General features: G+C 67.7%; 51 protein-coding genes and 1 pseudogene (1 of these 52 only partly in view). 24 read left to right on the top strand and 28 right to left on the bottom strand.

Features of this window, described 5'->3' with window-relative positions; translation table 11 throughout:
• Positions 1-345, bottom strand: the 5' portion of a protein-coding gene (locus J2X45_RS16510; RefSeq protein ID WP_310216894.1) for a LysR substrate-binding domain-containing protein. 546 nt of this gene lie to the left of the window's left edge; 345 of the gene's 891 nt are visible here — the first part of the coding sequence; its start codon is at positions 343-345; its stop codon lies off the left edge, out of view.
• A 100-nt stretch (positions 346-445) separates the two neighbouring features.
• On the opposite strand from J2X45_RS16510, the gene ilvD reads away from it, so the two are divergent.
• A complete protein-coding gene (gene ilvD / locus J2X45_RS16505; RefSeq protein WP_310216892.1) occupies positions 446-2,296 on the top strand; it encodes a dihydroxy-acid dehydratase in 1,851 nt (616 codons plus the stop codon).
• A gap of 43 nt (positions 2,297-2,339) precedes the next feature.
• Here the strand turns inward: ilvD and J2X45_RS16500 are convergent, their stop codons facing one another.
• From J2X45_RS16500 to J2X45_RS16470, 7 genes are all read right to left on the bottom strand, one after another.
• Positions 2,340-2,846 carry a hypothetical protein gene (locus tag J2X45_RS16500; protein ID WP_310216889.1) on the bottom strand — a complete coding sequence of 169 codons (507 nt, stop codon included), beginning with the start codon at positions 2,844-2,846 and terminating at the stop codon, positions 2,340-2,342.
• Between the two features lie 238 nt (positions 2,847-3,084).
• Complete coding sequence (gene katG / locus J2X45_RS16495; RefSeq protein WP_310216887.1) at positions 3,085-5,301, bottom strand: catalase/peroxidase HPI; 2,217 nt, start codon at positions 5,299-5,301, stop codon at positions 3,085-3,087.
• Positions 5,302-5,396: 95 nt separating this feature from the next.
• Positions 5,397-6,074, bottom strand: coding sequence for a methyltransferase domain-containing protein (locus J2X45_RS16490; RefSeq protein WP_310216883.1), 678 nt, complete (start codon positions 6,072-6,074; stop codon positions 5,397-5,399).
• Positions 6,075-6,122: 48 nt separating this feature from the next.
• Positions 6,123-7,181 carry an endo-1,4-beta-xylanase gene (locus J2X45_RS16485; protein ID WP_310216879.1) on the bottom strand — a complete coding sequence of 353 codons (1,059 nt, stop codon included), beginning with the start codon at positions 7,179-7,181 and terminating at the stop codon, positions 6,123-6,125.
• A 1-nt stretch (position 7,182) separates the two neighbouring features.
• Entirely contained in the window at positions 7,183-7,602 is a 420-nt protein-coding gene (gene fliJ, locus J2X45_RS16480) for a flagella biosynthesis chaperone FliJ (RefSeq protein WP_310216877.1), read from the bottom strand.
• A 2-nt stretch (positions 7,603-7,604) separates the two neighbouring features.
• Positions 7,605-8,939, bottom strand: coding sequence for a flagellar protein export ATPase FliI (gene fliI / locus J2X45_RS16475; RefSeq protein WP_310216875.1), 1,335 nt, complete (start codon positions 8,937-8,939; stop codon positions 7,605-7,607).
• Positions 8,940-8,997: 58 nt separating this feature from the next.
• Complete coding sequence (locus tag J2X45_RS16470) at positions 8,998-10,005, bottom strand: CocE/NonD family hydrolase (RefSeq protein ID WP_310216874.1); 1,008 nt, start codon at positions 10,003-10,005, stop codon at positions 8,998-9,000.
• A gap of 157 nt (positions 10,006-10,162) precedes the next feature.
• On the opposite strand from J2X45_RS16470, the gene J2X45_RS16465 reads away from it, so the two are divergent.
• From J2X45_RS16465 to J2X45_RS16450, 4 genes are all read left to right on the top strand, one after another.
• Complete coding sequence (locus tag J2X45_RS16465) at positions 10,163-10,957, top strand: LytTR family DNA-binding domain-containing protein (RefSeq protein WP_310216871.1); 795 nt, start codon at positions 10,163-10,165, stop codon at positions 10,955-10,957.
• Between the two features lie 413 nt (positions 10,958-11,370).
• Positions 11,371-12,066 carry a response regulator transcription factor CtrA gene (gene ctrA, locus J2X45_RS16460; protein ID WP_062094333.1) on the top strand — a complete coding sequence of 232 codons (696 nt, stop codon included), beginning with the start codon at positions 11,371-11,373 and terminating at the stop codon, positions 12,064-12,066.
• 259 nt (positions 12,067-12,325) lie between these two features.
• On the top strand, positions 12,326-13,702 hold the full coding sequence (locus tag J2X45_RS16455) for a peptidoglycan DD-metalloendopeptidase family protein (protein ID WP_310216868.1): 1,377 nt from the start codon (positions 12,326-12,328) through the stop codon (positions 13,700-13,702).
• A gap of 118 nt (positions 13,703-13,820) precedes the next feature.
• On the top strand, positions 13,821-14,750 hold the full coding sequence (locus tag J2X45_RS16450) for a DMT family transporter (RefSeq protein WP_310216864.1): 930 nt from the start codon (positions 13,821-13,823) through the stop codon (positions 14,748-14,750).
• Positions 14,751-14,855: 105 nt separating this feature from the next.
• Here J2X45_RS16450 and J2X45_RS16445 read toward each other — a convergent pair whose 3' ends face one another.
• The 4 genes from J2X45_RS16445 to J2X45_RS16430 form a co-directional block, all read right to left on the bottom strand.
• Complete coding sequence (locus J2X45_RS16445; protein ID WP_310216862.1) at positions 14,856-16,157, bottom strand: M20/M25/M40 family metallo-hydrolase; 1,302 nt, start codon at positions 16,155-16,157, stop codon at positions 14,856-14,858.
• 170 nt (positions 16,158-16,327) lie between these two features.
• On the bottom strand, positions 16,328-18,388 hold the full coding sequence (locus tag J2X45_RS16440; protein WP_310216858.1) for a phosphocholine-specific phospholipase C: 2,061 nt from the start codon (positions 18,386-18,388) through the stop codon (positions 16,328-16,330).
• Positions 18,389-18,579: 191 nt separating this feature from the next.
• The gene (locus tag J2X45_RS16435; protein ID WP_310216856.1) at positions 18,580-19,683 is read right to left on the bottom strand and encodes a Zn-dependent alcohol dehydrogenase; all 1,104 of its coding nucleotides are present in this window, start codon (positions 19,681-19,683) and stop codon (positions 18,580-18,582) included.
• 90 nt (positions 19,684-19,773) lie between these two features.
• On the bottom strand, positions 19,774-20,250 hold the full coding sequence (locus tag J2X45_RS16430) for a chemotaxis protein CheW (RefSeq protein ID WP_010920861.1): 477 nt from the start codon (positions 20,248-20,250) through the stop codon (positions 19,774-19,776).
• Between the two features lie 192 nt (positions 20,251-20,442).
• Here J2X45_RS16430 and J2X45_RS16425 point away from each other — a divergent pair, with 192 nt between their 5' ends.
• A complete protein-coding gene (locus J2X45_RS16425; RefSeq protein ID WP_310216852.1) occupies positions 20,443-20,838 on the top strand; it encodes a hypothetical protein in 396 nt (131 codons plus the stop codon).
• Positions 20,839-21,039: 201 nt separating this feature from the next.
• Positions 21,040-21,279: a hypothetical protein gene (locus tag J2X45_RS16420; RefSeq protein ID WP_310216850.1), complete on the top strand. Its 240-nt coding sequence runs from the start codon at positions 21,040-21,042 to the stop codon at positions 21,277-21,279.
• A gap of 207 nt (positions 21,280-21,486) precedes the next feature.
• Here the strand turns inward: J2X45_RS16420 and J2X45_RS16415 are convergent, their stop codons facing one another.
• The 5 genes from J2X45_RS16415 to J2X45_RS16395 form a co-directional block, all read right to left on the bottom strand.
• Entirely contained in the window at positions 21,487-21,792 is a 306-nt protein-coding gene (locus tag J2X45_RS16415; RefSeq protein ID WP_310216848.1) for a hypothetical protein, read from the bottom strand.
• Between the two features lie 145 nt (positions 21,793-21,937).
• Positions 21,938-22,474 (bottom strand): polymer-forming cytoskeletal protein, encoded by a 537-nt coding sequence (locus J2X45_RS16410; protein ID WP_310216846.1) that lies wholly within the window; start codon positions 22,472-22,474, stop codon positions 21,938-21,940.
• 74 nt (positions 22,475-22,548) lie between these two features.
• Positions 22,549-22,794, bottom strand: coding sequence for a DUF2188 domain-containing protein (locus J2X45_RS16405; RefSeq protein ID WP_310216845.1), 246 nt, complete (start codon positions 22,792-22,794; stop codon positions 22,549-22,551).
• Between the two features lie 56 nt (positions 22,795-22,850).
• Positions 22,851-23,861, bottom strand: coding sequence for a cobaltochelatase subunit CobS (gene cobS / locus J2X45_RS16400; RefSeq protein WP_310216842.1), 1,011 nt, complete (start codon positions 23,859-23,861; stop codon positions 22,851-22,853).
• A 148-nt stretch (positions 23,862-24,009) separates the two neighbouring features.
• Positions 24,010-24,372, bottom strand: a complete 363-nt coding sequence (locus J2X45_RS16395) for an RcnB family protein (protein ID WP_310216839.1) — start codon at positions 24,370-24,372, stop codon at positions 24,010-24,012.
• 146 nt (positions 24,373-24,518) lie between these two features.
• Here J2X45_RS16395 and J2X45_RS16390 point away from each other — a divergent pair, with 146 nt between their 5' ends.
• Positions 24,519-25,238 (top strand): phosphatase PAP2 family protein, encoded by a 720-nt coding sequence (locus J2X45_RS16390; protein ID WP_310216835.1) that lies wholly within the window; start codon positions 24,519-24,521, stop codon positions 25,236-25,238.
• Here J2X45_RS16390 and J2X45_RS16385 read toward each other — a convergent pair.
• Entirely contained in the window at positions 25,207-25,647 is a 441-nt protein-coding gene (locus J2X45_RS16385) for a hypothetical protein (RefSeq protein WP_310216833.1), read from the bottom strand. The genes J2X45_RS16390 and J2X45_RS16385 overlap by 32 nt on opposite strands.
• A 179-nt stretch (positions 25,648-25,826) precedes the next feature.
• Between J2X45_RS16385 and J2X45_RS16380 the strand changes: the two genes are divergently transcribed.
• From J2X45_RS16380 to J2X45_RS16365, 4 genes are all read left to right on the top strand, one after another.
• A complete protein-coding gene (locus tag J2X45_RS16380; protein ID WP_310216831.1) occupies positions 25,827-26,447 on the top strand; it encodes a hypothetical protein in 621 nt (206 codons plus the stop codon).
• Between the two features lie 53 nt (positions 26,448-26,500).
• Positions 26,501-27,787 (top strand): HlyC/CorC family transporter, encoded by a 1,287-nt coding sequence (locus J2X45_RS16375; RefSeq protein WP_310216826.1) that lies wholly within the window; start codon positions 26,501-26,503, stop codon positions 27,785-27,787.
• A 94-nt stretch (positions 27,788-27,881) separates the two neighbouring features.
• The gene (locus tag J2X45_RS16370) at positions 27,882-29,474 is read left to right on the top strand and encodes an HWE histidine kinase domain-containing protein (protein WP_310216823.1); all 1,593 of its coding nucleotides are present in this window, start codon (positions 27,882-27,884) and stop codon (positions 29,472-29,474) included.
• A 2-nt stretch (positions 29,475-29,476) separates the two neighbouring features.
• Entirely contained in the window at positions 29,477-29,845 is a 369-nt protein-coding gene (locus J2X45_RS16365) for a response regulator (protein ID WP_310216820.1), read from the top strand.
• Positions 29,846-30,121: 276 nt separating this feature from the next.
• Here J2X45_RS16365 and J2X45_RS16360 read toward each other — a convergent pair whose 3' ends face one another.
• Positions 30,122-33,790, bottom strand: a complete 3,669-nt coding sequence (locus J2X45_RS16360) for a TonB-dependent receptor domain-containing protein (protein WP_310216816.1) — start codon at positions 33,788-33,790, stop codon at positions 30,122-30,124.
• 540 nt (positions 33,791-34,330) lie between these two features.
• Between J2X45_RS16360 and J2X45_RS16355 the strand changes: the two genes are divergently transcribed.
• Positions 34,331-37,561: a TonB-dependent receptor domain-containing protein gene (locus J2X45_RS16355; RefSeq protein ID WP_310216814.1), complete on the top strand. Its 3,231-nt coding sequence runs from the start codon at positions 34,331-34,333 to the stop codon at positions 37,559-37,561.
• Between the two features lie 122 nt (positions 37,562-37,683).
• Here the strand turns inward: J2X45_RS16355 and cdd are convergent, their stop codons facing one another.
• Positions 37,684-38,112 carry a cytidine deaminase gene (gene cdd / locus J2X45_RS16350; protein WP_310216812.1) on the bottom strand — a complete coding sequence of 143 codons (429 nt, stop codon included), beginning with the start codon at positions 38,110-38,112 and terminating at the stop codon, positions 37,684-37,686.
• A gap of 104 nt (positions 38,113-38,216) precedes the next feature.
• Entirely contained in the window at positions 38,217-38,492 is a 276-nt protein-coding gene (locus J2X45_RS16345; RefSeq protein WP_310216810.1) for a BolA family protein, read from the bottom strand.
• A gap of 56 nt (positions 38,493-38,548) precedes the next feature.
• On the opposite strand from J2X45_RS16345, the gene J2X45_RS16340 reads away from it, so the two are divergent.
• Positions 38,549-39,199, top strand: a complete 651-nt coding sequence (locus J2X45_RS16340; protein WP_310216808.1) for a J domain-containing protein — start codon at positions 38,549-38,551, stop codon at positions 39,197-39,199.
• 4 nt (positions 39,200-39,203) lie between these two features.
• Here J2X45_RS16340 and aroB read toward each other — a convergent pair whose 3' ends face one another.
• Together aroB and J2X45_RS16330 are read right to left on the bottom strand one after the other, a co-directional pair.
• A complete protein-coding gene (gene aroB / locus J2X45_RS16335) occupies positions 39,204-40,316 on the bottom strand; it encodes a 3-dehydroquinate synthase (RefSeq protein ID WP_310216806.1) in 1,113 nt (370 codons plus the stop codon).
• Between the two features lie 9 nt (positions 40,317-40,325).
• On the bottom strand, positions 40,326-40,916 hold the full coding sequence (locus J2X45_RS16330; RefSeq protein WP_310216803.1) for a shikimate kinase: 591 nt from the start codon (positions 40,914-40,916) through the stop codon (positions 40,326-40,328).
• 60 nt (positions 40,917-40,976) lie between these two features.
• Between J2X45_RS16330 and J2X45_RS16325 the strand changes: the two genes are divergently transcribed.
• The 7 genes from J2X45_RS16325 to J2X45_RS16295 all read left to right on the top strand — a co-directional run bounded on the left by J2X45_RS16325 (position 40,977) and on the right by J2X45_RS16295 (position 48,257).
• On the top strand, positions 40,977-42,461 hold the full coding sequence (locus J2X45_RS16325) for a hypothetical protein (RefSeq protein WP_310216800.1): 1,485 nt from the start codon (positions 40,977-40,979) through the stop codon (positions 42,459-42,461).
• Complete coding sequence (locus J2X45_RS16320) at positions 42,458-43,375, top strand: tyrosine recombinase (protein ID WP_310216797.1); 918 nt, start codon at positions 42,458-42,460, stop codon at positions 43,373-43,375. The genes J2X45_RS16325 and J2X45_RS16320 overlap by 4 nt, the downstream gene beginning before the upstream one ends.
• Positions 43,376-43,473: 98 nt before the next feature.
• Positions 43,474-43,695, top strand: a complete 222-nt coding sequence (locus tag J2X45_RS16315) for an alkylphosphonate utilization protein (RefSeq protein ID WP_004621989.1) — start codon at positions 43,474-43,476, stop codon at positions 43,693-43,695.
• Between the two features lie 50 nt (positions 43,696-43,745).
• Entirely contained in the window at positions 43,746-44,486 is a 741-nt protein-coding gene (locus tag J2X45_RS16310) for a hypothetical protein (protein WP_310216792.1), read from the top strand.
• A 180-nt stretch (positions 44,487-44,666) separates the two neighbouring features.
• Positions 44,667-45,668 carry an aldo/keto reductase gene (locus J2X45_RS16305; protein ID WP_310216789.1) on the top strand — a complete coding sequence of 334 codons (1,002 nt, stop codon included), beginning with the start codon at positions 44,667-44,669 and terminating at the stop codon, positions 45,666-45,668.
• 311 nt (positions 45,669-45,979) lie between these two features.
• A complete protein-coding gene (locus J2X45_RS16300) occupies positions 45,980-47,008 on the top strand; it encodes a mechanosensitive ion channel domain-containing protein (protein ID WP_310216786.1) in 1,029 nt (342 codons plus the stop codon).
• Between the two features lie 190 nt (positions 47,009-47,198).
• A complete protein-coding gene (locus tag J2X45_RS16295; protein ID WP_310216784.1) occupies positions 47,199-48,257 on the top strand; it encodes a CoA ester lyase in 1,059 nt (352 codons plus the stop codon).
• An 8-nt stretch (positions 48,258-48,265) separates the two neighbouring features.
• Here the strand turns inward: J2X45_RS16295 and J2X45_RS20370 are convergent.
• The 4 genes and pseudogenes from J2X45_RS20370 to J2X45_RS16280 form a co-directional block, all read right to left on the bottom strand.
• Positions 48,266-48,392 (bottom strand): annotated as a pseudogene (locus J2X45_RS20370) (class I SAM-dependent methyltransferase); the annotation flags it as partial.
• A complete protein-coding gene (locus J2X45_RS16290; protein ID WP_082749355.1) occupies positions 48,393-48,818 on the bottom strand; it encodes an OsmC family protein in 426 nt (141 codons plus the stop codon).
• Between the two features lie 37 nt (positions 48,819-48,855).
• On the bottom strand, positions 48,856-50,259 hold the full coding sequence (locus tag J2X45_RS16285) for a cytochrome P450 (protein ID WP_310216781.1): 1,404 nt from the start codon (positions 50,257-50,259) through the stop codon (positions 48,856-48,858).
• A gap of 100 nt (positions 50,260-50,359) precedes the next feature.
• The gene (locus tag J2X45_RS16280) at positions 50,360-50,560 is read right to left on the bottom strand and encodes a hypothetical protein (protein WP_310216777.1); all 201 of its coding nucleotides are present in this window, start codon (positions 50,558-50,560) and stop codon (positions 50,360-50,362) included.
• A 278-nt stretch (positions 50,561-50,838) separates the two neighbouring features.
• Between J2X45_RS16280 and J2X45_RS16275 the strand changes: the two genes are divergently transcribed.
• The 3 genes from J2X45_RS16275 to J2X45_RS16265 all read left to right on the top strand — a co-directional run bounded on the left by J2X45_RS16275 (position 50,839) and on the right by J2X45_RS16265 (position 53,327).
• A complete protein-coding gene (locus tag J2X45_RS16275; RefSeq protein WP_310216775.1) occupies positions 50,839-51,801 on the top strand; it encodes an acetyl-CoA carboxylase carboxyltransferase subunit alpha in 963 nt (320 codons plus the stop codon).
• A gap of 57 nt (positions 51,802-51,858) precedes the next feature.
• Positions 51,859-52,284, top strand: coding sequence for a lysozyme inhibitor LprI family protein (locus tag J2X45_RS16270; RefSeq protein ID WP_310216772.1), 426 nt, complete (start codon positions 51,859-51,861; stop codon positions 52,282-52,284).
• A gap of 65 nt (positions 52,285-52,349) precedes the next feature.
• Entirely contained in the window at positions 52,350-53,327 is a 978-nt protein-coding gene (locus J2X45_RS16265; protein WP_310216770.1) for a nitronate monooxygenase family protein, read from the top strand.
• 48 nt (positions 53,328-53,375) lie between these two features.
• On the opposite strand, the gene J2X45_RS16260 is transcribed toward J2X45_RS16265, so the two are convergent.
• On the bottom strand, positions 53,376-55,871 hold the full coding sequence (locus J2X45_RS16260) for a TonB-dependent receptor (protein WP_310216767.1): 2,496 nt from the start codon (positions 55,869-55,871) through the stop codon (positions 53,376-53,378).
• Between the last annotated feature and the right edge of the window lie 451 nt (positions 55,872-56,322).

The following is a 56,322-nucleotide window of genomic DNA, read 5'->3' as shown; positions in this document are numbered from 1 at the left end:
CTCGGCGTAGCGCCGGACGAGGTCGGGCAGCACGCTGTAGTCGGCGGTGCTGACGAACGACAGCGACAGTCGCCCGGTCTGGCCGTCGCGCAGCCGCCGGGCGGTGTCGGGCAGGGCGTCGAGCGCCGCCAGAGCCTCGCGCACGTGCGGCAGCCATTGCTGGCCCAGCGGGGTCAGCTCGACATGCCGCTTGGTCCGGGCGAACAACGGCGCGCCCAGGCTCTTCTCCAGCGCCAGGATCGACTGGCTGAGCGGCGGCTGGGTGATGCCCAGGCGCTCGGCCGCGCGGCCGAAATGCAGGGTCTCGGCGACGGCGACGAAGTGGCGGAACTGGCGCGGGTCCATTTCATATCTTCTGCGACCTAATGCGCGATGACTAATATATTTTGCCAGCGTGTTGAATGGCTTTAGGGTCGCGCCACGATCTTCCTGACGAGCTCACGCCATGCCTCCCTATCGCTCACGCACCTCCACCCACGGCCGCAACATGGCCGGCGCCCGGGGCCTCTGGCGCGCCACCGGCATGAAAGACAGCGACTTCGGCAAGCCGATCATCGCCATCGCCAACAGCTTCACCCAGTTCGTGCCCGGCCACGTCCACCTGAAGGACCTGGGTCAGCTGGTCGCCCGCGAGATCGAGGCGGCCGGGGGCGTGGCCAAGGAGTTCAACACCATCGCCGTCGACGACGGCATCGCCATGGGCCATGGCGGGATGCTGTACTCGCTGCCCAGCCGCGACCTGATCGCCGACAGCGTCGAGTACATGGTCAACGCCCACTGCGCCGACGCGATCGTCTGCATCTCCAACTGCGACAAGATCACGCCCGGCATGCTGATGGCCGCCATGCGCCTGAACATCCCGGTGGTGTTCGTCTCGGGCGGGCCGATGGAGGCCGGCAAGGTCACGGTGAAGGGCAAGATCAAGGCGCTGGACCTTGTCGACGCCATGGTCGTGGCCGCCGACGACAGCTATTCCGACGAAGAGGTCGAGGCGATCGAGAAGGCCGCCTGTCCGACCTGCGGCTCGTGCTCGGGCATGTTCACCGCCAACTCGATGAACTGCCTGACCGAGGCCCTGGGTCTGTCGCTGCCCGGCAACGGCTCGGTTCTGGCCACCCACGCCGACCGCGAGGCGCTGTTCAAGGAAGCCGGCCGTCTGGTCGTTGATCTCTGCCAGCGCTGGTACGAGCAGGAAGACCCCACGGCCCTGCCGCGCGGCATCGCCACCCGAGCCGCGTTCGAGAACGCCATGAGCCTGGACATCGCCATGGGCGGCTCGACCAACACCGTGCTGCACCTCCTGGCCGCCGCGCATGAGGGCGGGATCGACTTCAGTATGGCTGATATCGACCGGCTGTCGCGCCGCGTGCCGTGCCTTTCCAAGGTCGCGCCGGCCAAGAGCGACGTGCACATGGAGGACGTCCACCGCGCCGGCGGCGTCATGGCCATCCTGGGCGAGCTGGAGCGCGGCGGCCTGATCGACGCCAGCCAGCCCACCGTCCATGCCGCCACCCTGGGCGAGGCCCTGGCCCGCTGGGACATCGGCCGCACCAACAGCGCCACCGCCCACGAGTTCTTCAAGGCCGCGCCGGGCGGCAAGCCGACCCAGGTGGCCTTCAGCCAGGCCGCCCGCTGGGAGGCGCTGGACCTCGACCGCGAGAAGGGCGTCATCCGCTCGGTCGAGCACCCGTTCTCCAAGGACGGGGGCCTGGCCGTGCTGTTCGGCAACCTCGCGCCTGAGGGCTGCATCGTGAAGACCGCCGGGGTCGACGAGTCGATCCTGACCTTCCGGGGCACGGCGCGCGTCTTTGAAAGCCAGGACTCAGCGGTCAGCGGCATCCTGGGCGGCCAGGTCAAGGCCGGCGAGGTGGTGGTGATCCGCTATGAAGGCCCCAAGGGCGGGCCGGGCATGCAGGAGATGCTGTACCCGACCACCTATCTGAAATCGAAAGGCCTGGGCGCGGCCTGCGCCCTGATCACAGACGGCCGCTTCTCGGGCGGCACTTCGGGCCTGTCGATCGGCCACGTCTCGCCCGAAGCCGGCGAGGGCGGTCTGATCGCCCTGGTGGAGACTGGGGACTCGATCCTGATCGACATCCCGACCCGGGGGATCACGCTGGAGGTTCCGGACGACGTCCTGGCCGCCCGCCGTGAGGCGGAGCTGGCGCGGGGCAAGGCCGCCTGGACGCCCAAGGATCGCCAGCGCGAGGTCAGCCCCGCCCTGCGCGCCTACGCGGCCATGACCACCAACGCCGCCCGCGGGGCGGTGCGCGACGTCAGCCAGATCGAGCGCTGAGGCGACAACCGCCGTCCCGGCGAACCGGGACGGCGGGTTGTTCTTACGCCTGCTCCAGCGTGCGAGCCTGCGGCTGGTGGGAATCCAGCGCGCGATTGGGGTCGGCCATCTCACAGACGGCGTTCGCGAAACCCAGATACTCGGCGGCGAAGGTCGCCGGCAGAAGCTCGACCAGCCAGGTGTTCTCAATCCACACCTCGATCACGTGGAAGTGGCCGCCGCGATCGCAGACATAGGCTTGCCAGCCGCGCGCCTTGGCCTTTTCCATCACCTCGTCGAGGCTCTTGTCGACGCTGAGCGCGAAGTGGGTCGAGGTGCGGCGGTCGGCGTCGGCCGGCTGAAGCTCCCACACCGCGCCGGGGTCGCCGTTCGGGACCATGACGCTGCCGGCGGGATAGATCTCGATGCCGGTGCCATGGCCGTCGGCCTTGAACACCATGTAGCTGCCAGGGTTCGGCTGGAAGTCGACGACGACGCCGTTCATCACGTCGGCGAAGAACTCGGCCGCGCCCTTGGGATCGGCGGCGGAGACGGACAGGTGGTGGATCATTGCGGGGTTTCCTTTCGACACGGCAAGCCGCTCCCGTCGCGCGCGACGACCGCCGCGCGCCGGTAAGACGCTCACCTTTTGCTGTTCACTGATCGGCGTTATGCGCCGAGGTCGCGCGATGTACGGACCCGTCAAGTAAGTCTCAACTTACAAGATGGTCATGACGTCGAATTAACCCTGGAAAGAAAAAAGGCCCCGGCGTCTCCGCCGGGGCCTCTCGATCTTCAGGCGCCAGATCCTAAGCCGCCAGATCCAGGCGGTCGGCGTTCATCACCTTGTTCCAGGCGGTGACGAAGTCGCAGACGAACTTCTCTTGCGCGTCGGCGCAGGCATAGACCTCGGCGAAGGCCCGCAGTTCGGCGTGGGAGCCGAAGATCAGGTCGACGCGGGTCGCCGTCCAGCGCGGCTCGCTGGACTTGCGGTCATGACCGGCGAAGGCGTTGGCCGCCGTCGGGCTCCAGGTCGTGCCCATGCTGAGCAGATTGACGAAGAAGTCGTTGGTCAGCACGCCGGGGCGATCGGTGAACACCCCGTCCTTGGAGCCGCCGGCGTTGGCGTCCAGGACGCGCAGGCCGCCCACCAGAACCGTCATCTCCGGCGCCGACAGACCCAGGAGCTGGGCACGGTCGACCAGGGCCTCTTCCGGGGCCATGAAGTGCTTGCCCGGACCCCGGTAGTTGCGGAAGCCGTCCGAGCGGGGCTCCAGCGCCTCGAACGAGTGGGCGTCAGTCTGTTCGGCCGAGGCGTCCATGCGGCCCGGCGCGAACGGCACCGTGACGGTCGTTCCGGCGTCCCTGGCCGCCTTCTCTATGGCCGCCGCGCCGCCCAGCACGATCAGGTCGGCCAGCGAAATCTTCTTGCCGCGACCGGCCGTGGCGTTGAAGGCCTGCTGGACGCCTTCGAGAACCGCCAGCACCTTGGCCAGGACCGGCGGGTTGTTGACCGCCCAGTCCTTCTGCGGCGCCAGGCGGATGCGGGCGCCGTTGGCCCCGCCGCGCTTGTCCGACTTGCGATAGCTCGAGGCCGAGGCCCAGGCGGTCGAGACCAGCTCCGACACCGACAGGCCGGTGGCCAGGATCTTGGCCTTCAGGTCGGCGACGTCCTGATCATCAACCAGCGGATGGTCGACGGAGGGGATCGGATCCTGCCAGATCAGTTCTTCTTTCGGCACCAGCGGGCCCAGATAGCGGCCGATCGGGCCCATGTCGCGGTGGGTCAGCTTGAACCAGGCGCGGGCGAAGGCGTCGGCGAACTGGTCCGGGTTCTCGTAGAACCGGCGCGAGATCTTCTCGTAGGCCGGGTCGAAGCGCAGGGCCAGGTCCGAGGTCAGCATGCGGGGCGCGTGCTTCTTGCTGGGATCAAACGCGTCCGGGATGTCGGCCGGGGCGTTCTTGGCTTGCCACTGCTTGGCGCCGGCCGGGCTTTCGGTCAGCTCCCACTCGTACTTGAACAGGTTGTCGAAGTAGTGGTTGCTCCAGCGCGTCGGCGTCTGGGTCCAGATCACTTCAGGGCCGCCGGTGATAGCGTCGGCGCCGACGCCCGTGCCGTACTTGCTCTTCCAGCCCAGGCCCTGGTCCTCGATCGCGCCGCCTTCCGGCTCGGGACCGATGAGGGAGGGATCACCCGCGCCGTGCGTCTTGCCGAAGGTGTGGCCGCCGGCGATCAGGGCGACGGTTTCCTCGTCGTTCATCGCCATGCGAGCGAAGGTTTCACGGATATCGCGCGCCGAGGCCAGCGGGTCGGGATTGCCGTTCGGGCCTTCGGGGTTGACGTAGATCAGGCCCATCTGGACAGCGCCCAGGGGCGAGTCCAGCTCACGCTCGCCGCTGTAGCGTTCGTCGCCCAGCCATGAGCCCTCGGGACCCCAGTAGAGCTCCTCGGGCTCCCACTGGTCGGCGCGGCCGCCGGCGAAGCCGAACGTCTTGAAGCCCATCGACTCCAGCGCGACATTGCCGACCAGCACGTAGAGGTCGGCCCACGACAGCTTGGCGCCGTACTTCTGCTTGATCGGCCACAGCAGGCGCCGGGCCTTGTCGAGGTTGGCGTTGTCCGGCCAGCTGTTCAGCGGCGCGAAGCGCTGCTGCCCGCCGCCCGCGCCGCCGCGGCCGTCGGTGATGCGATAGGTACCGGCGCTGTGCCAGGCCAGACGGATGAACAGGCCGCCGTAGTGACCAAAGTCGGCCGGCCACCAGTCCTGGCTGTCGGTCATCAGGGCGTGCAGGTCACTGATGACCGCGTTCAGGTCGAGGGTCTTGAACGCCTCGGCGTAGTCAAAGGCCTCGCCCATCGGATTGGAGCGCGGCGAATGCTGGTTCAGCCCTTCCAGGCGCAGGTTCTGCGGCCACCAGTCACGGTTGGCGCGGCCACGACCGTGGCCCATCGGGCATTGGCCCGCGATATTGTCTTCGACCTTGGCGTCCATTGGCGAGTTCCTCCGCGCAGGTGTGTTCATCACCCCGGCGACCGGAGGACACTACCTTTTCGCCCATCGGTAAAATTGATTGTTCTTATCGGATGGATAGGAAAAACCACTCCGAACGCGGCGGAGCGTCAATCTCGGATCGCGATCAGCGACTTGGTCAGCCCGACAATCTTCTCATCGACGTGCTGGGCGTCGGGGTAGAGGAACCGGAACTGGGCCTTGTCGAGGAGTCGCGCGTGCTGGACGTCGCGCATGGCCGCGCCGATATCGGGGGCCTTTTCCGAAAAACCCAGCGGCCCCTTCATCAGGCGACGCGCGCGCGCCTGCTCCGAGCGCCAGTGGAAGAACGGCGCGGAGAAGTGGGGCTCGATCGGGAACCAGAAATACGGCGTCTGGACATAGTAGCGCGGGGCGAGGCGACGGCACTCGCGGGCGAAGGCCTCCATCCGCACCCAGTCGCCCACGTGCTCGACCACCGAGTTGGAGTGAACGAGGTCGAAGCTGTTGTCGGCGTGCTCATGCAGGTCGCAGGCGTCGCCGACCACGGCCGTGAACAGCGGGTCGTCCACCGTGAACGGCTGGGGATTGAACAGGCTGATATGGACCTTGTTGGCCTCGAGAAAGGCGCGGTCGAACAGGATGTTCCAGTAGGTCGGCTCACCGCCCAGGTCGGCGATCCGGCACTGACCGCGCTCGGCGAAGGTCTTCTCGATCAGGGCGACGACGCGGGCCGCGCGGGCTCGACGAAAGCGCGCCGACAGCGACTGGTCGCTGTCCATGTCCTGCAGGGCGTGGATCAGTTTCATGCGGACAGTCTGTCGCAGGCCGCTTGAGATTTCGTGAAGCGAGCAGCGCTAGCCCGACAGCACCTCGGCCAAGGCCTGGAACATCGGCTTGGGGCGACCGGCCGGATCCAGCGGCAGCGGCTGATCCCAGGGTCGCTGGCCGTTCTGGCCGCGCAGCCAGGAGTCGCTGTCGCGCACGCCCCAGACGGTGAAGGCGAAGCGCTGTGCGGGGGGCAGGTCCATATAGGCCTGCGCCAGCTCGCGGGTCAGGTCCGCCTGCCGGTTCAGCAGGTCGGGCAGGCGGGCGAGGTTGGGCTTTTCGCCCAGAGACACGTCCAGTTCGGAAACATGGATCGGCAGGCCAAAGCTGGCCAGATCACGCATGGCCGCCCGGCCCATCCCCGGGCGGGAGAAGTCCAGGTCCAGGTGGCTCTGGGTGCCGATCCCGCCGATTGGCGCGCCGGCCTTCAGCAGGCGTTCGACCAGGCGCATGAACGTCGCCCGCTTCGTCGGATTGTTCTCGAGATGGTACTCGTTGATGAACAGCACCGCGTCCGGATCGGCCTCCTTGGCGTGATGGAACGCCAGGACCATGTGCTCGTCGACCCCCAGGTTGCGGGTCCAGAGCGACGGGCGAAGGTCAACGCCATTGTCGTCCACCGGCTCGTTGACCACATCCCAGCCCGAGGCCAGTCCGCGATAGCGGCCCGCGACCGCCAGGATGTAGTTGCGGTAGGCGTCGGCGAACGGCTTGCCCTGGCCGTCCAGCTTGACGAAGGCCGGCATGGCCTGGGCGTACCAGACCAAGGTGGTGCCATACAGCCGCATGCCGTTGCGGCGCGCGAAGTCGGCGATCGCGTCGGGACGATCGAACCGGAACCGCCCGTCGTCCTGGAGGATGTACTCCATCTTCATTTCCCACTCGGGCGTGAGCTGGGCGTAGTGACGGGTGAGCAGGGCGGCGAAGGCCGGCTCGTCCAGCTGATGGCGCTGGACGCAGGCCCCCATCGGCGTCGAGGCGATCGACTTCAGGGGCGTGTCGGGGATGGGCTGGCTCTGGACCTCGCGCGCGCAGGCTGAGAGCGCCAGTGCGGAGGTGATCGCGGACCGGCGCGTGAGCCGTCTCATGTTAACGACCGCCGACGGCGGCGCGGCGGATGCTGAGCTCGTCCATCTGGGCGGCTTCAAAGGCGCCGAGCTTCTTGGCGGCCAGGATCTTGGCCTGCTCGGCGACGTGCTCGTACTTCTTGAGGTTCTCGAAGGCCTCGGACAGGGCGTCGCGGGCCCCGGCCTCTTCCTGCTGGCACTGCTCGATCTGGACCAGCATGTCGGCGCGGCGGCGCTTGTAGCCCTCGCGATAGCCGATCATGTACCAGCCGGCCGAAGCGTCGCTCTCGGCGTTCTTGGCCTCGGCCTCGGCCTCGGCGTCCAGCATCGTGACGCGCATCTCGGCGGCCATGCGCCGTTCGGTGATCTCGGCCAGGCGCTTCTGCAGCGTCTCGACCTCGTGGTTGGAGATCCGGATCAGAGAGGCGGCCCACTTGGTCACGATCAGTACTCACTCTGCAGGATCTGCCCCAGCATCCCGAAAGAGTCGTCGAGACTGGTTGCTTCTTCCTTATCCTGGCTGAGGAAAGCCTCGATCGCCGGGTTCAGGCGGATGGCGCGGTCGACCACGGGGTCGGCCCCGGCGCGGTAGGCGCCGATGCGGATCAGCTCTTCCATGTTCGAAAAGGCGGCCATCACCTGGCGCGCGCCCTTGACGATGTCGCGCTCGTGCGGGTGCTGGCAGCCCGGCATGGTCCGGCTGATCGACTTCAGGACATTGATGGCCGGGAAGCGGCCGCGCTCGGCGATGGCCCGCTCCATGACGATGTGGCCGTCCAGGATACCGCGCGTGGCGTCGGCGATCGGCTCGTTGTGGTCGTCGCCGTCGACCAGCACGGTGAAGAGGGCGGTGATCGGGGCGGCGGTGGTGCCGTCGGGACGGATCGGGCCCGGCCCCGCGCGCTCCAAGAGCTTGGGCAGTTCGGTGAAGACGGTGGGGGTGTAGCCCTTGGTGGTCGGCGGCTCGCCGGCGGCCAGACCGATCTCGCGCTGGGCCATGGCGAAGCGGGTGACCGAGTCCATCAGACACAGGACCTCTTGATCCTGGTCGCGCATGTACTCGCTGATCGCCAGGGTCATGTAGGCGGCCTGGCGGCGGGTCAGGGCCGGTTCGTCGGAGGTGGCGACCACCACGACGGCGCGGCGCAGGCCCTCCTCGCCCAGGGTCTCCTCGACGAACTCGCGCACTTCGCGGCCCCGCTCGCCGATCAGGCCGACGACCACGGCGTCGCAGGTGGCTTCCTTCGCCAGCATCGACAGCAGCACCGACTTGCCGACGCCCGAGCCGGCGAAGATGCCCAGACGCTGGCCCCGGCAGGTGGTGGTGAAGACGTTCATCGACCGCACGCCCAGGTCCAGGCGCTCTCCGACCCGGCCGCGCGCGTGGGCGGGCGGCGGCGAGGTCTTCAGCGGGTAGGGGACCTCGCCTTGGGGCAGGGGGCCTAGCCCGTCGATGGGTTCGCCAAACGCGTTGATGATCCGGCCCAGCCACGCCTTGGTCGGGCGGACCACGGCGCCTTCGGGCACGATGCGGATCTCCGCGCCCGGACCCACGCCCTCGACAGGGCCGAAGGGCATGAGCAGGGCGCGGGTCTCGCGGAAGCCGACCACCTCGGCGGGCAGGGGTTTCTGGCCGAAGCGCTCGATCTCGACCCGGGCGCCGACGGCCAGGCGGGTCAGGCCGCCGCGCACCTCGATCAGCAGCCCGTTCACCGCGGCCACCCGACCATAGATGGTCAGCGGATCGATACGTTCGACGGCGGCGATGAGGCTACGCAAGACGGCTCCCGAAACAGCAGGCGCCAGACTCGGCCAACGTGGTTAATCGGGAATGAACTCAGCGCGTCGCGGTCGCTTTGTTGGGTGCGACCAATTGGTGGGTGAAGAAGCGCACGACCTCGGTGTTGAACGTCTGGTGGAACGCCTTCCGGTCAAAGCCTGGGGCGCTGGCGCACAGCATCTGGGTCCCGCCCACCGGCGCGGTCTGGCAGGGGGTGAGGAAGTCGAAGTGGCGGGCGCCCTTCACCACGCGGTAGTCGTGCCTGCGCTTGAGGTTGCGGTGCACGAACTCGGCGTAGGCGTCGCCCGGCAGGATCTCGTCGTCGGCGGCCTTCCACAACTGCACCGGCGCGGTGATCCCCTTCAGGCCGTCCTTGCCGAAGGCGAAGCCCAGGGCCGGGGCGGCCGACACCACGGCCTTGATACGCGCATCGTGAACCCAGGGGGCGGTCAGCGCATCGGCGGGCAGGGGCCGACCGGCGGTCAGCTTGCAGGCGTAGTCGTTCGGATGGGCCTGGCAGTGGGCGGGAACGAGGCTGAGGTCCGGCTTGCCGCCGGCGGCCGCCAGCACCGTGAAGCCGCCCGACGAGAAGCCGAAGGCGCCGACCTTGGCCGGGTCCAGCTTGGCCTTCAGCGGCGAGGCTTCCAGCATCCAGCCGATCAGGGCCGACAGGGCGGCGGGGCGGTCGGCCATGGCCGTGGCGCGGCTCTGGTCCTTGTAGTTGTCGCCGGGATGGGTGAGGGCGGCGACCACGAAGCCCGCCTCAGCGAGGGCCTGGGCGGTGTCGGCGTGACCCCCGAAGAAGCCGCCGTTACCGTGCGACATGACGATCAGCGGCAGGGCCTCGCCCGCGACCGGCGCGCCGGCGGCGACCGTGTGGCCCCACGAGCCCAGCGGCATGAAGGCGGGTGTGGTCTTGGTCGGATACCAGATCCCGACCTCGAGCGGCGGGCCCTCGGCGCGGGGCTGTTTCAGCACCATGAAGCCGGCGTTGTCGGCGAGGGCGGGCGAGGCGAGCGCGGCGACGGCGAGGCTGGCGGCGGCGAAAAGAGCACGAAGCGACATGGCGGTCCGGGTGGTCCCTTGAGATGAGCGATGAGGTTGCTTTGACGGTGGCTTCCGGCCGCCGCCAGCGCTCCTGCGCGAATGGGCGAATGGGTTCGCGGGCCGGCGAACGGGCGCGGGGTGGCGACTTCCGTTCGGCTCGCCTAATGATCCGGTCATGAGCGCTGACGCTTCCAAACCGCCCCTGCTGGGCACGGCCCGCGAGTGGACGATCGACCTCTCTGTCGCGGTCGTCATCGGAATCCTGCTGGGCCTGATGGGGCCGTTCGGCAGCTTCTTCAACGACGGGCCGGCGGTGCGCGTCGCCTACTGGGTCTGCAGCGTCGTCTTCGGCATGGTGCTGTTCGGGACCCTGACGCGCTTGGGGACGGCTGGCGCTGCACGCCTGGGTTTCCCGGACTGGACGGCGCTTCCGGTCGTCATCCTGCTGGGAACGGTGCTCCTGGGGGCGCCCATCCGCCTGTTCGCCATCGCCTTCTGGCCGGCGGTTGTCGAAGCGGTGCCGCTGCCCGCGTGGTTTGGCCAATGCCTGGCGATTTCCGCCCCGCTGGTGGTGGGCTCCTACTTCTTGCGCGCGCGACAGGTCGGACCGGCGTCCGCTCGCCCGGCGGTGGTCCCCTCCCTGAAGTCCGGGCCGTCCGAGGCGACGCCGAGCGCCGACGCCGGCAACGTCCTCTACCTGCGGATGGAGGACCATTATGTCCGCATCCGCACCGAGCACGGTTCGCGCCTCGAGATGGGCCCGCTGGCCCGGGTCACCGCGATGCTCTCCGGCGTCGAGGGCCTGCAGACCCATCGCTCCTGGTGGGTGGCGCGGCGAGCGATCACGGGCGTCGAGCGTGACGGCCGCAACCTTCGCCTGAGGTTGGTCGACGGCGAGACCGCTCCTGTGAGCCGCGCTTCGGTGGCCAAGCTCCGCGCGGCGGGCTGGCTGGCGGACGACGCCGACTAAAATCGTCCGCGACCGGGTGTCGCGGCGCAGTGCGGCGAGCGTCCAAAACAGGTGTGGACGGTTGGGAGAAATCTCGCGACAGAACGCCGCGATTTCGCCTGCGAGGCGAACGGTCGGCGGCGGTTCTTAACGCGGTAACGTTGTTCGAACCGCTTTCCAGGCCTCATTTTTATCGATTTTTCGGGGCAAAAAAGAGCGCTGAAATGCCCCCCTGCGACGCCTGCGACCAATGTGTTCAGGCGGTCCGACGCGGCTTGCACCCGATTCGCAAATCAGATTAACCATTCGTCCAACGGGAAACATTCACCATTAACCAGTCTTAAATTAACTCTCCGGCAAAGTGGCCGAAGGGTTTCACCGGCGGACTCCCGCCAAAGACGTTCGAATACGCCAGTGTTGGCGTGGAGGGGCTCATGCGCGTACTGTTGATCGAGGATGACAGCGCGACGGCGCAGACCATCGAACTGATGCTGAAGTCTGAAGGCTTCAACGTCTATACGACGGATCTGGGTGAAGAAGGCGTCGATCTGGGCAAGATCTACGACTACGATCTTATCCTGCTGGACCTCAATCTTCCCGACATGAGCGGCATCGATGTTCTGCGCACCCTGCGGGTCGCGAAGATCAACACGCCGATCATGATCCTGTCGGGCTCGTCGGAAATCGACACCAAGGTCAAGACCTTCGCCGGCGGCGCCGACGACTACATGACCAAGCCTTTCCACAAGGACGAAATGATCGCCCGTATCCACGCGGTGGTCCGTCGTTCGAAGGGTCACGCCCAGTCGGTCATCAAGACCGGCGACATCGTGGTCAACCTGGACGCCAAGACGGTGGAAGTGAACGGCAACCGCGTTCACCTGACCGGCAAGGAGTACCAGATGCTGGAGCTCCTCTCCCTGCGCAAGGGCACGACCCTGACCAAGGAAATGTTCCTGAACCACCTGTATGGCGGCATGGACGAGCCGGAACTGAAGATCATCGACGTCTTCATCTGCAAGCTGCGCAAGAAGCTGGCCGCTTCGGCGCACGGCAAGCACCACATTGAGACGGTCTGGGGCCGCGGCTATGTGCTGCGCGATCCGAATGAAGCGGTCAACGCCGCCTGAGTCGTCGGAATTTAGTAAGCGTAACAGTAAAGCGTACCCAGAAGCGCCCACCCAAAAGGTGGGCGTTTTCTATTTTAGATCATAAGGTTACGCTTCGCCCGCCGGCGAAGTTTAACCTTGCCCGTGACAAAAGGACAAAGGCGCGGAATAGTCCACGCCGCCGAGCGCGAGGGTCGACAAGATCCGGCGCGACGCTTGCTGGGGGGCTTCCCAGCCGTGTCATTTTGACTTACGCGGCATCGACACCGACGGGGGACCGATGCAGGAATTCGATCCACGACGCAGCGCGACGCGCTGGGCGCCGCGGGTTTTCACCGCGGTCGCCGGCCTGCTGGCTCTGGGCCTGGGCTGGAAGCTGACGGCCAATGACGCCGCCGCCCCGCTCGCCAAGGCGCCGCTCGATCCCGCCGCGCTCGTGGCCTTGCAGCATATCGCCTTCGCCAGCGCCGAGGCCCAGCCCGGCTTCGAGCGTCCTGAGAACATCGAGGTCAAGGTCCGCCCAGGCGAGACGCTGCAGGGCGCGGTGCTGCGCACGGGCGTCGCGCCGGAGGAAGCCCGCCAGGTCGTGGCGACGCTGCAAGGCGCCATCGACACCGTCAATATCAAGGCCGGCATGGCCTTCGAGGCCGCCGTCGCCCAGCGTCGTAGCGAGCGCGGTCCGGCCCGTCTGGTCGGCCTGTCGATGCGCACCAGCCCGTCCTCGACCCTGACCGTCTCGCGCACTTTCGACGGCGCCCTGCGCCTGCGCGAGATGGAGGAAGAGGTCCGCGACGAGCAGCAGGTGGCCTGCGGCGAGATGAACGGCTCGTTCTACGAGAGCGTCGCCAATGTCGGCGGCACCCCGGCGGTGATCAGCCAAGCGGCCAAGCTGTTCTCGCACAAGATCGACTTCTCGCGCGACATCAAGGAAGGCGACCGCTTCTGCCTGATCTTCGAGCGCAAGGTCACCGAGAGCGGCCGCACCATCGAGGCCGGCGACCTGGAGTACGCCGAGGTCAAGGGCCAGAAGTTCTACGCCTTCGACCGCAAGGGTGAGGACGGCAAGAGCCAGTTCTTCGACGAGACCGGCAAGAACATCAAAGGCTTCCTGCTGCGCACGCCGGTGGACGGCGCGCGGATCACCTCGAAGTTCGGCCTGCGTCGTCACCCGATCCTGGGCTACAACCGCGCCCACCAGGGCGTCGACTTCGGGGCCGGCACGGGCACGCCGATCCTGGCCGCCGGCGACGGCGTCGTGCTGGAGGCCCGTCGCTGGGCCGGTTACGGCAACTGGCTGCGCATCCGCCATTCGGGCCAGTGGGACACCGGCTACGCCCACATCTCGCGCTACGCCAAGGGCATCAAGCCGGGCATGCGCGTCCGGCAGGGGCAGGTCGTGGCCTATGTCGGCTCCACGGGCATGTCGTCGGGGCCTCACCTGCACTACGAGGTCTGGCTGAAGGGCCAGCGGGTCAATCCGATCGGCGCCAAGGTGCCGCAGGGCACCATCCTGGCGGGCGCGGAGCTGGCCTCGTTCCGCTCGCAGAAGGCCCGCATCGACCGCATGCTGGCCGAGGGCGGCGCGCCGGTGAGCAACGAAGACACCCCCAAGCTGGCCAGCGCCGATCTCCAGAAGGCCAAGCTGAGCCTGCGGTAGGGGGCGGCGTCGCGCTGCTGTTGAAGCCGAGACTCTGAGGGACTAGAAGGCCCTCACAAAGATCCTCCGTCGCCGCTCCGCTTTGCGCTGGGCGGCGATGTCTTTTGCAGGCCGCGTTTTGCCCACCTCCGCCACCCTCTACAGCGACCGCCGCTTCGTCGTCGGCGTGGCTCTGTTCTGCTGCCTCCTTTGGGGCAGCGCCTTTCCGGCGGTGAAGGCGGGCTATGCGCTGCTGCACGTGGCCAAGACCGACACCGCCGCCCAGATGCTCTTCGCCGGCTGGCGGTTCCTGGCGGCGGGGCTGATCCTGCTGGTCCTGGCGGTTCTAAGCCGCAGGTCGGTGGCCGTTCCGCGCGACCAGATCGGACGCCTCCTGGGCCTGGGCGTCTTTCAGACCACGCTACAGTACGTGTTCTTCTATATCGGCCTGGCTCATGCCACCGGCGTGAAGTCGTCGATCATGAACGCCACCGGGGCCTTCTTCGGCGTGGTGCTGGCCCATTTCCTGTTCCCCAATGACAAGCTGACGCCGCGCAAGGTGGCGGGCTGCCTGCTGGGCTTCGCCGGCGTCCTGGCCGTGAACCTGGGCGGGAAAGGCTTCGACCTTGAGTTCAGCCTGCTGGGCGAGGGCTTTGTCGTCGCGGCCGCCTTTGTGCTGGCGGCCGGCTCGATCTGGGGGCGGGCGATCTCGCAGACGATCGACCCGATGGTGATGACCGGCTGGCAACTGGCCATTGGCGGGGCCGTGCTGCTGGCGATCGGCGCGGTGGCCGGCGGCCACCTGGAGGCCTTCGACGCCCGCTCGCTGGCCCTGCTCGCCTATATGGCCGGGCTCTCGGCGGCCGCCTTTGCGCTGTGGAGCCTGCTGCTCAAGCACAATCCCGTGGGCCTGCTGGCGGTGTTCAACTTCCTGATCCCGGTGTTCGGGGTGCTGCTGTCGGCCCTGTTCCTGCGCGAGCCGGTGCTGGCCTGGAAGAACGCCGCCGCCCTGGCGCTGGTGTGCGGCGGCATTCTTCTCGTGACGGGGCGCAAGATGCTCCCCCGCTGAGCGGGGGAGCTGTCACGAAGTGACTGAGGGGGCGAACTGGACCTGGGCCGAGCTGGCCCCCTCCGGCCCTCTGGGCCACCTCCCCCGCGTCGCGGGGGAGGAACCTTACTCCACCCCCGCCACGGCCAGCAGGGCCGCCAGGCCGACCTGCATGCCCTTCAGGCTCTCGTCCTTGGTGACGTCGATCCACTCATCGAGCGCATGCGCCCGGCCGCCGCGGAAGCCCGCGCCGATGGTCAGGGCGGGCACGCCCAGGCTCATGGGGATGTTGGAGTCGGTGGAGCTGGCCTGATAGGTCGGCTTGTAGCCCAGCGCCTTCACCGCGCCCGCCGTCAGGGCCACGATCTCTGCGGTCTGCGGCGTGGCGCCGGCCGGACGCTCGCCGATCACCTTGGCCTGGTAGCTGACCGCGCCGTTCTTGGTGGAGCGGGCGGCGTTCTCGCCGGCGACGGCCTTGTCGAAAATGCCGATCAGCGTCTGGTCCAGCTTGGCCAGCTCGGCCGCGCTCTCCGAGCGCATGTCGAACTCCATGAAGACGTCGTGCGGGATCGAGTTAACCGACGTGCCGCCGCCCGTGACGCTGGCCGAATAGGTCGTCTTGGGTTTCTTGGGCGGCTCGACCGCGTAGAGGTCAGTCACCGCCTTGGCCATGGCCGCCATCGGGTTGACGATGCCGAACGCGCCGTAGCTGTGGCCGCCGGGCCCGGTGAAGGTCACCCGGTAGCGCTTGGATCCGGTGCCCTGGTCGACAATCTGGTCCGGATCGCCGCCGTCCATCGAGAAGAACGCGCTGATCCGGCCCTTGTAGGGTCCTTTGTTGAACAGATAGCGCACGCCGCGCAGGTCGCCGGGGCCTTCTTCGCCGACATTGCCGACGAACAGGATGTCGCTCTTGGTCTTGATCCCGGCCGCGTCCATGGCGCGGACATAGGCCAGCAAGGTCGACAGCGCCCGGGTGTCGTCGCCGATGCCCGGGGCCATCAGCTTCGTGCCCTCACGGCGCACCTTCACGTCGGTGCCTTCGGGGAAGACGGTGTCCAGGTGGGCGGCGATGACCACGAACGGGCCCTTGCCCTTGGTGGCCGTGCCAGGGCGCACGCCCATGACATTGCCCTCGGCGTCCATCTCGACATGGGTCAGGCCATGGGCCTTGAGCATCTCCAGATACGCCTTGGCCCGCTGCTCCTCCTTGAAGGGCGGGGCGGGGATCTCGGTCAGGGTGATGATGTCGGCGACGGTGCGGTCGAAGTCGGCGTCCAGCTTGGCGACGGCCTTCTTAAAGCTCGGCGAGGCGACGATCTTGGCGACGGTCTTGTCGGCGTCGGCGGCCTTGGGCGCGGCGGTGGCGGGCGCGGCGACCAGGAAGGCGGCCAGCGCGAGCAGGGAGGCGGTGTGACGGAGGGTCATGGCGGAGTCCTGAACAAGTCTCAGACTCAACCCCTACCCGATTTCCCCGGCGAATGCCGGGGTTCAGATTCATCTCGAACGATGGGGACGCGCGCGCCGGCCTACTGCGCCCGCTTGGTGAGCGCTGTGGGTTCGATCTGGACCCCGGCGTTCGCCGGGGAGGTCGGGGGTCAGAGGGTCAACTGCGCCGCCCCGCCCATCAAGGGATCGCTGATCCCATCTGCGCCCGTCTCCACCCGTCCGGCCAGGCGACGCAGCCAGGTCGGCTCGCCCTCGAGACGCGCGGTGACATCGTACCAGCCCTGCTGGGTGGCGAAGGTCTGCGACACGGTGTCGACACCCGGCAGATCCACGCGCCAGGGCGCCTGGCCCACGATTTCCAGGTCGACGGAGCGGGCGGTCGGCCGCGTGTTGCTGATCGTCACCACCAGGCCGTCCTTCGACGGGCGGGCGGCGATCTCGAGGCCGACATGCTCGCCAGCGAACCGGCGGTGGAAGCCGTTGGGCCCCAGGACCCACAGGTCATAGGGGCCGCCCGGCCAGGCGTCGCTCAGATGCTTTTGCGGCCCCACTGTGTAGCGGCGCGGCGTTTGGTCCAGGCGCAGGCGGTCATAGACGTGCAGCACGCCCGCCGCCGCCCCGGCGTTGCTGAACGTCAGGGCGATCGTCCCGTCGGCATAGCCGCCGTCGACCGCCAGGGCGTAGGGCAGGGCGCGGGAGGGGCGGGGGCCCTTGGCCTGGGCCGGCGCGACCACTGCCAGCGGCGTCGGCGGCTTGGCCCGGCTGAGCTTGGCGGCCCGACCCGCCGGCTCGGCCGTGGCGGGCAGGGCGGGGAAGGGGTTGGTGTTGGGCGTCTTGAAGTCGAAGCACGTCGTCAGGTCGCCGCACACCGCCCGCCGCCAGGGGGAGATGTTGGGCTCCATGACGCCGAAGCGCTGCTCCAGGAAGCGGATCACCGAGGTGTGGTCGAAGACCTGGCTGTTGACGTATCCGCCCCGGCTCCAGGGCGAGATGACGTACAGCGGCACGCGCGGGCCCAGGCCATAGGGGCGGCCCATCAGGTCGTCGCGCTCGGACCGCGCCTCGGTGGGATTGCGCACCTGATGGTGCTCGGCGGCGAGGTCGACGGTCGAGGCGCCCAGCAGCTTGCCTGCGGCGTCATAAGACGGCGGCGCCGGCGGCGGCACGTGGTCGAAGAAGCCGTCGTTCTCGTCGAACATCACCAGAAACACCGTCCGCGCCCAAACCTTCGGATCGGCGGTCAGGGCGTCGATGACGCGGGCGGTGTAGTCCGCGCCCTGGGCGGGGCTCGAGGGGTTGGGATGCTCGCTGTCGGCGGCCGGGGCGATGATCCAAGAGACCTGCGGCAGGCGGCCGGCCAGCACGTCCTCGCGCAGCTTGTCCAGGTGATGGGTCGACAGGGCCAGTTTCTTGAGACGCGCGTCCGACCCCGGCAGGTCCTTGTAGGCGTCGCGATAGGCCTTGAACCCGGCCAGCGGGTTGTCGGTGAAGTTGTCGGCCATGTCCTGATAGATGCGCCAGGAGACGCCGGCCTGCAGCAGCCGCTCGGGATAGGTCGTCCAGCCGTAGGACTCCTTGGCCCCGCCCTTTTCGGCGAAATTGTCGTGGCTATTGGAGATCGACGGCCCGCCCGCCTTGCCCAGGCCGTCATTGGTCCCGGTCCACAGGAACAGACGGTTGGTGTTGGTGCCGGTCTGGGCCGAGCAGTGGTAGGCGTCGCACAGCGTGAAGGCGTCGGCCAAAGCGAACTGGAAGGGGATGTCAGCGCGCTGGAAATAGCCCATCGACCAGGGCTTCTTGGCGTCGGGCCAGCGGTCCATGCGGCCTTCGTCCCAGGCGTCCTGGGCGTCGGTCCAGCTGTGCGGCGTGCCCTCGACGCGCATGTGGGCGAAGGTCTCGGCGCTGTTCAGCGGGAAGGGCGCCAGCAGCTTGTCCTTGCTCCAGGCCTGGATGAAGACCGATCCATCCTGGCGGCCGGCCGCGTCGCGCACCGGGATCGGGAAGCGGTCACCAAAGCCACGCACGCCGTTCAGCGTCCCGAAATAGTGATCGAAGCTGCGGTTCTCCTGCATGAGGATCACCACGTGCTCGACATCCTGGATCGTCCCGGTTCGGACGTCAGCGTCGATCGCTGCGGCCCGCGCCAGCGCAGGCGGCAGGCTCAGGGCCCCGAGGGCGGCGAGCAAGCTGCGGCGGTCGAGGTTGGGCATGGCGAGACTCCGGCGAAACTGCGCCGCAGGTAGCATGCGGTGTTTGGCGGGCGTGTGACAGCCTGCTTTGGCTCAATCCATTGTCATCCCGGCCGCAGCGAAGCGGAGAGCCGGGACCGCAACAAACTCAGCGCTTCCGGCGGTCCCGGCTCGGCGCGCTACGCGCTTGGCCGGGATGACAGTTTTCAAGCTCACTCAAACACGATCACCGACCGCGCCAGCTCGCCGCGCTTCAGCTCGTCGAACGCCGAGTTGACGTCCTCCAGCTTGATCCGGCGCGAGATCAGTTCGTCCAGCTTCAGCTTGCCCGACATGTAGAAGTCCACCAGGCGCGGCATGTCGACCGGGAAGCGGTTGGAGCCCATGTAGCTGCCCTGGATGCGGCGCTCCCCGAGAAAGTCGACGCCGTGCAGCTCGATCTTGGTGCCCACCGGGATCATGCCGATCACATTGGCCGTGCCGCCCCGGCGCAGCATCTTGAACGAGGCCTCGGCGGTCTGTTTCAGGCCGATGGCCTCGAAGCTGTGATGGACGCCGCCGCCGGTCAGTTCGACCACGGCCTTGGCGATGTCGTCGACCTGCGAGGCGTCGATGACGTCGGTGGCGCCGAAGGTCTTGGCCAGCTCCAGCTTGGAGGCGATGCGGTCGATGGCGATGATCCGGCCCGCGCCGGCGATGGCCGCGCCGTTGAGGGTGGCCAGGCCGACGCCGCCGCAGCCGATCACGGCCACGGTCTCGCCCGGGCGGACGTTGGAGGTGTGCATCACCGCGCCCACGCCCGTCATTACCGAGCAGCCGATCAGCGCGGCGCGGTCGAACGGCATGTCCTTGCGGATGGCGACGCACGCGTGCTCGTGCACCAGCATCATCTCGGCGAAGGACGACAGGTTCAGGAACTGGGCCATCGGGCCGGTTCCGCCGCCGTTCAGGTCCTCCTTGAAGAGGCGCGGCGCGTCGCTCTTGCTGCGGCGCGTCTCGGGGCTGATGCAGAGGTTCATGTGCCCGGTCAGGCAGACCTCGCAGTGGCCGCAATAGGGGTTGAGGCAGGTGATGACGTGGTCGCCGACCTTCACCGTCCGCACCTCGGAGCCGACCGCCTCGACAATGCCGGCGCTCTCGTGGCCCAGCACGGCGGGCAGGGCGTGGGTGTAGGAGCCTTCGACGAAATGCAGGTCGGAGTGGCAGACGCCGGCGGCCTTGGTGCGGATCAGCACCTCGCGGGGGCCGGGCTTGCCGATGGCCACGGTCTCGATCTCGAGGGGCTTGCCCACCTCGCGCAGAACAGCGGCCTTCATCCTAGTCTCCCTCTTGTTTGGAAGGAGATTAGCGTTCCGCTCGGGGCGAACGGAAGGGCTATTCGAACAAATGTTTGGGGGCGCGAACCCTTAAGCGGCCAGGGCTTCGACCGGGCGCTCTGGCAGGATGCGGCTGACGGCCAGCAGGATCGTCATCGAGCCTTCGCCCGAGGTGATGACGGCCGACACCAGCGGCGAGTCTTCGCCGTCGCCCAGGCTGGGCGGCGGGTTGATCTGGTCGGACTCGACGATGAAGCTGTCGCAGACCGCGTCCACCAGCATGCCGGCCACGTCGTTCTGGTTCTCGACGACGATGATAACCTGGCGCTCGCCGTCGATCGCCACGCCCTTGCCCAGGCGCTGCGACAGGTCGATGACCGGCATCACCTGGCCCCGCAGGTTGATCACGCCACGCACGAAGGGCGGCGCATCGGGCAGCGGGGTCGGCGGGGTGACGCCGCGGATCTCGCGCACGGCGCTCACGGGCACGCAATAGGTCTGGGCGCCGACCTCGAACGACAGGACCTGCAGGGCCTGGCCTTGGGCGTACGACACGATGCTGGTCATGGCGGTCTCCGTGGGCGCGAAGGCTATGAGAGGCCTTCGATGCCGCCACCCTGACGCAAAAATATAAACAAACCGGTTCCGGTCAGGGTTGATGAATTCTGTTCAGCCGCCGTTCAGGCTGGAAATCCGATCGTCCTGGCAACGCTTTGAGACGGCGCATTGAGCGGCGCGGCGAGACCCAAGGAGGCCGGCATGGCCAGCAAGATGTTCAAGACGGTCGGACGTGTCGCCGCCGGCGTGGCCGCCCTGTCGCTGGCCGCTGCGGCGACCACGGCTTCGGCGGATTCGCGCCACCACCACCGCTACAAGCGCGACAAGGGCGGCGACGTCGCCGCCGCCGCGATCACCGCCGGCGTCATTGGTTTGGTCATCGGCGCGGCGATCGCCGACGACGACCACCGCGATGACCGCTATCGGGACCGCCGCTACGCCCCGCCGCCTCCGCCGCCGCTCCCGCGCTACGGTCAAGGCTATGGCTACGACTATGACTACGCCCCGCGCCCCTACTACGGCGACCGGGAATGCTGGACGACGCGCGAGTACAACCGCCGCAGCGGCTCGTACTACGAGCGGACCGTCTGCCGCTAAGCGGCGTTACGAGATCGGATCGCCGTTGTGAGCCGGTGATCCGTACGGCGCCGACCGCCCCGTCGACGCCGCCCCGGCCCCGAGGTCCCCCGACCTCGGGGCCTTTCTTATGGGGCGAACCCGGTCAGAAATCAGGACTCGACTCTTGCAGGGAATGGGAACAAAAAAGGAACATTACTGCGCACCGCCGGAGGGTCCGACATGTCGCCGCTCGCCAATCCCGTTTTCGCCAATCCCGCCTTTGACAGCCCGTTCAATCCGGGACTGCGCCTTACCGAGGATCGTTTGGACATCGCCGAGGCCGTGCTGGCCGGCGCGTGGCGGACGCTGCGCGCGGCGGGGTTTGGCGAGGCCGAGGTGCAGGCGCTGTTCGATCAGATCGCCGATCGCCCCGAGGACCTGGCGCGGCGTCTGCGGAAAATGGCCAACGCGTCAGGGTGACCCAAGCGTCCAAATCGAAGGTTGGACCGTAACGCTTGTGATCCGGCCGTCTGGCCCCTCTCCCTGGTGTCTCCCGATGGAACACTCAGGCGGTCGGAACCAGCGCCCGTCCGCCTTCCGTCCCCAAGCGCGGCGGATGAGCCGCAGAGCCTCCCCTCGATACCCCCGAGTTCGAGCGGGAGGCTCTGATGTCTCAGCCGAACCGGGTTATGGCGCGCGGTCCAGCAGGGCGCGCAGAATTTCGGCGCGTTGGGCGGTGTCGACGCTGATACGGCCGGCCAGTTCCCGGATCCCCGCCGGATAGGCGTCGCCGCCTTCGGCGACAGCGCGCGCCTGATCGGCCAGGCGGCGAAGGTCGCGGTCCAGCCGTTCGATCTCTTCGCGGGCCAGGAGGCGCGCTTCGGCCTGCAGGCGCTGCACGCGCTGACCGGTGGTCTCGGGACCCCGTCCCAAATCATAGAGTTCGGCTACGCCCGGAACGGGCGACACGATCTTGAACGGCTTGCCGGTCATGCTTCTCGGCTCCTGGAACGGGGGCGGCGGTGTGGCCCTCATTCCATCAAAGCCTGGCTAGACTTCGCCGTTCCGTCATCCGACCTGAAAGCCGGGCGCCGTGTCCGCCGCGCCACACGCGGCGGCGCGGCCGGTTCGTCTTCGATCAGTGGGCCGAGTGGTTGTAAGGCGTCTGCGAAGCTGAGGGCGGGGCTTGCGGCGCGGCCGGAGCCTGAGCGGCGGGCGCGGGCTGACCCGGCTGCGGGCTCGGCGCAGGGCGGCGGAATTTCAGGCTGCGGCCCTGGAACTCAGCGCCGGACTCCATGGCCAGCTGCTCGTGCGTGATGTCGCCGTCGACGCGGGCGGTGCCATAGAGGCGCACGCTCTGGGCGGTGACCGCGCCGATGACCAGACCATGGATCTCCATGGCCTGGGCGACGACCGAGCCCTCGATCCGGGCGTTGGGACCGACGATCAGCTTGCCGACCTTCACGTCGCCCAGAACCACGCAGTCGAGGTGCACCTCGATGTCGCCCACGACGTCGCCGCGGATCGTCAGGCCCTGAGCGATCAACGAGGCGGGCTTCGGGCGCGCCGGCGCGGGAGCGGGCTGAGGCTGTGCGGCTTGCGGGGTGGCGGCGCGCTGCGGCTCCAGCGGAGTCAGGGCCAGCTTCGCGGGGGTCTCTTTCTTCTTGGCGAACATCGGCGGCGACCTTGTCTCAAAATGGGCGTTTGGAAGACCCATGCAGCAAGATCGGGGCCGTTTTCGGGAGTTGTCTAGCCGGCGTCCCGAACCTGGGTTGTCGGACGGTCGTCACCCGGCGCGATTTCGGCGTGCCAGACCGCGTTGCGATCCTCGTAGACGACGCCCTCGGTGTCGCCGCGCTGTTCCTGGGCCTCGGCCGCCGCTTTGGCGGCGGACAGCGCGGCCGCATGGGTGGGGAAGGTCTCGGAGAACGTTTCCCCCACCCTGTAGGCCCAGCCGCCGTCGTGCTCGACGATCTCGTAGGTGATCTGGGTCATGGCCGGTCTCCGTGGTGAGGCGGAGATCGAACGGAGGGCGGGCCCGGCGGTTCCCTTTAAGCCACCTTCACCCGCGCCGCGCTCTCCGGCAGGTCCGTGCCGAACGCGCGCTGGAAGAACTCGGCCACGGTGGGGCGCTCGAGCTCGTCGCACTTGTTCAGGAAGGTCAGGCGGAAGGCCAGGGCCACGTCATGATCGAAGATCTCGGCGTTCTGGGCCCAGGTGATCACGGTGCGCGGGCTCATGACGGTCGAGATGTCGCCGTTCATGAAGGCGTTGCGGGTCATGTCGGCGACGCGGACCATGGCGGCCAGGGTGCGCTTGCCCTCGGGGGTGTCGTAGCCCGGGTTCTTGGCCAGCACGATCGCCGCCTCGACGTCGTGGTCGAGGTAGTTGAGCGTGGTGACGATCGACCAGCGGTCCATCTGGCCTTGGTTGATCTGCTGGGTGCCGTGATAGAGGCCCGTGGTGTCGCCCAGACCGATGGTGTTGGTCGTGGCGAACAGGCGGAAGTAGGGGTTTGCGCGGATGACGCGGTTCTGGTCCAGCAGGGTCAGCTTGCCGCCGGCTTCCAGCACGCGCTGGATCACGAACATCACGTCGGGGCGACCGGCGTCATATTCGTCGAACACCAGAGCCACGGGACGCTGCAGCGTCCAGGGCAGAATGCCTTCGCGGAACTCGGTGATCTGCTTGCCGTCTTTAAGGACGATGGCGTCCTTGCCGACCAGATCGATCCGGCTGACGTGGCTGTCGAGGTTCACGCGGACCAGCGGCCAGTTCAGGCGCGCGGCGATCTGCTCGATGTGGGTCGACTTGCCCGTGCCGTGATAGCCCTGGACCATCACGCGGCGGTCATAGGCGAAGCCGGCGCAGATGGCCTTCGTCGTCTGGGGGTCGAAGCGATAGGCCGGGTCGATGTCCGGCACATGGCTGTCGCGGTGGCTGAAGGCCGGAACCTTCATGTCGCTGTCGACGCCGAATGCGTCGCGGAGCGTCACCCACCTGTCGGGGACCAGGGTGATCAGCGGATCGGCGGCGGAGCTGGTTTCGGCGAACTCGGGCATGTTTCCGGCTTACCGCCTTGGACCCGCCCGTTTCAAATGGAAATCCGCTCAAAGCGGGGGTTGGCGTGCACTTTCCTGACGCAGGCCCGGTTCCCGCAAGGGAAGGGGCGCCGAGGGAACGGCGCCCCGCCTTGCAGAGTTATCGGCGCTAACGGTTGGCCAGGATGACCGAGGCGATCACGCCGGTGGCGACAGCGGCCAGGACGTACTGATTGTCGACCTTCTGCCAGCGATAGCCGCGCGGCGGAGCCCGGAGGCCGTGACGGCGCCAGTCGCTGACATAGTAGCCGTTGCCGCGATAGCGCGCGTCGAGGCGTTGCCCCTTGGCCCAGCGGCGATACTCGCGGCGGTCCTGGCGGGTCTCGTAGCGAGCCTGGTCGCGGCGGCCCTGTTCGTAAGCCCGGTCGCGGGCGTCGTAGCGGCCGTCGTGGCGGTAGGCCTGGGCCGAGGCGGCGGTGGCCCCGCCGGCCAGCATCAGGACGGCGAGCGAGGTGGTCAGGATGCGTTTCATGTCGGGTCTCCTTCGATGAGGATGTCAACGTAAGATGGTCGACCTAGTCCCTTGCTGAACGGCTGAGCGCTTCTTAAGTTCATGTTTCAAAAGAGAAATGTTGTTTCGGGTCGCTGGTTTTGACTCAACGGGAAGGAGCGCGCCGCTTGTATCGCCTGGACGTTCGAAGACTGTTCACCGCCGCCGGCCGCGAGATTGGGGTGGCTTCGGCCTTGCTGATCGTGGCGCTGGGCGCGCTGGGTTTCGTGGGCGTGGCCGACGAGGTCGTGGAGGGCGAGGCTCACGCCCTGGACCTGGCGGTGTTGCGGGCTCTACGGGTCAACGGCCAGCCCGACGCGCTGGTCGGCCCGGAGTGGCTGCACGTCGCGGCGGTGGACGTGACCGCCTTGGGCTCGGTGGCGGTGCTGACCCTGCTGATCCTGGCGGCCTTCGCCCTGCTGGGCTCCCTGAAACGCTGGACCGAGGCGTGGCTGCTGGCCCTGGGCGCGCTGAGCGGCGTCACGGTCAGCCAGGGCCTGAAGGCGGTCTTCGGCCGCGAGCGTCCCGAAGAGGCCTATCGTGTGGTCGAGGCGGTCAACGCCAGCTTTCCCTCGGGCCACGCCATGCTGTCGGCCGTGGTGTTCCTGACTCTGGGCGTGCTGGCGGCGCGCTTTTCCGAGCGGCGCAGGGTCAAGGTCCTGGCGATCAGCGCCGCTGTGGTGGTCAGCCTGCTGGTCGGCGCAAGCCGGGTCTATCTGGGCGTCCACTGGGTCAGCGACGTGCTGGCCGGCTGGAGCGTCGGCGCGGCCTGGGCGATGATCTGCTGGCTGGTCGCGTATCTTGTCGAGCGGCGGTTCAAGCCGTCTTCGGCTTCGGACGCCACCTGAGCTCCAGCGTCGTCCAGACCGCGCCGGCGAAGTCGCCCAGCCCGACCGCCAGCCAGGCCTTGGGCAGCCAGTCCAGCAGGACGAACGCGCCGATGATGACCAGCGACAGCACGCGCAGGACGACCGAGGCGCGCATATAGGTGCGCTGCCCGGTCCAGCCGGCGACGTGGTAGCCCATGGCGTACGCCAGCAGCAGCAGACCGCAGAACCGAACCCAGGGCAGGGCGGAGGCGTCGACGGGCGAGTCCAGCAGGCGCAGGACGGTGTTCGGCTGAACGGCCAGGGCCAGGCCCGCCGTAGACAGAAGGCCGCCCCAGAACCAGATGCTCCAGGGCTTGCCGAACGGCACCGGGGTCACCGGCGTCGGCGGTTCGGTGGGCGCGCGCCACGCCGGATCGCTGACAGTCATCTCTTAAGGTCCCGCCCCCTGCTTCGGCGCGGGACAATGGCCCAATCGCCCGGCGCGCCGCAAGGGATGGCGTGGGTCTGGCGCAAGGACATCGACACGCGCAAACGGCATTGGCGAAAGCGCTCAGCGCGTCCAAGTTGAGCGCCGGCGCGGCGGGGGAGTCGCGCTCGGGGGAGCCGATGAGCGCGTTCGAATTCTTTTTCAGCTTCTATGGGCTGCTTCTGGGCCTGTCGGTCGGCGTGCTGGCCACCGGCGCAGCGCGGGCGTTCAAGCATCGCAAGACCCAGCCCGTCGGCTGGCTGACGCCGCTGCTGGCGATCTTCGTCGCTCTGGACGTGGCGACCTTCTGGGACAGCGCCTGGGTCAACTACCGCGCCTTGCCGTTCAGCTATGGCCTACTGATCGGCGGCATGGTGGTGGCGGTGGTCTATTTCATCGCCGCCGCCCTGGTGTTTCCCGACGACAGCGACCCCAAGGCGCCGTTGGATGAGCACTTCTGGGCCAACAAGCGCGCGATCCTGGGGCTGCTGATCCTGGCCAACGTCCTGGGCGCCTTTGGCCAGTTGGCCGTCAACCTGACGCGCGAGAACGGGATGGCTCTGGCGCTCAACTACGCCTTCAACCTGGGGCTCTACATCGTGATGGTCGGTGGTGCGGCGATCACGAAGCGGCGTTGGCTGTTTGGCCTGCTGCTCGGGCTGCACACGGCGCTCTACCTCGTGATCGCCGTGCTGTCGGTCACGCAGCCGCCCCATCCGGACAGCCCGCTGGCCAAGGCCCAGGCCGAAGCCGCGCAGTGATCGCCGTATCCTGGGCTCTCCCTAAGCCACGCCAAGCGGTCTAGAACACCCCCATGCTCACCGCCCTGCTTGGCCTCGCGCCGATCGTCATCGCCCTTCTGACCCTGTCGGCCATCTTCTCGGCGGCCGAGACCTCGATGACCGGCGCCAGCCGCGCGCGCATGCATCAGCTGGAGCGCGAGGGCGACCGGCCCGCCAAGCGGGTCAACAAGCTCTTGTCCGATCAGGAGACGATGATCGGGGCGGTGCTGCTGGGCAACAACCTGATCAATATCCTGGCCTCGGCCCTGGCGACCCAGGTGCTGACGACGTTGATCCCCGGGCCCTGGGGCGTGGCGGTGGCCACGGCGGCCATGACCGCGCTGATCCTGATCTTCGCGGAGGTGCTGCCCAAGACCCTGGCCATCGTCCGTTCCGACGACGTGGCGCGGGCCTTGTCGGCGCCGACCCTGTTCATCGTGCGGCTCTTCGGCCCGGTCATCTACGCGATCCAGTGGATCGTGCGTCGCACGCTGCGGGTGTTCGGCGTCAAGCTGGACATGGCGGTCGACGTGCTGGCCGCCCATGAGGAGATCCGCGGCGCGGTCGACTACCACCATTCCGAGGGACTGGTGGAGACAGACGACCGGCGGATGCTGGGCGGGGTGCTGGACCTGTCGGACATGGACGTTTCGGAGATCATGGTCCACCGCAAGTCGATGGTGCTGCTGGACGCCGACCTCCCTGCTCGTGACCTTGTGGCCCAGGTGCTCGAGGCCCAGCACACCCGCGTGCCGCTCTATCGCGACGAGCCCGACAATATCGTCGGCGTGCTGCACGCCCGCGACCTGCTCAAGGCCCTGGCGGAGTGTCCGACCGGCCTGGAGGGCCTGGATATCGCCGCCATCCTGCGCGAGCCGTGGTTCATTCCTGACACCACCAACCTGAAGGACCAGCTGAACGCCTTCCTCAAGCGCAAGAGCCACTTCGCCCTGGTGGTCGACGAATATGGCGCGCTGCAGGGCCTGGTGACGCTGGAGGACATTCTCGAGGAGATCGTCGGCGAGATCGAGGACGAGCACGACACCACCCTCGACGGCGTCCGCCGCCAGGCCGACGGCTCGGTCAATGTCGACGGCCACGTCACCGTACGCGATCTCAACCGCGCCATGGACTGGCGACTGCCCGAAGGCGAGGCGGTGACCATCGCCGGCCTGGTGATCCACGAGGCCCAGATGATCCCAGAGCCTGGCCAGACCTTCATCTTCCATCGGCACCGGTTCCAGGTGCTGCGCCGGCAGCGCAATCAGATCACCGCGCTGCGGATCAGCGCGCGGCTCGACGACGACAGCGAAGCTTAGCCGTCTTAGGTTCGGAAGGCGCGGAACCAAGCGCGACGGAGCGCGTTGAGCTTCCTTCGGAACCCGGGGGCGGGTCTGTGTTCGGGGGCGCGTCTTGGCCATAGCGGCTGAAAACGATGTTCGGGAATTCGGCGACGTCGATCTTGGCGCGCGCCTTCATGAACTGGAGGCGAGGCTCGCCGCCGAGGTCCACAAGTCAGACACCCTGGCCCGCGTCACCGAGGCGATCGCGTCCAGCAACGATGTCGACGCCTGCGTGCAGAGCGCGCTGGACGGAGCCCGCGAGATCAGCGGCGCGGCCTATGGCGCCTTCTTCTACAATCGGATGGAGCCGGACGGTGAGAGCTACGCGCTCTTTCGTTTGTCAGGCGCTTCACCAGAAGCGTTCGCCAACTTTCCGCGCGTTCGTAAGACCGACATCTTCAGACCAACCTTCGACAACACCGGCGTGGTGCGGTCGGACGACATCACCCAGGACCCGCGCTATGGCCGCAATGCGCCGCGCCAAGGGATGCCCGAGGGGCACCTGCCGGTGCGTAGCTACCTGGCCATCCCGGTGACCACCCGCCAGGGCGAGGTGTTGGGCGGTCTGTTCTTTGGTCATCCCGAGCCCGGCCGGTTCACCGCCCGCGACGAAAGCCTTCTGGTGGGGCTGGGCGCGCAGGTTGCGGCCACCATCGAGTCGATCAGGCTCAACGGCGAGGCCCTGGCCGAGCTGGACCATCGTCGCAAAGCCGAGGAGCGCCTGAAATTCGCGCTGGACAGCGGACGTATGGGATCGTGGGACCTGGACGTGGCCACCAAGGCGTATGAGGCCTCCGACCTGTGCAAGGCCAACTATGGCCGGCGCCCCGAGGAGACCTTCACCTTCAACGACCTGGTGGAGACGATCCATCCTGAGGATCGCCCACGGATCCTGAGGGCCATCGACAGCGCCATCCGCGACGGGACCGACTACGACGTCGAGTACCGGGTGATCCATCCCAGCGGCGAGCTGCGCTGGCTTCATGCGCGTGGTCGCGCCGCCCACAAGGCCGAGGATGGCGTCCGGCGCCTAGCGGGCGTGTCGCTGGACATCACCGAACGCAAGCGGGCCGAAGCGCGGCAGAAGCTGCTGGTCAACGAGCTGAATCATCGCGTGAAGAACAGTCTGGCGACGGTGCAGTCGATCGCCGCCCAGACCCTGCGCTCCAGCGCCTCGCCCGAGTTCTTCCGTGAGGCTTTCGAGACCCGCCTGATCGCCTTGTCGCAAACCCACGACCTGCTCACCCGCGAAAGCTGGGAGGGCGCCAGCCTGCGCGAGGTGTTCGACGTTGAACTGCACGCCATGGCCAGCGAGGATCGCGTCAGCTTCGACTACGCTTCAGACCTGCGACTGACGCCAAAAGCCGCCGTGGCGCTGGGCATGGGCATTCACGAGCTGGCCACCAATGCGGTGAAGTATGGCGCCCTGTCCGCGCCTGAGGGGCGCGTGAAGGTGGTGTGGAGCATCGATGATGACGTCCTGCGCCTGGTCTGGTCCGAAAGCGGCGGGCCCGAGGTCCATCCGCCCGCTCGCCGGGGCTTCGGTGCGCGGCTTCTTGAACGCGGCCTTGCGGCCGAGCTATCCGGCGGCGTCGAGCTGACATATGATGCGGCCGGCCTCGTCTGCCACATGGCGTTGCCGCTGCGCGCCTTGGAGCCCTGACTATGAAGACTCTGTCGTCCCTGAAGGTTTTGGTCGTCGAAGACGAAGCCCTTGTCTCGATGCTTGTCGAGGACATGCTGACGGATCTGGGCTGCACCATCGTCGGGCCCGCCGCTGAGATCGAGGAGGCGCTGCGCTTGGCTGGCTCGGCCGATATCGACGCGGCGCTGCTGGACGTGAACCTGGGCGGCCGCCCGATCTTTCCGGTCGCCGACGCCCTGAAGACCCGCGGTGTGCCGTTCGCCTTCGCCAGCGGCTATGGCGAGGCGGGCCTGACGGAGGATCATCGCGGCTCGACCGTCCTCCAGAAGCCGTTCCGCGAGGCCGACCTGCGCCGGGTTCTCGAAGGCCTGGTGGCCCAGATCGCGTAGAGCCTCGCGCGTCAAAGCGGAGTCGTTTTGGCGCGTTAACGAGGCTCTAAATCAAACACTTAGAGCGTGACTCGCGCCGGTGGGCGATTTGATCGCTCCCTGACGGCGCTCCGGCACCCAAACCCTCGACGCTCTCCTTCGCACGATCGCGCCTCGTGGCGGGCGTCACTGCGCCTGCGCAGGACATAAGAAAGGCCCCCGCCGCGAACGACGAGGGCCTGAAGGCTGTAAGGTCCCGGACCGCCGACGCTGGGTCGTGGTCCGGGCTTTCGATTTCTAGAACTTTGCGTTGACCGAGAACTGCCAGGTGCGGCCGGTCGAGCTGTAGATCGTGGCGTCGCGCTCGTCGATGAAGCGCTTGTCCGTCACGTTGTTGACGTTGATCCGAGCCTGGATGTCGTCGGTGATGTCGTAACCGAAGAACAGGTTGAAGTCGGTGTAGCCCTTACGCTCGAGATAGGGGTTGTTCTCGATCGTCGCCGGCGTGGCGCCGTTGAAGCGAACGGTGTCGCTCACGGTGTTGAAGTTCACGCTGGTCGAGAACTTCTTCAGGCGATAGCCGACCGTGGTGCTGGTCTGCCAGCGCGGCGTCCCGTTGGCGCCGAGATAGTACTCGGTGTCGGCCGGGGCGCCGGTCGAGCTGAAGCTCGATTCCAGGATCCGGTACAGGTTGCTGCTGACCGACACGCGGCCCCAGTCGCTGTCGCTGCCGAACAGCGAGGCCACGTCCTTGCGGTACGAGATCACGATGTTGGCGGCGCGCAGATTGGTCTGGGCCAGGTTCAGATAGGTCGAGCTCCAGCCGTCCTTCATGGCGAAACGCGACGTCGTGGACGGTTCGGTGCCCACCGTGTAGCGCGCGAAGGCGTCACAGGTGTTGGTGCCGAAGCGGGCGGTGTTGTCGGGATACGACGCGGAGTCATAGCAGTAGGCCGACAGCTGATCGAGCGACACGCGGCTCAGCTGGTCCTTCAGGCTGATGTCGACATAGTCGACCGACATCCGCAGGTTCTTCACGAAGCGCGGCTCCAGCACCACGCCGACCGTCCAGCTTTCGGCGCGTTCGGGCTGGAGGCCCATATTGCCGAAGCGGGCGCCGAGCAGCGACTGAGCCGGCGGGGTGAACGAGTTGAGGAAGTTGGTGGCTTCCTCGTCCGTCGTGGCGTAGCCGGCCTTCTTCACCGCGGCGATACAGTTGGCCTTGCGCGCGGTCGGGTTCACGCCCGAGCCGATGTTGGCGACCGTGCAGGGATCGGCCGGCGTGGTGAAGGCCGGCTGGCCGCCCAGGAACAGCTCCACGCCGTCCGGCTGGCGGATCGAGCGGGTCACGTTGCCGCGGAAGGCGATGTCCTTGATCGGCTGGAACGTACCGGCCAGCGACCAGATGCGGGCCAGGTCGCCATCATATTCCGGGTTGATGGTCTTGCCCAAGGCGTTAACGAAGGTCGGCGCGCTACCGGTTTGCTTGGACCAGCGGACCGCCGGGTTCAGTTCCAGGCGCTGCGCGAAGGGCAGGCTGAAGTCTTCGCCCAGCAGCGGGATGTTCAGCTCGATACCGTACTCTTCGGCGGTGGTTTCATACTCGGTGCGGGCGATGGCCGCCGAACGGGTGCGACCGAACTGCGAGGCCTCGTCCGTCCAGTACGAGTTGCTGGTGGTGCGGCGCTCGCCGGCCAGGGCGATGCCGACCGGACCGCCGGGCAGGCTGAACAGGTCGCCGCTGATCGAGCCTTGCAGGAAGGTCTGCGTGTTCTCGAAGGCGAAGAACTGATCCACCGACACATAGGCCTTGGCGGCCGCAGACATCTGGCCATAGCCGAACGGATTCAGCGGCTGGCAGCTGTCGATCATCGACTGGGTGACGACCGGCGTGAACGGCGTCTTCGTGATCGTGCCGTTGCTGGCGTAGACGTCGGTCAGGTTCACGCTGATGCCCGCCGGGCTCTTGCCCAGATAGGCGGCGGGGTTGGTCTTGGCGCGGCAGACGATGGCGCCGTTGGTGTCGACGACCGAGTCCAGCGCCAGGGCGTATTCCACGTCCTTGATGCTGGTGAAGTCGACGCGGCCGCTCGAACGGCCCCAGGTGTACGACGCGTCCCAGGTCCAGTTGCGGCCCAGGAGATCGAAGTCGCCCTTGGCGCCCTGCACCAGGTTGCTGGTGTCGGTCTTACCCCACAGCGGGTTGTCGCCCAGGATGTCCTGGTTGGTGCGCGACATGATGAACTTGCCGGCCGTGCTGACCGCGCCCGAGTCCCGCAGCAGCTGACGCGACGCCGCGCTGAGGAACGGGTTGTCGATGCTCATCACCAGACCGGAGGTCTCGATGGCCGTCGAGCCGACATTGTTCGCCGTGACCGAGTTCCGCGGCAAGCGGGTCGAGATCGAGGAGAACATGTTCTGGGTGTAGAGCGTCAGGTGTTCATTGACGTCGAACGTGCCGAACAGGGTGCCCACCCGACGCTTCTGAGCGTTCTGGATCAGGTTGTAACGGCTGTTATCGAAGCCCTTGGTGCCGGGCGCGGCGTTGACCGTGCCCTGGGCCGTGGGGCTGATGTTGGCGAACGACCAGTTCTCGGCCTGGCCGGCCTCGTTGAAGCGAACCGGGCGAGCGATGAACGGGAACAGAGCGCTGGTCGCCGGGTCGGTGTTGGCGATGCGCGGAATGTTCGAATACAGCGAGCCGACGATCAGGTTGACGTCGGTGTTCGGGTTCTGGGCCAGGTACTCGCGCAGGGTCGGCAGTTTGCTTTGCAGCACGTTGACCGCCAGCGTGTTCAGCTGGGCGGTGGTCAGGCCCGTCGGCGCGGTGACGCCGTATTTGGCGAACACGGCGGCGGCGGTGACGCCGGTCGGCAGCGACGTCGGCGCGAAATTCGGGAATGTGCCCGAGGGGGCCGTCAGGCTGTAGAGGCCGTTGCCGGTGGGGATGCCGGGGACCAGTTGGCTGGCCGTCGAGACGAACGCCAGCGAGCCGCCGCCGTTTACGCACGAGGCGACGCCGACGATGTTTTGCGGGCAGAGGCCGGTCTGCGAGCTCGGCGTGAACGCGATGCCCGACGGCCACTGCAGACCGGTGCGCGCGTTGTAGGCGTAGGCCGTCGACGGAATGCCGTCGTCCGAGGTGCGCAGGAAGGCGCCGTTGTTCAGGCCGGCGACGTCGATGGCGGCGGTCGGCGAGAAGGCGGTGTTGCGCTTCGAGCCGCTGAAGGCGTTCGTCACGGCGGTGGCCGTGTCGATGATCCACGGGCGCTTGTCGGCGTAGAGGGAGTCGGTCTTGGTGTACTCGAACGAAACCGCCAGGTTGGCGCGGTCGTTCAGCAGGTTCGAGCCGTAGATGGCGTTGACGCTGTAGCGGCTGCCGTCGCCCTTGTCGGACGTGCGGTACGCCACGCGCGCCTCGGCGCCCTCGTACTTGTCCTTGATGATGTAGTTGATCACGCCGGCGATGGCGTCCGAGCCATAGGCGGCGGCGCCGCCGACCGTGAGGGTGTCCACCCGATCGATCATCTGGGCAGGGATCATACCCACATCGACTTGCGAGCCGGCGAAGTTGCCCGAAACGAACAGTGTTGCGGCGTTGCTCGACACCACGCGGCGGCCGTTGACCAGGGTGAGGGTGCGTTGGGGACCAAAGCCCAGCAGGTCGGCGAAGGCGACGCCGAGGCTGGAGGTCTGACCGCCATTGCTGCCGTAGGGGCTTGCGCCCGAACTGACCTGCGGCTGGCTCAGGACAACGTCATAAGCGTTGTTGAAGCCGCGCTGGATGATCTCTTCCTTGGTGACCTGGACGCCAGGAACGGTGCCGTCGAACTGCGGACGCTTGATGCGCGAGCCGGTGACGACAATTTCAGACACGGTGGACTGAGCCGGCGTCGTGTCTTGAGCGAAGGCGTAGCCGCCCATGACGGCGCTGGCCGCCGCGCCCGCGAGCAAAGCAATCTTCATCTGAATTATAGTCCCCGAAATCCCCGCCGATGGCGGAGCCCCTACTGTTGAATGGCTTAACGCCCGCGTTCTCGGCGCGAGACAAGTCCGCCACGGTGGCACACTGGGGAGAAGGACGAGATTTTGCCACAAATCCGCCGCGATCCCCCCGAACCGCACAGCTCCGCCCAAAACTTGAGCAAAGCCGTATGCAGGTACGACGCCGCCGACCGACCGGTCCCGCCAGCGAAAGTGCGAGAAAATGGCAGAAAACTCGCCGTTTTTGCAGAACAACGGGCTATGAGGGGGAGAATTTTGCCCCAAAATTAGCCGATTGGCTTGGCGAGGCGGCTCCATCGGCGCAAGATTTTTCTATTTTTGACGGAAGAACGCCGGAAACGTGACTTTTTGGTAACGCCGCGCCGGCAACCCGTCCGAATTTGGCCATGATCGCTTCTAGCGCCGCCGAAAGCCTTTAACGTCACTTTTGAGGAATGGCCCTCTTTGCTCCCGCGCGCGGCTGGCGCGACGGGCGCGCGTACTTTTGAGGACAACAAAAATATGGCGTTGAAAACCAAGGTGCTCCTGGCGACGACGATGCTGGGAAGCCTCACGGCTTTCGCTCCGGCCCTGGCTCTGGCGCAGACCGCGCCGGCGGCGGCTCAGGAGACGACGGCGGTTGAGGAAGTGGTGGTCACCGGCTCGCTGATCCGCCGCAACCCGCTGAACTCGCCCACCCCGCTGATCCAAGTGGGCCAGGAAGAAATCCAGCAGTCGGGCGAGATCAACATCGTCGACTATCTGGCCGACATCCCCGCCCTGCAAAACAGCCAGGTTTACGAAGACACCACCGGCGGCTTCGTCGGCATCGGCGGTCTGGCGTTCCTGAACCTGCGCAACCTCGGCTCGGGCCGCACCCTGGTGCTGGTCGACGGTCGTCGTCACGTGGCCGGCGCCCCGGGCGGCGCCTCGGTCGACGTCGACACCATCCCCAGCTCGCTGGTTCGCCGCGTTGAAGTCACGACCGGCGCCGGTTCGGCGCTGTACGGCGCGGACGCCGTATCGGGCGTCGTCAACTTCATCATGCGCGACGACTACGAAGGCCTCGAAGTCGACGCCGCGATCGGCCAGCTGAGCCAGAACACGTCGCAGTACAACAAAAAGCTGTCGGTCACCGCCGGCAAGAACTTCCTGGACGGTCGCCTGAACGTCTACGCCTACGGCGAGACCCAGCGCTCGGACGTTCTGTTCGACAAGGACCTGGAGATCTCCTGGCTCCGGAAGAACGCCCGTCTGTCGACGCTTGACGTCGACCCGACCGGCGCCGTCAACGACAGCGTCTTCGACGTCAACCGCGTCTACAACCTGCGCACCCTGAACCGTCCGCTGGGCGGCGTGCTGGTGCTGGCCAACGGCACCCCGGGCAGCATCACCACCGACCCGGACATTCCGTACGGCGCCTGCGCCGCGAGCCAAGCCAACTCGATCAGCTTCGCGGCCAACTGCTTCGCCACCAATCCGGGCAAGACCTATCAGTTCCGCGCGGACGGCACGCCCTTCCTGGCCGACTTCGGCGCAGGTCAGACTGTCGGCGCGGTCAACCGCACGACCACGATCGGCGGTAGCGGCGACGGCCTGGTGGCGGTTGAAACCAACCGTCTGCCCAAGCAGAAGGCCGAGCGCTTCCAGGTCGGCGCGAACTTCGACGTTACTGACAACGTCAAGTTCTTCAGCGAACTGAAGTATGTCGAAGAAACCAACGTCGACATCTTCCAGCCGCACTTCGCCAACGTGAACATCCGTGCGTTCGGCGCCACCGAGTATCCGAACGACTACGGCGCGCTGACCTCGTTCACGATCGGTCTCGACAACGCCTACCTGCCGACCGAGGTGCGCAACGCGATCCTCACCAACCAGCGCACCATCTACGGCGCGCCGTCGGCGACCGCGCCCAGCGCCGTCACCGGCACGGTCGCGGACGCCCGCGCTCTGCTGCGCGTGTTCAGCTACGACCTGGGCTATCGTCCGGCGATCGCCGACCGGAACACCACCCGCTTCGTGGGCGGCTTCCGTGGCGACTTCGACTCCCTGGCCTTCGTGAAGGATGTGTCCTGGGAGCTGGGCTACACCTACGGCAAGATGAAGGCCACGAACACCGAGCCGGAAACGATCGACGTCGAGCGTTACGCCTACTCGATCGACGCGGTGGTCGACACCGCCGGCGAACTGGGCCGGGCCGGCGCCGTGGTCTGCCGCGTGCAGCTGCTGGCCAAGCGTGGCGTGCAGATCAAGAACCTGGACGGCGTCGCCTACACGGCCAACGATCCGACCATCGCCAACTGTAAGCCTTCGCGCGTCTTCGGCACCGGCGGTTTCGCCGACTCCAAGGACTACATCCTCACCAAGCTCGTCACCAAGGAAATGAACGAGCAGCAGGACGTCCGCGGCTTCGCCTCGGGTAATCTGTGGGACTTCTGGGGCGCGGGTCCGATCGGCGTCGCCATCGGCGGCGAATACCGCAAGGAAGAAACCAGCGCGGATCTGACCGACTTCGGCGATCGCGTGCTGTTCGGCAACTCGGGCGGCGACCTGGCCAAGGTCGGCTTCGACGTCAAGGAAGCCTTCGGTGAAGTGCGTCTGCCGCTTCTGAAGGGCGTGTTCCTGGCCGAGAACCTGGAAATCGGCGGCACCTATCGCTACTCGGACTACTCGACCATCGGCATCACCAAGACCTGGGGTGTGAACGGTTCGTGGCGCCCGGTTCGCGACATCGCCTTCCGCTTCACCTACGGCAAGGCCGTGCGCGCGCCGACGCTGAGCGAACTGTACTCGCCGCCGTTCGACACGTTCCCGAGCCTGACGGACCCGTGCTCGTCGCCGGTCATCGCCGGCACGACCGACCAGCGCATCCGTAATAACCGGATCAAGAACTGCGCGCTGCTGGGCATTCCGACCACCTATGTCGACCCGAACCCGACGTTCTCGAACAACGGTAAGAGCGGCAGCAACCCGAACCTGCTTCCGGAAGAGTCGAAGAGCCACACCATCTCGGCGATCATCACGCCGCGTTGGACGCCGGGTCTGTCGATGATCTTCGACTACTACGACATCAAGATCACGAACGCGATTTCGACCCTGTCGGCTCAGACCCTCGCCAACCTCTGCGTTGACGAAGACGCTCTGAACCCGACCGCTTGCGCGGCCGTTCCGCGTCGTCCGGCCTCGGCCGGCCCGAACGCCTACGAGATCGACAACTTCATCGAAGGTCCGTTCAACTTCGCGGCCCTGCTGTCGCGCGGCATGGACTTCACGATGCGCTACAACTTCCAGCCGGGCGACCTGGTCGGCGGCAAGGAGTGGGGCCGCGTGGATCTGGGCGTGACGGGTAACTACCTGATCCGCCGTCAGAACTTCACCAACCCGACCCTGCCGGGCCTGGCGACGGACATCGACACGACGGCCAACAACCCGCGCGTTCGCTTCCGCACGACGGCGACCTGGACCAAGGGTCCGCTGGCTCTGACCTGGCGCGCCGACTACCAGACCGCTCAGGAGCTGTTCAACTACCGCCTGGTGGGCGCCAACGTCGACTCGCGCCCGCAGCGCTACTTCGACACCGGCGTCTTCGTGCAGCACGACCTCTCGTTCCGTTACGACGTGACCGAGAAGGCGTACATCCGCGGTGGCGTGAACAACGTGCTCGGCGCTGAGCCGAACATCCAGACCGGCCTGACGGACAACTTCGACCTCTTCGGTCGTCGTTACCACTTCGGTGTGAACGTCCGCTTCTAGTCGTCAATGCGCGCGCCGGGGGCTTATAGCTCCCGGCGCGTCTTGATGGCGAAAGCCAAGAAAGAAGACGCCGCCGTGAGCTTCACGGCGGCGTTTTTGTTTGTCTGCGGTTTCGGGGGCGATCAGTCCAGGTCGCGGGGGCCGAACGAGCGCGGCAGCAGGTCCCAGAACGCCATACGCTCGGTAGGCTTGCCGCCCTGCACCGATACGATCTCGCAAGTCTCCCCGGCGAACTCGGCGATACGCTGGCGGCAGCCGCCGCACGGCTGGACCACCGCGTCGGAGCCGGCGGCGATCAGCACCTTGTCGATGCGGCGCGCGCCGGCGGCCGTGATCATCGCCCCGATCGCGGTCTGTTCGGCGCAGGTGCCCTGCGGATAGGCGGCGTTCTCGACATTGACGCCGTAGTGGACCGCGCCGGTCTCGTCGACGACCGCCGCAGCGACGGTGAACTTCGAGTAGCGGGCGTAGGATCTCGACAGCAGCGCCGGCAGCGCAGCGGCGATCTCGATCTCACGGGCGTCAGGGGGCGTAGGCGTGTTGGCGCTCATGGGTGTTCTTGCCTTCCGGCAGGATCGCGCCGGGAGCGAAGGCAATCAGCGACCTCGTTGCGGCGCAAGCAGAAAGTAAGCGCGGACTTACCATTTTCCGGACCTTACCGCTCTCCAGGCGCCGATGCGTGGATCGACAGCGCGTGTACGGGTCCCGCCAGCTCCTCGGCCAGGGCGTGCATCACCATGCGTTGGCGCATCACCCGCGTCTTGCCCGCGAAGGCCTGTGACTCAATGCGGAGATTGAAGTGGCTTTCGCCCGCGCCGGTGTGGCCCGCATGGCCGTGATGCCGGTCGCTGTCGTCGACCAATTCGAGGGCGGACGGTGAAAAAGCCGCTTCCAACTTGCGGCGGATGGTCTCGGCGACGGCGCCCATCATACGTCTCGTGCTTGTCAATCCTTGAACGCAAATAGCGCGGGCTTACTCTAGACGCCATGAACCGGCCGTTCGAGTACCGTCCCAAATTTTACGATATCCGGGTCCGCCCTCCCAAGGAGGGCGAGGAGGATGTGGCGCACGATGTTCTGGGCCTCAAGCCCGGCGAGAAGCGCTGCGACCATCCCGACTGCCGCCTGGCCGGATCGGCCAAGGCGCCGAAGTCGCGCGACATGCCCAATGACCACTACTGGTTCTGTCAGCGCCACGCGGCCGAGTACAACAAGAACTGGAACTTCTACGCCGGCATGAGCGAGGCCCAGATCCGGGCCGAGCAGGAGACCGAGCGGATGACCGGTGGCCGTCCGACCTGGAGCTTCAAGGCCGACGCCAATTCGCGCGAGGCCGCCGCCATGGCCGCCCGCGACGCGCGCCACTTCGCCGACCCCTTCGGCATCTTCCGCGCCCAGCAGCGTCGCGCCGAGGCCGAGCGGTCGGCGGCCGAGCGCCGTCTGGGCAAGCTGGAGCGTCAGGCCCTAGCCGATCTCGACCTGGAGGCCACGGCCGACAGCGCCGCGATCAAGGCGCGCTACAAGGAGCTGCTCAAGCGCTGCCACCCCGACGCCAACGGCGGCGACCGCAGCGCCGAGCACAAGCTGCAGCGTGTGATCAAGGCCTACAAGCAGCTGCAGAAGTCGGGGATGGTCTAGGCGTCTAAGCCGCCCCGTCCTCGATCAGGAACGCCTTCAGCGCGTCGCGATCCACGTCCTTGGCGACAAAGGCCTCGCCGATGCTGCGCGCCAGCACGAAGGTCAGCTTGCCGCCCTCGGCCTTCTTGTCCTGGCCGCAGTGGGCGATCAGGGCGTCGGCGATGAAGGGCTCGGGCCGAACGTCGGCTAGCGTGGTCGGCAGGCCGGCGGCCTTGATGGCCGCCTCGGCGCGGGCGGCGTCCTGGCCAGGGCAGAGGCCAAGCTTGGCCGAGAACCGGAACGCCTGGGCCATGCCGACGCCGACGGCCTCGCCGTGCTTGAGCGCATCGCCAAAGCCCATCTCGGCTTCGATCGCATGGCCGAACGTGTGGCCCAGGTTCAGGAGCGCGCGGCGACCGGCCTCCTTCTCGTCCTCGGCGACGATCTCGGCCTTCATCTCCACCGAGCGGCCGACGGCGCGGACCAGGGCGTCGACGTCGCGACCCAGGACCGCCTGGACGTTGGCCTCCAGCCACTCGAAGAAGGCGAAATCGCCCAGCAGCCCGTACTTGATGATCTCGGCGTAGCCGCAGGCCAGTTCGCGGGCGGGCAGGGTGGCCAGCACGTCGAGATCGGCCAAGACGAGGCGCGGCTGGTGGAAGGCGCCGATCAGGTTCTTGCCGCGCGGCGTGTCGATGGCGGTCTTGCCGCCGACCGAGCTGTCGACCTGGGCCAGCAAGGTGGTCGGGACCTGCACGAAGTCGATGCCGCGCTTGTAGATCGCCGCCGCAAAGCCGGCGAGGTCGCCGACGACGCCGCCGCCCAGGGCCACGATCTGGTCGCCACGCTCCAGGTTCAGGGCCAGCAGGCGATCCGACAGATCGGCCAGGCCCTCGAAGCTCTTGCTCTCTTCGCCGGGCGGGATGGTGATGATGTCGACGGTGATCCCGGCGCCTTGCAGCGCGGCGGCGAGGCGCTCGCCATGGTGAGCGCCGACATGGGCGTCGGTGACGACGGCGACGCGCTTACGCTTGCCCAGAACGGCGGCGATCGGGGCGCCGGCCTGGTCAAGCAGGCCAGGCCCGATGACGACGTCATAGGCGCGGTCGCCCAGGCCCACAGGGACGGTGCGGATCATCGGAACTCCTTAAGCGCGGGCCTGGCGCAGCGCCGCCAGGATGGCCTCGACCGCCACCATGTGCGGGGTGTCGCCGGTCTCGACGTGGACCTTGGCCTCGGCATAGGCCGGATAGCGGGCCTCGGCCAGCTCGGTCAGCACCTTGACCGGATCCTTGCCGCGGACCAGCGGGCGGTTGTCCTTGCGCGAGACGCGGCGGGCCAGAAGGTCGACATCGGCCTTCAGCCAGACCGATACGGCCTTGGCGTTGATCAGCGCGCGGGTTTCGGCGTTGACGAAGGCGCCGCCGCCGGTGGCCAGCACATGCGGCGGCTCGTCCAGCAGGCGGGCGATCACCCGGCGTTCGCCGTCACGGAACGCCGGCTCGCCCAACTCGGCGAAGATCTCCGAGATCGACCGCCCGGCGGCCGCCTCGACCTCGTTGTCGGCGTCGCGAAACGGCAGGCCCAGCACATTGGCCAGGCGTCGCCCGACGCTGGACTTGCCCACACCCATCAGGCCGACCAGCACGATCGTCTTCTCGCGCAGAGGCGCAAGGTCGTCGGAAACCGGGGGAGCGGCCTCGGGGGCGGCGTCGGGAGTCGGATCGGGCTCGGTCATGATGCGGTCGCGGGTTTACACGAGGCTGGGCTTCAGCGCCAAGTTTGCGAGAGCCCCATCATGCGTCATAACCGGTCCATGCCCCATTCGCTGCGTTTTCCGTCGCTGATCGCCCTGGCCGCCGCCCTGTCGGGCCCGACCCTGGTCGCCGCGCAGGAGGCGGTGCAGGTCAAGAGCCTGGCCGCGCCCGATTACTTCTCCAGCAGCCTGGCCGACACCGGCTTGCCGGCCGATCTCTGGAAGGACACCGCGCCCGATATCCTGCGCGACGCGCTGCCCCGCATCGGCGGTCCGCGCGGCCTGTCGCCGGCCTTCGCCAGTCTGGCTCGCCGGATGCTGTCGACCGGCGCCAACGCCCCGGCGCGGATCGGTGACGACGCCGAGATGGGCGCCCAGCGGGCCCTGGCCCTAATTGCGCTGGGCGAGGCGAGGGGCGTCGACGCGCTCTTGGATCGCACGACCGGCGCGGCGGGCAGTGCGTCTCTGTCGATGGCCGCTGCAGAGGCGGCGCTGATCACCGGCCAGGACGACAAGGCCTGCGCCGTGCAGGACGCCCTGACGGTGGATCGCGGCGGCGCCTACTGGCTGCGTCTGCGCGCCTTCTGCCAGCTGAAGGCCGGGCAAGAGGACGCCGCCCAGCTGACCTTCCAGCTGGCCCAGCAGCAGACCAAGGACGCCGACTACGCCCGGCTGATGGGCGCCGCGCTGGCGGGGACCGCGCCCGGCGCGGCCTCGCTGAAGAACGGCGTCAACTACGCCCTCTCGCGCCGCCTGAACCTCGATGTCCAGTCGGCCGCCGCCGTGGCGTCCGCCGCGCCGGCCCTGAAGCCGCTGACCAAGGCTGCGGCGGGCGATCTCGCAGGCGTCGCGCCCGGCGCGGATCTGACCGCCGCCGAGGCCTCAGCCCTGGCGTTCCTCCGCCAGGCCAAGACGCTGGCGGCCTTCACCGAGGCGGCGCAGGCCTCGGCGGGCTCGATCGCCGCGCTGGCGGGCGCCGGCGGACCGCTGCAGGATCCGGTGCTGATGGCCCGCGCGGCCGTGGCGGCGGGCGATCTGGCCAGCGCCCAGACGATCCGGTCGCGGCTGGTGCAGGACAGCATTCCCGGCGCCAGCGGCGCGGACCTGGCGATCCTCGACGCCCTGATCACGGCGGCGTCCGGCAGGACCGACAACCAGGTGCTGGGCGCCTTGGTCACGCGCGGTGCCGGCGGCGGCGCCCGCTCCCCGGCCCAGGCCGCCGCCCTGCTGCTGGCCAGCCTGGGCGGAACGCTCGACGCTGACGCGCGCGGGCAGGTCTACAATTTCGACGCCGGCAAGTCGGCGGCCCAACCGGCTCGCCTGCAACTGCTGGACGATGCGGGCGCGGCCAAGCGGGCGGGCGAGGCGGGCCTTGTGGCCCTCTCGATCGCCGCCGACGCCGGCGTCGCCGGTCCCGCGCCCGTGGATCGCGCGCGCATCGCCCGCGCCCTGCATCAGGCGGGCCTGGACGCCGACGCCCGCGCCATCGTCGTCGAGGGCCTCCTGGGGCTGGCCTACGCCAAATGAGCCAGGGCGAGGCCTGGGTCGATGCCTTCCTCGAGATGATGGCGGTCGAGCGCGCCGCCGCGCGCAACACCCTGACCGCCTATGGCAAGGACCTGGAGGACGCGCGCGGCTTTCTAGGACGCTCGGGCCACGACCTGCACGACGCCGACGCCGAGACCATCGAGGCCTATTTCCAGGACCTGGGCGCGCGCGGCCTGTCGCCCGCCACCGCCGCCCGCCGCCGCTCGGCTGTCCGGCAGTTCTACCGCTTCGTGCTGGGCGAGGGCTGGCGCGCCGACGACCCCTCCCGCCGCGTCGCCGCGCCCAAGGCCGGCCGTCCCCTGCCCAAGGTGCTGGAGCGCGAGGAGATCGAGCGCCTTCTGGTGGCGGCCTCCGGCAAGGACAGCGCCCAGGGCCTGCGGCTGGCCTGCATGATCGAGCTGATCTACGCCTCGGGCCTGCGGATCTCCGAGCTCCTGGCTCTGCCGCTGGCGGCGCTCGCGCGCGATCCGGCCTATCTGATCGTCAAGGGCAAGGGCGACAAGGAGCGGCTGGCGCCCTTGAACGACGCGGCGCGGGCGGCGGTGAAGACCTACTTGGACGCGCGTCCCGCCTTCCTGCCCAAGGGCGCCAAGGACAGCCCCTGGCTGTTCCCCTCACGCGGCGCGACGGGCCGCCTGACCCCGCGCCGGGTGGGGCAATTGCTGGAAGACGCGGCCATCGCCGCGGGCATCGACCGCCAGAAGGTCAGCCCCCACGTCCTGCGCCACGCCTTCGCCACGCATCTTCTGGAAGGCGGCGCGGACCTTCGGGTGATCCAGACCCTGCTGGGCCATGCCGACATCGCCACCACCCAGATCTACACCCACGTGGCCGGCGAACACCTGGCCCATATCGTCCAGACCAAGCACCCGCTGGGGCGGAAGAAGGGCTAGGGCGTCGCCATTGACGCGCAGCCCAGCCACCGCTTAGGAAAGCCCCCACGAAATCTACGGGTTTGCCCAGCGGCCGCCCACACCTCGAAAGGTCGGCCATGTCCGAAGAAACCCGCGACTCCAACGGAACCCTGCTGGCCGACGGCGACACCGTCACCCTGATCAAGGACCTCAAGGTCAAGGGCTCGGGCGGTGTGACCCTGAAGCGCGGCACGGTGGTCAAGAAGATCCGCCTGACCGGCGACCCCGATGAGATCGAGGCCAATGTCGACAAGGTCCGGGGCCTCGTCCTGCGCACCGAGTTCGTCAAGAAGGCCTAACTTAACCTTGGCCTGCTAGGTCTGGCCCCCAGACAGGCGGAGAACCGCCGATGGAGGCTGGAAGGCCGATGGTGACGGTGACCGGGCAGGCGGGCGCTTTGGCGCTGATGGCCTACGCCAAGAACGCGAAGAGCGAGCCGGCGATCGCGCTGGCCAAGCCGGTCTCGACGGCCGCGACGCCGGCCCCGAACTCGGCAGAGGCCAAGAAGGCGACCGAGGCCGCCGAGGCGATGGCCAAGCTCAAGAAAGACATGCGGCTGGGCAAGAAGAACGCCATCGGCGACGCCAAGGGCCGCGCCAAGGCCAAGCTGCAGCAGGTGATGGAGCGGCTGAAGCTGCTCAAGAAGATCTACGCCAACGACCCCAAGGCCATGGCCAAGGCGCTGGCCGCAGCGGCCAAGGAGCTGAAGGCGGCGGTCAAGGACTATGGCAAGGCGGCCAAGGAAGCCGGCGAACTCTACGCCCAGGACTTCGCCAACCTGCCCGACGCGGCGACCGACCCCGAAGGCGCGGCCGCCCAGCGCAAGCAGCTTGAAGACGAGGCCAAGATGGAGGCCTCCGGCGACATGGACTTCCTCAAGGAGGTCCGCAGCACGAGCAACGCGTTGAAGGACGAGCTCCAGACCGCCAAGACCAAGGGCATCCTGACCCAGCCGGGCAGGTTCGAGCGCTCCGACGAGGTCAAGGAAGCCGAGGACGGCCTCAAGGAGCTCGACGAAATGACCGAGGACCTGGATCAGCAGATCCGCCGCGACATGCCCCCTGGCAGCCTGATGACGCTGGCGGCCTGACCGACTTCGGCGCGCTCACCGCCTAGCGTCCGCTGGAGGTCTCGTGGTCAGGGCGCGGATTTGCGGCCACGCCGAGATGATTGCCTAATGCTCCAGATCGTTCGATCAACGCTAGGCATGGCCGCTGCTCCGCCCATCTTTGCGGGGCGGGCGACAGGGCTCGCGAAGGAGGAGCCTGCCATGAAGACGCGTGAACTGGGTGACGGCCTGAAGGTGTCGGCCATCGGCCTCGGCTGCATGGGCATGGGCCAGGTCTATGGTACGGCGCTGGAGAAGGCCGACGCACTGGCTTTGATGGCGCGGGCGGTCGAGCTGGGCGTGACCTTCTTCGACACCGCCGAGGTCTACGGCCCGTTCGCCAACGAGGAACTGGTGGGCGAGGGCCTGAAGCCCTTCCGCGACCAGGTGGTGATTGCCACCAAGTTCGGCTTCGACATCGGGCCTGAGGACCTGGGCCAGGGCATGGCCCGCGTGCGCGGCGTCAACAGCCGTCCCGAGCATATCCGCAGCGTCGCCGAGGCCTCGCTGAAGCGGCTGGGGATCGAGACGATCGACCTCTTCTATCAGCACCGCGTGGACCCCAGCGTGCCGATCGAGGACGTGGCGGGGACGGTCAAGGACCTGATCGCCGAGGGCAAGGTCAAGCATTTCGGCCTTTCGGAAGCCGGCGCCGCCACCATCCGCAAGGCTCACGCCGTCCAGCCGGTCGCGGCGTTGCAAAGCGAATACTCGCTGTGGTTCCGCGAGTTGGAGGCCGAGATCCTGCCGACGCTCCGTGAACTGAAGATCGGTCTTGTGCCCTACAGCCCGCTGGGGCGCGGTTTCCTCACCGGCGCGGTCAAGGCCGAGACGGTGGGCGAGGGCGACTTCCGCAAGGGGCTGCCGCGCTTTCAGGGTGAGGCGCTGGCCAAGAACCTGTCGCTGGTCGAGGCCCTGGCCGCCATCGCCGCCGACAAGGGCGTCACCCCGGCCCAGCTGGCCCTGGCCTGGATCCTCCACCAGGGCGAAGACATCGCCCCGATCCCGGGCACGACCAAGATCCACCGGCTGGAGGAAAACATCGCCGCCGCCGACGTGACCTTCACCGCCGACGAACTGGCCCACATCGCCGCCGCCGTCCCCGAGACCGCGATCGAAGGCGAGCGCTACAGCAAGACCGGCATGGCGATGGTGGGTCGCTAGGGGGCTGTTTCAGGCAACTCGACCTCGCAGGATAATGCCGGGTGGGTCGGGCTTCTGGAGGGAGGGCGGAGGCCGATCCCGACCCTAGTCGGACAGATCCTCCCCCGCTATGCGGGGGAGGTGGCCCAAAGGGCCGGAGGGGGCTAACGCGGGGCTTGCCCAGCTTGCCCCCTCAGTCGCTTCGCGACAGCTCCCCCGCATCGCGGGGGAGCATCTAACCTCCAATCTCCACCCTCAACCGACATCTGTGACGCCCGCCTCCCGGCCACCGCCCTTGATCAGCGCCGCCACCTGCCCCCACACTCCGGCCCATGACCGAGAACCCCCTCCGCACTCTCGATTCCTTCGAGCTGCTCAAGCTGGGCAAGGCGTCGGTGACGGTGGGGAGCCTTGCGGCGGGGCTGCTGATCGTGGCGGCGGCGCTGTTCGCCGCGCGACTGACTTCAGCCGGGCTGCGGCGCCTGCGCGAGCGGGCCGGGGGCAATGCGGCGTCGCTCTACATTGTCGAGAAGGTCGCCAGCTACAGCCTGGTCGTCGTCGGCGTCATGGCCGGCCTGTCGACCATGGGCGTCAACCTGACCTCGTTGACGGTGTTCGCCGGCGCCCTGGGCGTGGGCGTGGGCCTTGGCCTGCAAGGCGTAATCAAGGACTTCGCCTCGGGCGTCTCCCTGGTGTTCGAGCGCCTGGTGGCGGTCGGCGACTTCGTCGAGCTGCCCAATGGCGGGCGCGGCGTGGTGCACGAGATCGGGCCGCGCGCCACGCGCATCCGCACCAATGACAGCACCGATATCATCGTGCCCAACTCGGTGCTGGTGAACGATCAGGTGATCAACTGGACCCTGCGCGGCACCAATCGCCGTCTGCGGGTGCCGTTCGTCACTGCCTTCGGGACCGACAAGGAGAAGGTGCGCGAGGCGGTGCTGAAGGCCGCCAAGGCCGCGCCGTTCACCTCGCCCGACGACGCCACCCGCCGGGCCCAGGTATGGCTGGTCGGCTATGGCGAGAGCAGCTTGAAGTTCGAGCTTGTGGTCTGGCCCACGGTCGAGGCCGTGCGGCGTCCGGCGGCGATCTTTGCGGCCTATACCTGGCTGATCGATGACGCCCTGCGCGCGGCCGGCGTCGAGATTCCCTATCCGCAGCGCGACATCCGCCTGCGGGGCCTGTTCGGCGAGGAGGGCGAGGAGGCCATGGCCAGTCTGCGTCTCGAGCCCGCCGCGCGCCGGCGCAAGGCGTCCAAGGCCGCCCGGATCGGCTCCAGCAACGACGCCGCCGCCGACCTGGAACGCGAGGATCCGGAAGAAGCGCCCAAGCCCGGCGCGCCGCCGACTGAACGACGATAGAGCCCTTCAGCTTTGGGTGTAGTGATCCAAGGCTTTGAAGGGGGCTCTAAACCTTGGCTTTCGAGCCTGTTTATCAGGATGAGATGGTTCATCTCATCCCGACAGGCTCTGGGCTTGACGCGCATTTTGCGTCGCCGCATGGTTCTCGCAATTGCGAAATGATCCCCTCGTGAAGGGGACGAAGCGGGGAGTGACCGGCATGAAGACGCCGCGCGGCTTTTTCAAACCCTTGGCCATCGGCGCGCCGACGCCCTATCGCGAGCTGCCCGCCCGCGTGGAGCGGATGATCCACTTCGTGCCGCCGCACCTGGAGAAGGTGCGCGCCAAGCTGCCCGAGATCGCCCCGACCGTCGACGTGATCCTGGCCAATCTGGAAGACGCCATCCCCGCCGACGCCAAGGGCGCGGCGCTGGCGGGCCTAGTGGCCATGTCGCGCGAGGTGGACTTCAAGGCGCTCGGCGTCGGCTTCTGGACGCGGATCAACTGCCTGAACTCGCCCTGGCACCTGGATGAGATCGCCACGATCGTCGAGAAGGCTGGCGACAAGATCGACGTGATCATGGTGCCCAAGGTCGAGGGGCCGTGGGACATCTTCTACATGGACCAGCTCCTGGCCTCTCTGGAGGCCAAGCACGGCGTCACCCGGCCGATCCTGCTGCACGCCATCCTGGAGACCGCCGAGGGCGTGATGAACGTCGAGGCCATCGCCGCAGCCAGCCCGCGCATGCAGGGGATTTCCCTGGGTCCGGCGGACCTCGCCGCCAGCCGCGCCATGAAGACGACCCGCGTGGGCGGCGGGCATCCCGGCTATCGCGTCATCGAAGATCCGCATGCGGACGGTTCGGCACGCGTCTCGGTGCAGCAGGACCTCTGGCACTACACCTTCGCCAAGATGGTCGACGCCTGCGCCGCCCACGGCATCAAGCCGTTCTACGGCCCGTTCGGCGCGATCGACGATCCGGTCGCCTGCGAGCAGCAGTTCCGCAACGCCTTCCTGATGGGCTGCGCCGGCGCCTGGAGCCTGCACCCCAGCCAGATCGAGATCGCCAAGAAGGTCTTCAGCCCCGACCCGGCCGAGGTCGCCTTCGCCAAGCGCATCCTGGAAGCCATGCCGGACGGCACGGGCGTGGCGATGCTGGACGGCAAGATGCAGGACGACGCGACCTGGAAACAGGCCAAGGTCATGGTCGATTGCGCCAAGCAGATCGCGGGTAAGGACGCTGAGTATGCGGGGTTGTACGGGTTCTGAACCCTAAAATCCTCCCCCCAGCGGGGGAGGTGGTCCGAAGGACCGGAGGGGGAAGAGGCAGGATCAGCAGGCCTTCCCCCTCCGTCGTCTCTTCGAGCCGACACCTCCCCCGCTTGGGGGAGGATTTGCGGCGCGCTAGTTCCCCGCCACCGTCGTCACCACCTTGGCCCCCGCCGTCAGCAGCTTGTGGATCGGGCACTTCTCGGCGATCTGGAACAGGCGCTCGCGCTGCTCGTCGGTGAGGTCGCCTTCCAGGGTGATGATGCGCTCGAAGCGCTCGTGCGGCGTGGCGTCCTTGTCGAACGACGAGAACACCTCGACGTGCAGGCCGCTGATGTCCCAGCCCTTCTGGTTGGCGTAGAGGCGCAGGGTCATGGTGGTGCAGGCCGCCAGGCCCGCGGCGACCAGCTCGTGCGGATCGGGACCCAGATCAAGGCCGCCCTGCGCCGCCGACAGGTCTGCGACGATGGTCGCCGGACCCGCGGTCACAAAGGTCTGCAGACCGCCGTGCCCGCTGTCGGTGGCGGTGGCGAAGGGGCGGGTCGGGGTGGTCTCGGTCATCGGTCGGGTCCTTGGCTGGAGCGCTGAAGCTGGCGCTTCAGGCCTCCCCGTTCAAGGCTCGCGCTTGCGAGATCGGCGTCAGGGTGAAGTCCGGCTCGTGATCGGGACCCAGCGTGATCGAGGCGACAGGGATCACCGGCCGCTGGCTTTTCAGGCCGATCTCGAACCGGGCGAGCAGGGAAGCCAGGATGATCTGGGCCTCGGCCAGGGCGAAGCCGGCCCCGATGCAGACGCGCGGACCTGCCCCGAACGGCAGGAAGGCATCAACGCCCCACGGGTGCGGCTGGTCGAGGAAGCGGTCGGGACGGAACGTGGTGGGCGCATCCCACAGCTTACGGTGTCGATGGATGACCCAGGGGCTGATGGTGATCGTGCAGCCCGGAACAACCGGGCAGCCCAGCACCTCGTCCGCCTCGAGCGCCTGGCGCGCGATCATCGGCGCTGATGGATAGAGCCGCAGCGTCTCGAACAGCACCGAGCGCATTAGCGGCCAGTGCTTCAGGTCGTCCAGGCTGGCGACCCGCCCGGTCGGAAAGGCCAGGACCTCGGCGCGGACGCGGCCTTGAGTGTCTGGGTCCAGCGCCAGCAGATAGGCAGCCCAGAACAGCAGGCGCGAGGTGGTCTCGAAGCCGGCGGCCAGCATCGAGCTGCTCTGGTCGCGGATCTCCTGGTCGGGCAGGGGCGCGCCGTCCTCGGTCCGCGCGGCGAGCAGGCGGTCCAGCAGGTCGCGGACCTCGGCGTGCGGGTGGGCCCGCCGTTCAGCGATCAGGGCGTCGACCGCCGTGAACCAGCGCTTGCCGATCCGCCGCCGCTCGCCATCCATAAACAGCAGATCGTCGGCTCCCTTGGCCACGAAGTCCATCAGGTTGAAGTGCGCCGGCCCCTCCATGTAACGGCGGGCCAGGTCGGCCAGCACAGCGCCTTCGGCGTCCGCGCGGCGCGAGAAGAGCGCGCGCAGCACGGCGTCCAGGGTGGCGCGGTGGAAGGCCTGGGCCAGGTTGGCGCGATTCTGACCTTGCAGGGCTTCAGTCAGTCCGGCGCCAGCGGCGATGAAGTGGGGCAGCAGGCCGCCGGTCGCGGCGGGCGTGAAGACCGGGGCCAGGCTCTTGCGCTGCCGCCGCCAGGTTTCTCCCTCCGACATCAGGACGCCCTCGCCGACCAGCGGCTTGAGCGAACGGGCCGCCTTCACGGGGCGCTGATACTTCGGCGAGGTCAGGATCTGGCGGACGCTGGCGGGGTCGTTCACGAACAGGCCGTGCTGGCCCATGAACGTGTACGGCGTGACCAGGCTTTCGAAGTCTTCTTCGCAATAGGCCCCGATCAGGCTGCGCCCCATCTCCAAGGCGATACGCAGCTCGCCAAGCGCCGAGACGCCGAGCGGGCGAGGGTGGATCCTGGGGGCGGGGGGAATCAACGGCGCGGAGCGGACGATGGCGTCCATGGTGCAGCCTTCCGGATTTCAGGATCCCGCAGCGGGCTCCATCCGGACCGGCACCCTAGGCGCGTTCAGGTTGCGATGCAATAATTCATCGCGCGTTGAATTATGCGGCGACGGCCTGCGGGGCGAAGACATCGAACACACGTTGCGCGCCGCGCCACACTTCCACGAAGTCGCAGCGGTGGTGCATGTCCAGGAGCTCGAAAGCTCGCAGGCGCGCGGCTTGATCGTCCGCGCAAGGCGTAACGTCGAAACGGGGAACAGAGCCGTCGGACTCGACACAGAAAAAGGTGAACACCTGCATGGGAACGCTTCGCTCTCATCAGGCGGGGCCGCGCACGTTCGATGGCGGGGGCCGCAGGGCGCAGGTCGGCTTCCGCAACCTGCTACAAAACAACATAGGACTCTATGTCGCGATTCACCAGACCTAGAGAGTCTTGAATCGAGACTCACCTGGGGATCGATCCTGTGGATAAAACGAGGCGACAGCAGGGCGGTTCCCGGCCGAAATCTCGCCTCTTTCCCTCGGGGGATTTGGCCACTAGGTTCGCAGCCCTTCATCAACGGCGACGTTAAGAGTCCATGGCCGCTCACTATCTCGATTTCGAACGCCCCATCGCCGATCTGGAAAGCAAGATCGAAGAGCTGAGCCGGCTCTCCGAAACGGCCGGTCCAGGCGCGTTCGACACCGAGATCCAGGCCCTCCGCGACCGCGCCCAGGCGCTGCGCAAGGAGGCCTACGCCAATCTCGACGCCTGGCAGAAGACGATGGTCGCGCGCCATCCGCAGCGACCGCACCTGCGCGACTACGTCGCCGGACTGATCGACGAGTTTGTCGAATTACGCGGCGACCGTAAGTTCGCCGACGATCAGGCCATTGTCGGCGGCCTTGGCCGGTTCCGCGGTCAGCCGGTGGTGGTCATGGGCCACGAGAAGGGCCACGACACCACCACGCGCCTGAAGCACAACTTCGGCATGGCCCGCCCTGAGGGCTATCGCAAGGCTGTCCGCCTGATGGACATGGCCGAACGCTTCAACCTGCCGGTCATCACCTTCGTCGACACCGCCGGCGCCTATCCGGGCCTGGGGGCGGAAGAGCGCGGTCAGGCCGAGGCCATCGCCCGCTCGACCGAGCGCTGCCTGACCCTGGGCGTGCCCATGGTCGCCACGATCGTGGGCGAGGGCGGTTCGGGCGGCGCGATCGCCCTGGCCGGCGCTAACCGCGTGCTGATCCTGGAGCACTCGATCTATTCGGTGATCTCGCCGGAAGGCGCCGCCTCGATCCTGTGGCGCGACGGCGCCCGGGCCAAGGATGCGGCCACCCAGATGCGGATCACCGCTCAGGACCTGATTAAGCTGGGCATCGTCGATCGCATCGTCGAAGAGCCCGCCGGCGGCGCGCACTCCGACACCGAAGCGGCGATCCAGGCCGTCGGCGACGCGGTCGAGGACGAGCTGAAAGCCATGGCGGCGATGAGCGCCGCCGAGCTGAAGAAGCAACGCGCCGAGCGCTTCTACGCCATCGGCCGTTCGGGCCTGCAGTAGGCTTTTTCGAGCCCGGCGAAGCGGTTTAGGCTGCGAGCGATCTCTGGAGTTCGCCCGATGACCCGCGCCGCCGCCTTGTCTGTCCTGACCCTCGCGCTTCTGGTCGCCGCGCCGGTCGCCAGCGCCCAAGCCCCCAAGGCCGCCAAGCCCGCGAAGACGGTCTCCGCGCTGGATCGCTGCTTGGCGACGCCTGAGGGCCAGTCGACCTACGGCATGATCGATTGCATCGGCAAGGAGGTCGCCGTTCAGGACGCCCGCCTGAACCGCGCCTACCAGGCCGCTCTCATGCGGCTGGAGCGCCCGCGCCAGAAGGCCGCCCTGCAGAAGGCCCAGCGGGCCTGGATCGCCTTCCGCGACGCCGACTGCGCGGCTTATGTCGACGAAGACTGGGGCTCGCTGGCCCGTGTCGAGGCCAACCAGTGCGTGCTAGACCGCACCCGCCAGCGGGCCGATGAGCTGGAGCGCTTCCGGGCGGGCTATTAGCCCTTGCCTGACGTAGCGGGCGCCGCCGCATAGTCGCTCAAAATCCCGAGGGAGGAGAGGCGGCCATGGCCATCAAGACGCGTTTCACCGAGCTGTTCGGCGTCGAGCATCCGATCGCTCAAGGCGGCATGCAGTGGGTCGGCAAGGCCGAGCTGGTCAGCGCCGTCGCCAACGCCGGCGCCCTGGGCTTTCTCACGGCCCTGACCCAGCCGACGCCCGAGGCGCTGTCCAAGGAGATCGCCCGCACCCGCGAGATGACCGACAAGCCGTTCGGCGTGAACCTGACCATCCTGCCCACCATGACCCCGCCGCCCTACGCCGAGTACCGGGCCGCGATCATCGAAAGCGGGGTCAAGATCGTCGAGACCGCCGGCTACAAGCCGCAGGAGCATGTCGACGACCTCCGGGCCAACGGTGTGAAGGTCATCCACAAGTGCACCGCCGTCCGCCACGCCCTGAGCGCCGAGCGCATGGGCGTCGACGCCATCTCGATCGACGGCTTCGAGTGCGCCGGCCATCCGGGCGAGGATGACATTCCGGGGCTGATCCTGATCGCCGCCGCCGCCGACAAGGTGAAGATCCCGATGCTGGCCTCGGGCGGCATCGCCGATGCGCGCGGCCTGGTCGCGGCCCTGGCCCTGGGCGCCGACGGCGTCAACATGGGCACCCGCTTCTGCGTCACCCAGGAGGCGCCGATCCCGATGGCCTTCAAGGAGCAGATGGTCGCCAACGACGAGCGCCAGACGGACCTGATCTTCCGCACTTTGCACAACACCGCCCGCGTCATGCGCAACGCCGTCAGCCAGGAGGTGGTGCAAATCGAGCGGGCCGGCGGCGCCAAGTTCGAGGACGTCGCGCATCTGGTGGCGGGCACGCGCGGCCGCGATGCTCTGGCCCAGGGCGACACCAACGGCGGCATCTGGAGCGCCGGCATGGTCCAGGGCCTGATCCACGACATCCCGACGGTCAAGGACCTGGTCGACCGCATGGTCGCCGAGGCCGAAGCCCTGATCCGTGGCCGCCTGGCCGGCATGGTCGCCTAGAAACGGAGGAGGCCGGGCGCGGCGCAGCGCCCGGCCTCACTGGCTAAACTAGAAGCTCATCCGGGCGGACATCGAAACCGTGCGCCCGTTGACCGCCCGTCCAAGACCGATGCCGTTGGCCGGGACCGACGGCGTGGTGATCTCGATGAAGGCGACCTTGTCGAACAGGTTTTCGACATTCAGCATCAGCTGAACATTGTCCTTCAGCCGGTACTGGGCGAAGGCGCCGACCAGCGTGTAGCCGGGCATCTTCATCAGGTTGTTGTCCTGCACCCAGCTGTCGGTCACGCCGATGATGTTGGCGCCGACCGTCGCCTTGCCGAGATCGATCTGCGGCGTGGCCTGGTAGATGAAGTCAGGCTGGCGGCGCGGGACCTTGCCGGCGACGGCGGCGTTCAGCTTGTCGTTGACCAGCTCGGCGTCGGTGTAGGTGACCCCGCCCCGCACGCTGAACGGACCGTAGCGATAGGCGCCTTCGGCCTCCACGCCATAGGCCTTGTAGGTCCGGTCGGTGGTGATGGCGCCGGCCTGGACGTTGGTGTCTTCGGTGTCGGCGCTGAAGCCGGTGACGTTCACCGTGAAGTTCGAGGCGCGGTATTTGAAGCCGGCTTCGAACTGTTTGACGATGTCAAAGCCGTCGGCCTTGTTGATCAGGTGGCCGTCGGTGGTGCTGACCTTGGTCGAGAACAGCAGCTTGTCGGCCCCGGCCCGCGCCCCGCGGCTGTAGCGGGCGAACACCGCGAACGGCTCGGCGACCCGATAGTTCAAGCCCACCGAATAGCTGTAGTAGCCGTAGTTGTAGCGGACGGGCGCGGGGCGATCGAAGGGCGTGAAGGCGGTCTTGGATTCCGCGACGGAGATGACGTTGTCGCCGTTGAAGTCCACCGACGTGATGCCGATGCGGCCGCCGCCCAGATCCGCTCCATACAGCTCGCCGCGCACGCGGCCCTCGTCGCGGCGGAGGCTGCCTCCGATCGCCATCTTGCCGATGCGATAGTTCAGCGACCCGTAGGGTGCGGTGATGTTGTAGCGAACGTCGTAGCTGCGCCGGAAGAAGGCTGTGGGCCCCGAACGGTTGAAGCCCAGATAGCCGTTCTGGGTCTGGGGCACGCCGGCGGCGTTGGTGTAGTTGATCAGAGACGAGGCGCCGTCGGCCGCCACATCCTGGATGTGGTTACTGTACAGCCAGTCGCTGGTGTAGTCCTGCAGCGACTTGTAGACGCCGCCGGTCACGGTCAGCTCACCCTTGCCGACCCCAAAGGCGCGGGTGGCGCGCAGATCGTTGATGAAGTTGTTCAGCGATCGCGACTCGATCCGGTTCAGCGAGCTCCCGACAACCAGGCCGTTGCCGTTGAGCGCGCCAAGGTTGGTGATGGCCTGACCCGCGCGGGGGCCCGTGGCGTAGCTGAAGGTCCCCGTGCCGCCGCCCAGCGAGGCGGGCATGGCGGCGCCGGAATAGATGTTGGCGACCAGGTTGCGGAGCGTCCCGCCCTCGATGTCCGAGTAGCGGCCGCGCTGGGTGATCGTCCAGCCGCTGACCTCGAACTGCGACTCCAGGCCGATCGATTTGACCAGGGCGTTCATGCCCTGGCTGAGCGGCATTTCGACGGGCTTGTTGTCGGCGTCCAGCGTGATGAGCTTGCCCAGGTTGCCCGCGTTCATCGAGTCGCGCCGGACGTCATAGGTGTTGAAGCTGCCAAAGACCGGATCGTCATTGGTTCCGGTGATGCGAACCGGGCCGGGCAGGTAGTGCGGCGAGCGGTCATCCAGATACTTGCCCGACAGTCGGACGTAGCCGTTGGGCAGCTGTTTGGTGACGTTGAACTTCAGCTGGCCGCCCTTGAAGGCGTCGTAGCCGATCTTGCGAGGCCCTTCGCCAACCCGGTAGAAGCCGCCGACGTGGAAGCGCCAGGTGTCGTTGATGGGCGCGCCGTAGGAGAAGTCCACGCGCTGGGTGTCGTAGTCCAGGCCGGTGGTCAGAAGCACCGCGCCGCCCTTCACGTCGCCGGTCTTGGAGATCAGGTTGATCACGCCAGCCGGCGAGTTCGAGGCGAAGGTCGACGACGAGCCGCCCCGAATGGACTCGACCGCAGCCAGGTTGAGATCGGCGCGGATATAGATGTCCACGGCGCCGTTGAAGAAGTCGCCGAACTCCAGGACCGGCAGGCCGTCTTCCTGCAGCTGCATGTACTTGGAGCCGCCGGAGGCCAGCGGCAGGCCGCGGATCGTATAGGCCGAACTGCCGTCGCCCGTGGACGACTCGGTGCGAATGCCTGGCAGGTTGCGCAGCAGGTCGCCCAGCGACCGCCCGCCCGAAACCGCGATGTCCTTCTCGCGCAGGGCGCTGGTCGAGGTCGCGCTGTCCAGGCGATCGCGCCCCTTCGCGACGCCGGTGGAGAACACCTCTTCGCGGCTGGCCTGGGCGCTCGCCGCAGGCTTCGCCGCCGTGTCGCCGGCTGCCCCCGCGCGGCTTTCGGCCAGGGCGTAAGAGGGTGCGACAAATAGTAGCGGCGCTATCGCTGCCGAGACAAAGAACTTCTTCATAGCTGGCCGTTCCTCCGCTATTATTGTGAAGGTATATGGCCACGATGGTGCTTATAGTTTCGTAAACGTCAGGGCTGTGCGGGCCGCTTTTAACGAGTCGATATCCATACTATTCATGGGAAAGCGCCGCTTTTATTGATGTGAGGCGTTCTGTCGCAGTCTGATTTCTGTCGAGACGCTCCTGGTCGTGGCGCGATGCGGGCAGGGGGAGGGACTTGGCGCTTCAGAGCCGCGCCGCCGACGCTATGAGCGCAACGCTGCTTCCTGTGAACGGCGTCCCGGCCACGGTCGCCGGCCTGGCCCGCCAGCGGGCCTGAGGGGGGGGGGCGAAAACCCTCCCCCCCCCCCCCCCCCGGGGGGGGCCCCCCCGGGGGGGGGGGGGGGCCGCGGGGGGGGGGGGGGGGGGGTGCGGGCCCCGGTGGGGGGCCCCCCCAACGCCCGGGGGCCGCCC

Origin of the sequence: Caulobacter sp. BE264, assembly GCF_031457805.1 — a bacterium.
GTDB lineage: Bacteria > Pseudomonadota > Alphaproteobacteria > Caulobacterales > Caulobacteraceae > Caulobacter.
The sequence above is the reverse complement of the archived record's forward strand: the minus strand, read 5'-3'. Positions and strand labels throughout refer to the sequence as shown.

Excerpts from the sequence above, each read along its gene's own strand:
- J2X45_RS16315 (WP_004621989.1), top strand. The coding sequence starts at position 43,474 with ATGTCCGAAGAAACCCGCGACTCCAACGGAACCCTGCTGGCCGACGGC.
- J2X45_RS16280 (WP_310216777.1), bottom strand. The coding sequence starts at position 50,560 with ATGCAGGTGTTCACCTTTTTCTGTGTCGAGTCCGACGGCTCTGTTCCC.
- cdd (WP_310216812.1), bottom strand. The coding sequence starts at position 38,112 with ATGAGCGCCAACACGCCTACGCCCCCTGACGCCCGTGAGATCGAGATC.
- J2X45_RS16375 (WP_310216826.1), top strand. The coding sequence starts at position 26,501 with ATGCTCACCGCCCTGCTTGGCCTCGCGCCGATCGTCATCGCCCTTCTG.
- J2X45_RS16265 (WP_310216770.1), top strand. The coding sequence starts at position 52,350 with ATGGCCATCAAGACGCGTTTCACCGAGCTGTTCGGCGTCGAGCATCCG.
- J2X45_RS16395 (WP_310216839.1), bottom strand. The coding sequence starts at position 24,372 with ATGAAACGCATCCTGACCACCTCGCTCGCCGTCCTGATGCTGGCCGGC.
- J2X45_RS16365 (WP_310216820.1), top strand. The coding sequence starts at position 29,477 with ATGAAGACTCTGTCGTCCCTGAAGGTTTTGGTCGTCGAAGACGAAGCC.
- J2X45_RS16470 (WP_310216874.1), bottom strand. The coding sequence starts at position 10,005 with ATGTCGCTTCGTGCTCTTTTCGCCGCCGCCAGCCTCGCCGTCGCCGCG.
- J2X45_RS16305 (WP_310216789.1), top strand. The coding sequence starts at position 44,667 with ATGAAGACGCGTGAACTGGGTGACGGCCTGAAGGTGTCGGCCATCGGC.
- ilvD (WP_310216892.1), top strand. The coding sequence starts at position 446 with ATGCCTCCCTATCGCTCACGCACCTCCACCCACGGCCGCAACATGGCC.
- J2X45_RS16260 (WP_310216767.1), bottom strand. The coding sequence starts at position 55,871 with ATGAAGAAGTTCTTTGTCTCGGCAGCGATAGCGCCGCTACTATTTGTC.
- J2X45_RS16355 (WP_310216814.1), top strand. The coding sequence starts at position 34,331 with ATGGCGTTGAAAACCAAGGTGCTCCTGGCGACGACGATGCTGGGAAGC.
- J2X45_RS16440 (WP_310216858.1), bottom strand. The coding sequence starts at position 18,388 with ATGCCCAACCTCGACCGCCGCAGCTTGCTCGCCGCCCTCGGGGCCCTG.
- J2X45_RS16420 (WP_310216850.1), top strand. The coding sequence starts at position 21,040 with ATGTCGCCGCTCGCCAATCCCGTTTTCGCCAATCCCGCCTTTGACAGC.
- J2X45_RS16425 (WP_310216852.1), top strand. The coding sequence starts at position 20,443 with ATGGCCAGCAAGATGTTCAAGACGGTCGGACGTGTCGCCGCCGGCGTG.
- J2X45_RS16445 (WP_310216862.1), bottom strand. The coding sequence starts at position 16,157 with ATGACCCTCCGTCACACCGCCTCCCTGCTCGCGCTGGCCGCCTTCCTG.
- J2X45_RS16290 (WP_082749355.1), bottom strand. The coding sequence starts at position 48,818 with ATGACCGAGACCACCCCGACCCGCCCCTTCGCCACCGCCACCGACAGC.
- J2X45_RS16430 (WP_010920861.1), bottom strand. The coding sequence starts at position 20,250 with ATGACCAGCATCGTGTCGTACGCCCAAGGCCAGGCCCTGCAGGTCCTG.
- J2X45_RS16330 (WP_310216803.1), bottom strand. The coding sequence starts at position 40,916 with ATGACCGAGCCCGATCCGACTCCCGACGCCGCCCCCGAGGCCGCTCCC.
- J2X45_RS16380 (WP_310216831.1), top strand. The coding sequence starts at position 25,827 with ATGAGCGCGTTCGAATTCTTTTTCAGCTTCTATGGGCTGCTTCTGGGC.
- J2X45_RS16500 (WP_310216889.1), bottom strand. The coding sequence starts at position 2,846 with ATGATCCACCACCTGTCCGTCTCCGCCGCCGATCCCAAGGGCGCGGCC.
- J2X45_RS16360 (WP_310216816.1), bottom strand. The coding sequence starts at position 33,790 with ATGAAGATTGCTTTGCTCGCGGGCGCGGCGGCCAGCGCCGTCATGGGC.
- J2X45_RS16320 (WP_310216797.1), top strand. The coding sequence starts at position 42,458 with ATGAGCCAGGGCGAGGCCTGGGTCGATGCCTTCCTCGAGATGATGGCG.
- J2X45_RS16300 (WP_310216786.1), top strand. The coding sequence starts at position 45,980 with ATGACCGAGAACCCCCTCCGCACTCTCGATTCCTTCGAGCTGCTCAAG.
- J2X45_RS16455 (WP_310216868.1), top strand. The coding sequence starts at position 12,326 with ATGCAGGAATTCGATCCACGACGCAGCGCGACGCGCTGGGCGCCGCGG.
- J2X45_RS16275 (WP_310216775.1), top strand. The coding sequence starts at position 50,839 with ATGGCCGCTCACTATCTCGATTTCGAACGCCCCATCGCCGATCTGGAA.
- J2X45_RS16435 (WP_310216856.1), bottom strand. The coding sequence starts at position 19,683 with ATGAAGGCCGCTGTTCTGCGCGAGGTGGGCAAGCCCCTCGAGATCGAG.
- J2X45_RS16345 (WP_310216810.1), bottom strand. The coding sequence starts at position 38,492 with ATGATGGGCGCCGTCGCCGAGACCATCCGCCGCAAGTTGGAAGCGGCT.
- aroB (WP_310216806.1), bottom strand. The coding sequence starts at position 40,316 with ATGATCCGCACCGTCCCTGTGGGCCTGGGCGACCGCGCCTATGACGTC.
- J2X45_RS16465 (WP_310216871.1), top strand. The coding sequence starts at position 10,163 with ATGAGCGCTGACGCTTCCAAACCGCCCCTGCTGGGCACGGCCCGCGAG.
- J2X45_RS16410 (WP_310216846.1), bottom strand. The coding sequence starts at position 22,474 with ATGTTCGCCAAGAAGAAAGAGACCCCCGCGAAGCTGGCCCTGACTCCG.
- J2X45_RS16485 (WP_310216879.1), bottom strand. The coding sequence starts at position 7,181 with ATGAGACGGCTCACGCGCCGGTCCGCGATCACCTCCGCACTGGCGCTC.
- J2X45_RS16285 (WP_310216781.1), bottom strand. The coding sequence starts at position 50,259 with ATGGACGCCATCGTCCGCTCCGCGCCGTTGATTCCCCCCGCCCCCAGG.
- J2X45_RS16385 (WP_310216833.1), bottom strand. The coding sequence starts at position 25,647 with ATGACTGTCAGCGATCCGGCGTGGCGCGCGCCCACCGAACCGCCGACG.
- J2X45_RS16310 (WP_310216792.1), top strand. The coding sequence starts at position 43,746 with ATGGAGGCTGGAAGGCCGATGGTGACGGTGACCGGGCAGGCGGGCGCT.
- J2X45_RS16325 (WP_310216800.1), top strand. The coding sequence starts at position 40,977 with ATGCGTCATAACCGGTCCATGCCCCATTCGCTGCGTTTTCCGTCGCTG.
- J2X45_RS16270 (WP_310216772.1), top strand. The coding sequence starts at position 51,859 with ATGACCCGCGCCGCCGCCTTGTCTGTCCTGACCCTCGCGCTTCTGGTC.
- ctrA (WP_062094333.1), top strand. The coding sequence starts at position 11,371 with ATGCGCGTACTGTTGATCGAGGATGACAGCGCGACGGCGCAGACCATC.
- J2X45_RS16340 (WP_310216808.1), top strand. The coding sequence starts at position 38,549 with ATGAACCGGCCGTTCGAGTACCGTCCCAAATTTTACGATATCCGGGTC.
- J2X45_RS16405 (WP_310216845.1), bottom strand. The coding sequence starts at position 22,794 with ATGACCCAGATCACCTACGAGATCGTCGAGCACGACGGCGGCTGGGCC.
- J2X45_RS16490 (WP_310216883.1), bottom strand. The coding sequence starts at position 6,074 with ATGAAACTGATCCACGCCCTGCAGGACATGGACAGCGACCAGTCGCTG.
- cobS (WP_310216842.1), bottom strand. The coding sequence starts at position 23,861 with ATGCCCGAGTTCGCCGAAACCAGCTCCGCCGCCGATCCGCTGATCACC.
- J2X45_RS16415 (WP_310216848.1), bottom strand. The coding sequence starts at position 21,792 with ATGACCGGCAAGCCGTTCAAGATCGTGTCGCCCGTTCCGGGCGTAGCC.